Consider the following 55,490-nt stretch of genomic DNA (forward strand, 5'->3'; position numbering starts at 1 on the left):
ATTCGAGCGCGTCGATGAGGCAGCGTCCAGCCAGTGCGCGGGGCGAATCGTCGTCGAACCAGCTGGTGTTGCCAATTCCGTAACCATGCAGGTCGGACGTGAAGAAGACCGGCGGATGTCGAGAATTCACACTCGCCTCCTGGTCCGCTTATCGCGTCTCTCAACGAAAATTGTCTAACGTTTGTAGCTTGCATCTCGCAATCGAAAGTTGATTTTGCGTGACTGTCATTTGTGCCAGTGTCAGGGCACCGCCGATCCGGCACCGGCGTGGGTTGCTGTCGAGCGTGCTTAACGCTGAGCACGCCGCGTCAGGCGCGAATGGCGCCGAGGAGCCGGCTGAGACGCTGCGTCATGCTGCGGCTCCATGAGGGCTGTTCGCGGACCAGCCGGAAGCCGAGATTGGCAGGTGGCGTGCCGGAGGCGCAGCCGCCGGCGCGCGCGTCGCGGATGAAGTCGGTCACGTAGGCTCGATGCGCGCCTTCGGCCAGCCGCACGCCGCAATTGCTGACGGTCTTGGTGACGCGACCTGCACTATCCTGCATCTTGCGTGTGAAGCAGGTCGAGGTCCACTCCCAGACATTACCCGCGAGGTCGGCAATGCCGTGCTCGTTGATGCCGAAGCTGCCGAAGCCGCGCGTCTCGGAGTCCTCTTGCAGCGCGGCTTCCCGCTCGTAGCGGGCAATCCAGCGTCGGGAGGGATCGGCGTCGTCGATCGAGACGCCATCGTCCTTGAAGCGGCTGCCCGCTGCATAGGCCCACTCGGTATCGGTCGGCAGACGATAGCTGTGGCCGGTCCGGTGTGAGAGCCATTCGGCGTAGGCCACCGCGTCATGCCAACTCACCTGCACGGCCGGGCGATCGCTGGCGATGGGAACGTTGCGATCGAGCGCGCGGCACGCATGCGCTTCGACGCAGGCGTGGTAGTCCGCGGCACTGACCTGGTTCGTCATGATCGTCAGCGGATGATCAAAGCGGACCGTCGTGATGGGCGCTTCGGCCTGCCGCCCGCTGCGGAGATGGTCACCGGAGTCGCGGTAGCTGATCGTACCAGGTGCGATCTCGGTGAGGGCGGGGCCGTCGAAGTCCGCAACGCGGTTTGGCAGATCGGCAAGGATCGGTGCCATTGCGGTCGGGCCAGCCAATCCGACGACGCAGGCGATGGTGAGCTTGAGCTTGAAAGCGAGCAGCATGGCAGCACACTCAGGAGAGTGGGGGCCGGATACGCCGGCCCCCAGGGCCGATCAGTTCGTCGTGCCGGTCGGAATGTCCGCCGGGGCCTTGACCTGCGTCATCAGGTCGTCATTCCACTTGCCTTCGACCTTGAAATGGGCCGTCGCGCCGAGATTGGCCGCCTCGATCAGGTTGTGGGTGACGTAGGCGTAGATGCCGGGCTGCAGGAATTTGTAGAGCGCGGCGCCTGCCGAGCCGCCCCGGATGAACCAGGTCTCGAGCCCGGTCTCCGGCGCGTTGGAAAATTTGCCGGTCTCCCAGACATAGTCGCCGTGGCCGCCGATCAGATGCGGACGACTGTCGCGGTTCGCCTGCGAGTGCACGATCAGAACGTTCTCGCCGACATTGGCCGTGAGCGCATTCTTTCCGGTGAGCGCGCCGGCCTTGCCGTTGAACACCACATGGGTCGGCGTGAGCTTGCGCATGACCTCCTCGGTGTCGCTATAGGCTTCGCCGGGCGAGTCGTAGGACTTGAAGTTTCCCTTCTCGTCGCGCGGGACGTAGAGGTCCTGCTCGCCGATGTAGTAGACGCGATCGTAGCGCAGCGCGTGTCCGCGGCCGTCATTGAGACCGTCGCGCGGCAGCACCATCACGGCGCCGTTCATGCCGGAGACGACATGCCAGGGGATCATCGGTCCGCCGGGGGCGCAGTGATAGACGAACACGCCGGTCCGCGTCGCCTTCCAGCGTAGCACGACCTGTTCGCCCGGATTGACCAGGGTCAGCGCGCCGCCGCCCAGCGCTCCGGTCGCGGAGTGGAAGTCGATGTTATGCGGCATGCTGTTGGTCGCGGGATTGACCAGGGTCACCTCGACATAGTCGCCCTCATGGACCACCATCAGCGGGCCTGGCATCGAGCCGTTGAACGTCATGGCCTGGAAGGTGGTGCCCTTCTCGTCGATCACCATCTTCTTTTCCTGGACCACGAGCTTGAACTCCATGATCTTGGGCCCCTGCTTCGTCGCCTGCTCGTGCGCATGCACGAACGGCGGAGCCACCAGATCGACCTTCTGGCGCGGCAGCTTGAGGTCCTCGGCCATCGCGGGAGCCGCAAGCATCATCGCGGCGATGGCTGCACTGAACATGGCGGTGCGGCGGGTCAACATGGATCGCTCCTTCATTGGATCTGTTGTAGTGCCGCAATCACCATGCTCCCGTTGGAACTCGGCTTGTTTGTGCTGCAACAAGCAACTTCGCAATTGCGGAATCAGGCGGCGGATTTTGAGCGAATTTGGCGCGGCTGCGCCCGCGCAGCGCGCGAATGAGTTGCATCGGCGCGCAGTTTCTTGGGAGGCCGGACAGGGTGCGGAGCAAAGCGGGCCGGACTGTCCCGCGCGACGACGCGATAAGATGGGATCTGTCCGTTTGCCCATACGGCACGAGAATCGCGGGCGCTATGATGCGCGCTTCAGAGCACAGCTCTGGACCGATCGACGATGGGCTCCCGAACTCGTCAGCTCAGCCAGCGCACCGCCAGCAACACGATGAAGGCCACTGCCGCGGCGATGCAGAACACCGTGGTCATGAACATGGCGATGTTGCCGAGCAGGCCTGTGGGCCCCGACTCGTCGCGGAACGATTCGAAGCCGTCGGACTGGGGGATATGGCCGCGGATGCCGGCGAGGAGAGCAAATGAACGGATCAGCAGTTGCAGAGCTTCCATTGCGGTTTCCTCGAATCGTCGATAAATCAATGATGACGGGAAATGAGCCGGCCACTTTGAGGAAGCGCAAAGTCCGCGGTGATCACCGGCGTTCTACTGCTCCAACAGGGTATCTGCCGGCCGCGCCTTGAGAAAGCTCAAGGTCGTCCCTCTTGCCTTGTGTCAAGAACCTCCGAACCCCAGGTCGACACGCTCAGGTGACAGGCAGGACATGAGACCAGATCTTGCAGCATGCTACGGACAGGAGCGCCTCCCGCGCTACACCAGCTATCCCACGGCGCCTCATTTCTCCACCGCGGTCGGCCCGTCCACCTACGCAGAATGGCTGCGCGCGATACCAGCAAGCGCGACGGCATCGTTGTACCTGCACGTGCCCTTCTGTCGCTCGATGTGCTGGTATTGCGGCTGCAACACCATGGTCGCCAAACGCGACGAGCCGATTGCGGTCTACGAATCGGCACTACGTTGCGAGGTCGACATGGTGGCGCGCCAGATCGGCCGGCGGCTGCAGGTCGGGCACATTCATTTCGGCGGCGGCACGCCGACCATCATGGCGCCGGAATCCTTCGTCGATCTCGTCGGATCGCTGCGCCATTCCTTTTTCGTGTTGCCATCGGCGGAGATCGCCATCGAGATTGATCCGCGCACGCTGACGGCGGAGATGATCGCGGCGCTGGGGGTGAGCGGGGTCAATCGCGCCAGCCTGGGCGTGCAGAGTTTCGATCCGCGGGTGCAGCAGGCGATCAACCGGGTGCAGAGCTTCGAGCAGACTGCGGCGGCCACGAACGGGTTGCGTCAGGCCGGCGTTGCCGGCATCAACTTCGACCTGATCTACGGACTGCCGCATCAGAACGTCGAGTCGTGTCTCGACACCGTCCGGCGCGCCATCGACCTGCGCCCCGACCGGCTCTCCGTGTTCGGCTACGCTCATGTGCCATCGTTCAAGACGCACCAGCGCAAGATTCAGGACTCGGCGTTGCCGGACAGTCTGGAACGCTACGATCAGGCCTGCGCGATCGCTGACGCGCTGAAGGACGCAGGCTACGTCCAGATCGGGCTCGATCATTTCGCCTTGCCCACGGACCCGATGACCATCGCGTTCCGCGAAGGCCGGCTGCATCGTAATTTCCAGGGCTACACGACCGATGCCAATGATCTGCTGCTCGGCTTCGGCGCCTCGGCGATCGGACAGCTGCCGCAGGGCTATGTCCAGAATGCGCCGCAGGTCCGGGCCTATGAGCAGAAGATCGCGTCCGGCAGCCTCGCGACCGTGAAAGGCTATGGACTGACCGATGACGACCGCCTGCGGGCGGACATCATCGAGCGCATCATGTGCGACTACGGCGTGGATCTCGACGTCATCTGCACTCGCCATGGCACGGACACCGACGACATGCTGAGATCGGCGCCGCGGCTGCAATCGCTGATCTCCGACGGTGTGGTCGAGCTCAACGGCGGTGCGCTCGCGGTGACCGAGCATTCCCGGTTCCTGGTGCGCAGCGTCGCTGCGGCGTTCGATGCGCATCTCGACGCGTCGAAGCAGCTGCACAGCCGGGCGGTCTGACTGTCGAGGTGCCGCGGTGCTTGTGCCGCGACAAAGACCGCAAAGGGCATGCCCGCTACCGTTCGCGCTGGAATGGAGGCGCGCATGCCAATCTCCTTCGATGAACTGGTCGACGATGTCATGCGGCGAAGGCCGGAGACGATCGGCGTCTTTCTTGCTTTCCAGATGCGTTGCGTCGGTTGCCCGATCGCCTGTTTTCACAACGTCGCGGATGCCTGCCGCGAGCATGGCGTCGATCCCGACGCCTTCCTCGCGGCCCTGTGTGCCTGCACGTGATCAGGTGCGGGATGCGGCCGCGTCGCCGGCGCCCTGCTGCGCCAGCAGCACGATCTTGTGCGGCTCGCGCAGGACGATCTTCTGACGGCCGCTTTCGACCAGGCCGAGCTGCTCCCAGCCGGAGAGGATGCGGCTCACCGTGTGCAGCGTCGTCCCGGTCATCTGCGCAATGTCCTGCCGGCTGATCGGGAAATCGATCTGCACGCCATGATCGAGCTTGCGGCCGGCCTGGTTGGCGAGCCGAAGCAGCGCATGCGCGATGCGCTGCTCCACCTGCTGCGTCGACATTTCGATCACGCGCGCGTGGGTTTCCTGCAGCCGCTGGCCGACCGTCTGCAGCGTGTTCGCCGCCAGCGATGGGAACTTCGCGACCAGCCGCGGCCATGAGGCGGACGGCCAGGCCAGCACGATGCTGTCATCGACGGCGGTCGCTGTCGCCGGATAATGTTGGAGTCCGATGGCGGGGGCGACGCCGAACGTGTCCCCTGGCACGACATAGCGCACCACGATCTGGTCGCCGGTCGGTGTCGTCTTGCTGGCGCGGACATGACCGTGGAGCAGCAGGAAGAACGAGGTCGCATCGGCGCCCTGCTCGAACACCGCGCCGTTGCGGGGCACGCGAAGGGAGCGGGCTTCCCGCAGCACGTCCGTGAGATCCTCAGCGGACAGCCCTGCAAACAGCGGCAGATGCGCGACCAGCGAACGGTCGATGGAAGCCATGGTGTTCTCCGGGGCCGGATTCGGCTCAATTTTGCGGCGCTCAATAGCACGTTTTTGCGATCCGTCGGAAGTTTGTGCTGGCGCAAGCCATAGTGGGCGACGCGCAACTACATGTTAAGCACAGCGCCGCGATCGGTGCGGTTCCCGTCCTTCATCGAGCGAGCTTGCACATGGCCATTCCACGCAACTATCAGGGCTGGACCGTCCTCGCCAACGGGTTCAGGCCGTTCTTCCTGCTCGGCGCGCTCCAGGCTGCGCTGGCGATCCTGATCTGGCTCCCGGCCTTTTACGGTGAGCTGAAGCTGAGCTCGGGCTTTGCCCCCCGAGACTGGCACGTGCACGAGATGCTCTACGGCTACCTGCCGGCCATCGTCACCGGCTTCCTGTTCACGGCGATCCCGAACTGGACCGGACGGCTGCCGATCCGGGGCCTGCCGCTGCTCACCCTGGTGCTCGTATGGACAGCCGGACGACTGGCCGTCACGGTGTCTGCGCTGGGTCCCTGGTGGGCCGCGCTGCTGATCGATGCGAGCTTCCTCGTGCTCGTCGTCCTGGCCGCGGCGCGCGAGATCGTCGCCGGGCGCAATTGGCGCAATCTGCCGGTGGTCGCGATCGTCACGGTGCTGTGCGTCGGCAACATCGCCTTCCACGTCGAGGCCCATCTGCGTGGCTCGGCCGATTACGCGATCCGCGTCGGCGTTGCCGTGATCGTGCTGCTGCTCGCGCTCATCGGCGGCCGCATCACGCCGAGCTTCACGCGCAACTGGCTGGTCAAGCACAATCCCGGCCGGCTGCCGGCGCCGTTTGGCCGCTTCGACATCGCGGTCGTGCTGTTCAGCGCGCTGAGCCTGCTCGGCTGGATCCTGGTTCCTGAGAGCGCGCCGACCGCGCTCGCGCTGGCTGCGGCCGGCATGTTGCATGTGGTGAGGCTCGCGCGCTGGGCCGGCGATCGCACCTTGCGCGAACGGCTGCTGGTCATCCTGCATGTCGGTTACATGTTCGTCCCGCTCGGCTTCCTGCTCACGGCGGCCGCCAGCCTCGGATGGATTCTGCCAAGCGCCGGGCTGCATGCCTGGATGGTCGGAGCCGCCGGCATCACGACGCTTGCCGTGATGACGCGGGCCACGCTCGGCCACACCGGCCAGGCGCTGACGGCCGCGCCCGCGACCCAGGCGATCTATCTGGCGATCATCGTCGCAGCGGTGACGCGGGTCTGCGCCGCAGTGGCGCCGGCGCACGGCGAGGTGCTGCTGCACGTCGCGGCGTTGGCCTGGATCGTCGCATTCGCCGGCTTCGTCCTGGCGTTCGGTCCGCTTCTGCTCGGTCTCAAGCGTCGGTCACTGGCCGTGCGGCGGGCGGGATCGGCTCAGCCGGTGCTCTGATTGCGCGCCACGGCGCGGGGAAACACCACCTCGATCAACGTGCCGGATTTCGGCGCCGCCTTGATATGAAACTGCGCCCGGTTGGCTTCGACCAGCGCCTTGGTGAGCGACAGGCTGAGACCGGCGCCATCGGGGCCTTGCTCGGAAGCCGAGGGCGCACGGAACGGTTCGAGCGCGGCGGCCACCTCCTGATCGTTCAGGCCATGACCGGTGTCGCGCACGCGCAGCGCGACCTCGCCGAAATCGGTCAGCGCGGTCGAGACGATGACCTGGCCGCCGGGATTTGCCAGCGAGATCGAGGCCGAGATCAGGTTCATCGCGATCTGGCGCAGCGCCCTTGTGTCGGCGATGACCGGCGGCAGCAGTTGCGACAGCGAGGTGCGGATGATGATGCGGGCGCGGTTAGCCTGCGGCTGCATCACTGCGACACAGCTCTCCACCAGCTCGTTGAGGTTCTGGCTGGTGAAGGTGAGCTCGAGCTTGCCGGTCTCGATGCGCGACAGCTCCAAGAGATCGTCGATCAGGGAGACGACGCGCTCGCCCGAGGCGCGGATGTCCTTCATGTATTCGGCGTAGCGCGTGTTGCCGATCGTGCCGAAACGTTCGCCGATCATGACCTCGGCAAAGCCGATGATCGCGTTCAGCGGCGCGCGCACCTCGTGGCTGATCCGGGCCAGCATGTCGGCCTTGGCGTTGGCGGCCCGATCGGCCACGCGACGAGCCTGCAGCAACTCGCTATCGCCGCGATGGAGTTGCGACAGGTCGCGGAACACGGCAAAGAAATTCGGACCGTTGGGCCGGGTCCGGCCAATTGCCATCGACAACGGAATGACGCCGCCCTGAGCGACCTTCCCGAGCACCTCGCGGCCCTGATCGAGCCCGCTCGACGCGCCGGCCTGCTGCACGCTGTCGAGGTCATCGAGCACGAGGCGGGCGCTTTCCGGCGCGAACAGCTCGATCAGGTTACGGCGCACCAGCGCCGCGCCATCGTAGCCGAACAGCGCCTCGGCGCTGCGGTTGCAGGCGTGGATGTTGCCGCCGGCGTCGAACATCAGGATGCCCTCGGCTGTGACGTCGAGGATCGCCGCAAGATCTTCGGCTTCGGCGTGGCCGGCGGCCGGAGGCGGGGCCACGACCAGGGGGGCCGGTGCAGCCGAGGCCGGCGCCGACATCGGTGCGGCGTCGGCCGCCGTCGGAACCGCGGCTGCGGTTCCGGGCACCGGAGCGAAGATCAGGGCATGGGCGGTATCGCCGTCCCAGGTGATCGTGAACAGGCGAGCTTCCGCCTTCACCTCCTCGCTGGAGGAGCCGTCGGCGGCCGAGATCGTGACGGGGGTGCCGGCCTCCGACTTGTTCGACGCGGACGACACGCCTGGCTCGACATAGAGCGCATCGAGCCCGCCTGCCTGCTCCAGGGCCGCAAGATCGGCGTAGCCCATCTGCCTGAAGAAGGCCGGATTGCCATAGAGCAGACGATCGAGCCGGTAGATCAGCATGCCCGTCGGCAGCAGGTCGAGCAGGATGCGGTCGCGCTGACTGTCGCCCTGGGCCGGCGGCTCCTCGGGGCTGAGCCATTCGGTCTGCAGCTCCGCGCCATGATCGGTCGCCGTTTCCGTCGCCGACGGAGCCTGCTGCTGCGGCGGGACCGACGGATCGCTCACGCGCGATCCCGGCTCGAGCGCCGCACTCGCGACGCCCGCGGCTGAGTTGCGGATCTCGCCTTCGAGCCGAGCCGACAGCTGACGCGCGAGTTCATGGAACGCACTGTTCTCCACCGGCGTGAGCACCGGATGCTTGGACTCGCCCGGAGCGCGGAACGGGACCACGTTCCCGGTCGTTTCGAGCCCGATGCCGTCGATGTGGTGTACGTCCGGCGCAATGGAAGCCTCACGCGATGACGCAGTGACGTTGTCCTGCTGCGGCGGCACATCTGCGGCCTGCACATGGTCGGATTGGGCAGGTTCGGTTTCGTCGGCGTCCGGAGCATCAGTCGCGGCTGCATCGGTCGATGCGGGGCGACGCAGTGCGGCCAGCCGGTCCAGGGCGTCGAGGTCGCGACAGACGCCGAAGCCGCGATAGCCGGCATGGGTTCTGTCCTCCGTCAGGACAGGCAGTCCCGACAATTCGACCGCAAGCCGCTCGCCCTCCGCGGGCCAGCTGACGACGATCCCGCTCCAGGTCTCTTTCGTTTCGATCGCGGCACTGATTCGCCCTTCGGGATCGAGGCCTAGCGATGCAGCGAGCTCATGCCAGGGATGGCCGAGCTTGGCGGCGCTGTGCCGCCCGATCAGGCGGGTGAATTCATCGGAGCCGATCGAGAACCGTCCCTCGGCATCCGTCTGCCAGGAAAATCGGAGCGGATGGCGGCGGCCGACTGAAGGGTCCGCCGCGCCGGAATCGGCAGGATGCGCGTGATCTTCCGTTTGCGGCGCCGACGCCTTGAACAGGTCGGCCTCGGCCGGATCGTCGATCAGCAGGAACTCGGCCGACGCTTCGTTCGACAGCGCGCGGGATTCGTCTTCGGTTTGGCGTTCAGTCATTGCGTCCATCGGAAGAGGAGGCGAAGTCACGACCGCGGGCCCAGCGGGAACATCCACGGGGGCTGGTGATGCCGGGGCGGCATCCGCGGTTGGCTCAGGTATTGGCGCCGTGCCCGGCGCCTCGATCTCCTCGGCAGGGGCCGGCATCGGGACGGCCACCAGCCCGACCTGGTTGCCGCTGCCGATGCGGTAGAGCGCTGCGCGCTCCGTGCCGAACGTCACCTCGGCCATGCCATCGGCCAGCGCCGCCCTGCGTATCCCGACGAAATCCGGCTCGCTCAGGTCGCGCATGCCAAACAGGCGCCGTCCGGCTGAACTGATGCCGGCGAACTGACCGTCCTGGGTGAATGCGATCAGCGCATGCTCACTCGTCTCCACGAGCCGCTTCAGGCGATCCGCCAGGGGGAAGCTACGTCCACCCCCGTCGGTGCCGGTGATCAGCACCGCGCGCGTGCCATCCGGCAGATCGATCCGGGCGCAGCCGCAGGTCGCGAGCGTGCCGAGCGGCGCGCCGAAGCCACGGAGGCGTTCGAGCCGCAAGGCGCCGGTCTCGGGCAGCCGCCGTCCCAATTGAGCGACCTGGCGACGATGCGCGTCGGCAGGGCCGAGCGTCTTAGCAATCAGCGCCGCTGCGCTCGCCGCGCCGAGGGCGCGCGCCCCGGCCGCATTGGCCCACAGCACACGGCTGCCATCCGCCGACCATAGCCAGGCCGGCAGACTGCCGGCGGCGTGGACGGCCAGCCGGGGGTCGCTGAGGGCCTGCAATTCGAGATCGGCGTAGGTCATGGGCGACGACGGCAAACGGCTCTTGTGATGTTGATCGGCCGACGTTGATCGGCGGTCGGAACTGGTCGCGTTAAGAATTCGTTACTATCGCGCGTTTTGAGGGCCGAGGTCCACGGCGGGGCCGCGCTCCTGTCCTGCTAAAGCTTGGATAACCTTAATGTGTTCCTCGTGAGCCGCAGCGCGCGGAATCGCGGCGAACCCCCTGTTGGGGACCACGATGATACCTGGGCAGGTCGAGAGCTGCGCGGGCAACGGGACGGTCACCGCGAGGACGGGGCGCTAAGGGCGCCAGCCGATCGTGACGTCAGAAGGAGGGAACCATGACCGACGACGGGCGACGATTCGAGATTCCGAAAGACATGCGGGCGATGGCGGAGGCAGGCTTCAACCAGGCACGTCAGACGTTCGAGAAGTTCCTGGCTGGAGCGGAGGCGACGGCCGGCTCGCTCGAACACCGCAGCACGACGGTGCGGGCCGGGGCCAAGGACATCGGCGCCAAGGTCTTGTCCTACGCTGAAAAGAACGTCCAGTCGTCGCTCGACTACGCCCAATCGCTGGTGCACGCCAAGGACCTGCCCGAGGTGCTGCGGCTGCACGGCGAATTTGTTCAGGGCCAGATGCGGTCGCTCGCCGAGCAGGCAAGCGAAATGGGGCAGGCCATCGGCAAGGTTGCGATCGACGCCACAAAGCCTAAGGCCTGACGGAACGTTCTCCGCTCCCGAAAAATCTGGAAGCGGGTGCGGCAAACAGTTCCTGATAGTGGAATTTCCGTTGCGTTGCACAAAAGCGCCACGATATAGCTCTACGCGAGGTTGTTACCTCCCAGGGGCGGTTCCTCTGCGTGATCCGAAGTGACGTCCCGATTGCCGGGACGGTCCAGTCTCAATGTTTCGAAGGATGCATGCCATGACCAATGCCACCGATCCTTTCTCCGCGTCCATCATCCCGTTCGAGGTTCCCGAACAGGTGCGCGCGTTCGCCGAAAAAGGCGTGTCCCAGGCCCGCGAGAACTACGCCAAGTTCAAGGACGCAGCGGAAACCCACAATTCGGCCATCGAGGCCTTCTTCGCCAACGCCAGCAAGGGCGCCGGCGCCTACTCGTCCAAGGTCATGGAATTCACGAAGGCCAATACCACGGCTTCGCTCGACTTCGCCCAGGAGCTGTTCGGCGTGAAGTCGCCGTCGGAGGCGATGGAGCTGTGGACGGGCTTCGCGCGCAAGCAGTTCGAGACCTTGACGGCCCAGGCCAAGGAGCTCGGCGAGCTCGGCCAGAAGGTTGCGGCCGAGACGGTTGAGCCGATCAAGGAAAGCGCCACCAAGCTGTTCAAGACGGCGGCCTGAGGGCCAGCCTCAAGTCTCGCCGGGTGCGCGGTACGGGCCGTGTGCCGGCATGGACGGCGGGAGACCATGACCCGGGCGCGTTCGCGGCCGGGTTTGCTTTCTGGGGCTCGCCGTTTGCACGGGGGCTCGTTCGGGCCGAAGCGGCGTCAAAAAACGCCGTCACGGCAGGGGACTTTATCCGTTCTCGGCCTTGCCAAATTCGCCCGTTGCACCTAGTTTCCGGCCCGTTCGGACGCCCCCTCGTGGGCCGTCCCATGCGGATGCAGTTGTAGCTCAGTTGGTTAGAGCGCCTGTCTGTGGAACAGGAGGTCGGTGGTTCGAGCCCACCCAACTGTACCATGGCCACGCCCATCGCTGTGCCGTTCGCAAGCTCACCTCCATCCGTGCTCCGCGCCCCATTGATACTGCGCCGTGATTTGTAGCCCCGTCGCGACCTCTCGCGCAGGGCCGGGGCGTGGGCGCAGAGCTTTGGTCGCGGAAGCCCGAGCCCGGTCTCCGTATTTCGACGGATATATCGCCGGGTCGTGCGCTCGCTTGCGGTTTTGCTGCGCCGGATCGGTAGCACGGCGTGGCGCCGTTGCTTGCGAATCCGGTCTCCTTCAATCACAGTTGGCGGCAACGAGGGGGAGGGGGCGATGAGAGGGATTGATCTCGATCCATGCATCTCTGCCGTACTGATCGCTATAGCCGCGCTGTTAGTCCCCGTAACCGCACGGGCCTATACCGCCGAGCAGGAGCAGGCGTGCACAGGCGATGCGTTCCGGCTTTGTAGTTCCGACATTCCCGATGTCGATCGTGTCACCGCCTGCATGGTCCGCCGCAAGGCCGAGCTGTCGCCGCCATGCCGCGCCCAATTCGGGCCGCCAGAGCGCCAGACAGCGTCATCGGGCCGCGCGGAGCGGCCGATGAGCATTCGTTCTGTCACCAGGAAGCCGGTCACTGCGCGCGCCGGCAAATCGAAGAAGTCGACGCGACCGGACGCGACCTGAGCGATGCCGATGGCCGCATTTGGCGGCACCGGGAATGATGGCGGTCCTCGACGCGCAGCCTCAACATGTAAATGCGATGGGGCATGACCGGATGTTGTCGAACATCGCGGCCTGATCTGCTGTTTTGCCTGCTTTGGTGTAACTCAAAAACCAATGCGTTTCGGCAATCAGGAGTTACGTCTTATCGATCGCTAAATTTATCTTCCGCGAATCAGTCCGCTGATTCATTTTCGCTGCCGGGGTCAATCTGGAGGCCAAGGTATGAACGTTATTGTTTTCGCATCGCGTAAGGGCGGTTCAGGCAAGAGCACCCTGGCCGCCCATCTCGCTGCGCAGATCAAGTCGAGCAAGTCTTGTCTGCTCATCGATGCCGACCCGCAGGGGTCGCTGACGCTTTGGCACAAGCTGCGCGGCACCAACGAGCCGCCGATCAAGACGGCCGTGAACTCGGTGAGCGCGATCGTGTCCGCCGCCCGCCGCGACGGCGTCGAATGGGTGCTGATCGATACGCCGCCGACCATCTCGGCCGTCGTCGAGGATGCGATCAAGAACGCCACCATGGTGATCATCCCGGCCCGCCCCGGCGTGTTCGACGTCAACGCGGTACAGGAGACGATCCAGACCTGCCGCGCCGCGCGCAAGCCCTACGCGGTCGTTCTCAATGGCGCGCCGGCGCGCCGCGACGATGCTGAGAGCCCGATCGTCACCATCGCCCGCGAGGCGCTGGCGAAGTTCAAGGCCCCGGTGTGGGGCGGCCAGATCACCAACCGCGCCGATCTGCTGATGGCGCTGGGCCAGGGTGAAGGCGTGCGGGAATATTATGCGGAGGGCCGGGCTGCGGCCGAGATCGCACGCCTCTGGGCTGCGATCGAGCGTTCGGTGCGGGCGATTCGCGGGACTGTGTCGGCCAACGGCGCCATGCACAAGCAGGCGGCCTGATCGCGGCATCAGATGAGGCATCGACGCGCGGTCTTCCGCGCGTTTTTTGCGTCGGGTCACACGATCTGGCGTGAGTGCCGACCTCGCGCCGCGCGCGAGGGCGCGGCGAGGTCAGGCAACCATCAGGAAATAGAAGGCGATTGCCGGCGTCAGGGTCAGGATGACGGACCAGATCCCGACCGCCCAGAGAATGTCTTCGACGCTGAACCCCTGGTGCTCAGGGTATGGATGATCCTGCAAAGCCACGACGCCCTCGCGCTCTTTGATGTTTTCAACATCCATAGCGGAACATCTTTAAACACGAGGTTGCGGACTGCGCCGCTTTTGATCGCGTTTGTTAGCTCGGATTAACCACGGAGATTCTGCTCCGGCTCCGCAGCGGCGGCGCGGCTCTGCCTGGCTGTTCCGATCGGGAAGGCAAGGCAGAGCCGGCGAATAGGTTGGGGCGTGCTCAGGCAACGCGGTTCTGCGTGGTCGTCGGCTGGCGCCGCTCGATCTGCTGATCCAGCCGTGCGGCGAGGTCGTCGCCAACCTCCACCATCGGCAGCCGCACTTCGGGGCTCGCAATGACGCCGGTGCGCGCCAGCCAGTACTTGGCCGGTGCGGGGCTCGGCTCGGTGAACAGCAGCCGCGTCAGATGCTCGACCTGCGCCCAGCACGCTGCTGCCGCGTCGTGACGGCCGGCCTTCACGTGCTGCAGGATTGCGACAAACGTCTCGGTCTCCAGATGTGCCGAGAGCAGGATGGCGCCGTCGGCACCGGCCTGCAGCGCATCGAAGCTCTGGGCGTCTTCGCCCGTCAGGATATGAAAGCCAGCGCGCCGGCGCGTGATCAGGTCGCGCGTCTGCGTGCGGTTGGCGCAGCAATCCTTGAGCCCAGCGATGGCGGGATGCTCGGCGAGCTGCAGCAACGTCTCGTTGTCGAGGCCGACCGCCGACCGATAGGGAATGTTGTAGAGCACGATCGGATGGGCGGTGCGGTCAGCCAACGCGGTGAAATGCGCCAGCAGGCCGCGCTGCGACGGACGCACGTAAGGCGGACTCGAGATCAGATAGAAGTCGATCGGCCATGACGCGGTTCGGTCGAGCGCTTCGATCACCTCGGCCGTCGCCACGCCGCCGACACCAAGACAGATCGGCAGCGACCGGCCGGTGGTGTCGAGCTCGTCCCGGACCACGCTGATCAGACGGGCGCGCTCGTCCCATGACAGCGCCAGTCCTTCTCCTGACGTGGCACCGAGCACCAGTCCATCGATCCGCTTGGCAGCGTAGTGCCGAACCAGACTGCGTAAGGATGGTTCGTCGAGCGCGCCATCGCGGAACGGCGTGATCAGGGGCAGCCAGAGGCCCTGCAGTCGGGTCGTAACGTCGGTCATGGTCCATCTCCTTGGGTTGGCAGGAGCCGGAGACGGGACACGCAAAAAAGCCCCGTCCTCGCGGCGGGGCTGGTGATGCGGCGGTGAATTCGAGAGATTCTAGCGCGCGCGTCCACATGTCCCCGGGAGGGGAGCTTTTTTCGACGACAACTTGGCGTACGAAGACGTGGACATGCGATCTAGATGCGCGGTGCGGGCGATGCTGTCAACGCCGCATCGGGCACGACACGGAAACATTCGGCAAAAAAATAGCCGGGCCCAAATGAGCCCGGCTGGAGGTATTGGCCAAAGCGGCCGACACAATCACCTTCCAAGAGGGATTTCTGAACGCTCGCGCCACTGGAGGAGGGGGACAATGCGCAACGCCAACGCTCAGCACATCCTCAGTATGGGCTCTCGCATGGCGTCGCAGCAACCATGCAAGCCGCATGTCAGACATGCACAATCTTACGCCGGCCAGCGCTGCGCTTTGCTCACGACGAAGTCACGGAACACTTGAACGCGAGCGACCGTTTTCAATTCCTCGGGATAGACGAAGTAGGTGTCGAGCTGGATCGAATCCGACTCTCCGAACAATTGCACGAGACGGCTGTTTTCCTCGACGAGGTAGTCCGGCAGCGCGGCGATGCCGAGTCCTTGCTGGCAGGCGCGGACCAGGCCGAGAATGTTGTTGACCCTGAAATAGGCCTCGCGCGGACCGGAGCCGTTGCGGCCGGCATCGACCAGCCAGCTGCGGTTCTGGAGATGCGGCGCGACTTGGCCGTCGGCCAGCATGATGATGCGATGATCATCGAGCTCGTCGAGCGTGCGCGGCGTGCCGAAGCGCTTGACATATTCCGGTGAACAATAGGCGTGGAAGCTGATCGCGAACAGCTTGCGCTGGATCAGATCGGGCTGGGTCGGCTTGCGGGTGCGGATCGCCACGTCCGCCTCGCGCATCGACAGATCAAGCTCCTCGTCGGTGACGATCAGCGAGATCCGGATCTCCGGATAGAGCGCGGTGAATTCTCCGAGTCGCGGGATCAACCAGTTGATGCCGACGCCCGGCGTGGTCGTGATCTTCAGGTCGCCGCTCGGGCGCTCGCGGCTATCGGTCAGCTTGGCGCGCGCCGCCTGCAGCTGCATGAAGACGTCATGCGCGGTTCGGAACAGGAGGTCGCCTTGCTCCGTCAGGATCAGCCCGCGGGCGTGGCGGTGGAACAGCGAGACTGCGAGCTCCTGCTCGAGCGCGCTGACCTGGCGCGACACCGCCGATTGTGACAGCCCGAGCTGCTCCCCGGCATGCGTGAAGCTGCCTGCTTCCGCCGCTGCGTGAAACACCTTCAGCTTGTCCCAATCCATATCCGTAAATCCATCCCGTGATCGTGGCATCGTCAGTTCATTCCGCCGCGGCGCGTTCGCTCGCGGCGTGGGCGAGGAAGCGTTCGGCCTCGAGGGCGGCCATGCAGCCCATGCCGGCTGCGGTGATCGCCTGCCGATAGGTTTCATCGGCGACGTCGCCGGCTGCAAACACGCCGGGAACGGAGGTCGCGGTCGAGCCCGGCACCACCTCGACGTAACCGGAAGGCTTCAGTTTCAGCTGCCCCGCGACCAGCTCGGTTGCCGGCGCGTGGCCGATTGCAACGAACACGCCATCGGCGGGCAGCTCGGTGAGCGCGCCGGTCTTGACGTTCTTGAGCCGGACATGCGTGACCTTGGATGGCGAGCCGGCGCCGCAGATCTCATCGAGGGCGCTGTCCCAGACGACCTTGATCTTGGGATGCTTGAACAGCCGCTCCTGCAGGATGCGCTCGGCGCGGAAATGGTCGCGCCGGTGTACGACGGTGACGGTCGATGCGAAATTGGTCAGGAACAACGCTTCCTCGACCGCGGTGTTGCCGCCGCCGACGACGACGACCTCCTTTCCGCGATAGAAGAAGCCGTCACAGGTCGCACAGGCCGAGACCCCGAAGCCCTTGAACGTCTCCTCCGACGGCAGCCCGAGCCAGCGCGCCTGGGCGCCGGTCGCCAGAATGACGGTCTCGGCGAGGTAGACGTCACCGGAGTCGCAGGTCAGGCGGAACGGACGCTGTCCCAGCTCCAGCTTGGTCACGAGGTCCGTCTTGATCTGGGCGCCGACATGCGTCGCCTGCTTTTCCATCTGCTCCATCAGCCAGGGACCCTGGATGACGTCGGCAAATCCCGGATAGTTCTCCACGTCGGTGGTGATGGTGAGCTGGCCGCCTGGCTGGATGCCCTGAATCAGCACCGGCTCCAGCATAGCTCGTGCCGCGTAGATCGCCGCCGTATAGCCAGCAGGGCCGGAACCGATGATGACGACTTTGGCATGGATCGGAGCTTGCATGTGGCCGAAGACTCGCTGGAAAAGGGAGGATTACCGACGCAGCGAGCGGAATGCGCTGAAGAAACGCTCCGAAGCCCCATCGAAAATGTCAAATCCAAGTCTAAGCCATCTGGCAAGCTATGCAAGAATTGCAACGCATCTCGGCGAATTTTCCCTTCACGAGCCGGTCAACAGGGGAAATCTAAAGCAATAAAATTGCGTGGATTGACCGGCTTGCGCTAAGAGAGTTGCCCATCGTCGCCCGGCGCCCCCTGCGCCTCCTCCTGTTCCGCCAGAGCCCACAATCCCCGTGTCCAAGAATCTTGATGAGATCGATCTCAAAATCCTGAGCGAAATTCAGGCCGACGGCAGGATCACCAATGTCGAGCTCGCCAAGCGGGTCGGCATCTCGCCGCCGCCTTGCTTGCGCCGCGTGCGGACCCTGGAGGAGGAAGGCTACATCACCGGCTACCGGGGCCTGCTCGACCCGCGCAAGCTCGGCTTCGACGTGACCGTGTTCGCCTCGGTCCACCTGTCGAGCCAGGCGGACGCCGATCTGAAGGCGTTCGAAGAGTTCGTGCGGTCCGAGCCGCTGGTGCGGGAATGCTGGATGCTGTCCGGCGAGGTGGACTTCATCCTGAAATGCGTGGCACCGGACATGGCGACGTTTCAGGAGTTCGTGACCCACCTGACGGCGGCACCTCACGTGCGCAACGTGCGAACGTCCCTGGTGCTGCACAACTCGAAATACGAGGCGGCGGTGCCGCTCGAGGTCAAGGGACGCAGCTAGGCCCACCGCCATTCCGGGTTCGCCTCGTTCGAGGCGCCCCGGAATGACTGTGAGTGAAAGCCTACGCCTTCTTACGCAGCATCGCGTCGAGGCTGATCGGACCCCCGCCGGCCGTCGCCAGATAAAGGCATGAGAAGCAGAATGCGATTGCCGCGGTGCCGTTGTTCAGGAGCGGCAGCCACACCGGCTCACCTGTCTTGAACATGTGACCGAGGAAATAGGCGAAGGCCATCTGACCCGACAGAATGAACGCGACGGGCCGCGTGAGCAGACCCACCATCAGCAATCCGCCCAGCACGAGCTCGATCAGGCCGGCCGTATAGATGAGCGGCGGAATGTTTGCGAAATACGGAAGCACTGGAAACTTGAAGATCTTCGCCACGCCGTATTGAAACAACAACAGACCCGTGACGAAGCGAAACAGGCTGAGTACAGCCGGTTGCCATTTCGAGAACATCTGCTCCATGTCGATCATCCCCCAATCAAAGCCATCATGATGCGACGGACCGGACCCATCCTCCCGGCACGGCTCGTCGGTTCTGCACTAGCTCATTCCCGAAAGCCCGTCACCGGCGTGTGGCCTGGAGCCCGATGAATTGACCGTGTGCTGCCGAACGCCATTGTGCCGCAGTGCGGCCGGCCAAACGACGAAGGGCCGCGCCTTCGCGCAGCCCTGGTTTCGTCCGAACGGTCACAGGCACCGCTCCGGTGCCTCGGGTCCTCAGCGCCACTCGACCTTGGCGATCTCGTAGGACTTGGCGCCGCCGGGCGCCATGACCTCGACGGTAGTGCCCATCTTCTTGCCGATCAGCGCGCGCGCCAGCGGCGAGGTGATCGAGATCTTGCCCTTCTTGGCGTCCGCCTCGACCTCGCCGACGATCTGCCAGACCGTCTTCTTCTCGGTGTCCTCGTCGATCAGGGTCACCGTCGCGCCGAACTTGATCGTGTCGCCGGAGAGCTTGGTCACATCAATGATGTCGGCGCGCGCGAGCTTGTCCTCGAGCTCGGCGATGCGGCCCTCGTTGTGAGACTGCTCTTCCTTGGCGGCGTGATATTCCGCGTTCTCGGACAGGTCGCCATGCGAACGCGCTTCCGCGATATGTTCGATGATGCGCGGACGGTCCACCGATTGGCGCTGCTTGAGCTCGTTCTCCAACGCGGCGTAGCCCATCGAAGTCATGGGAACCTTTTCCACCATCTCTTCTCGTCCTTCAGTCGTGCGGGCGGGGGCGCGCACGATCAGCATCTTCAGAATAGGCCTTTGCGGCTCAAAGCAAAGCCTCAAGGCCCGGCAAGACCGTCCCGTCAAAGGCCGGTACAACATCGAACGGGGCGGCGAGTTCCTGAAAGCTTCTATTGCCGATTGTTGCCAACCGCTTAGCGGGCGTTCGCCCGCACGCTGCGATTAGTTTTCGGAAAAGTAACTCTGCAGGGTGCGGACCTCAAGGTCTCCCCCGAGATAGGCACGGATGCCTTGCGCGGCCGCCACGGCACCCGAAAGAGTGGTGTAATACGGCACTTTATGCAAGAGGGCAGCGCGCCGCAGCGAGCGGCTGTCGGCCAGCGCCTGCGGGCCTTCGGTGGTGTTGAAGACCAGCTGGATGTCGCCGTTGGTGATGGCGTCCACGATGTGCGGCCGGCCTTCCAGCACCTTGTTGATCTTCTCGGTCGGCACGCCCTGGTCGGTCAGGAAGCGCTGGGTCCCGGAAGTCGCTACCACCTTGAAGCCGAGTTCGTGCAGCATCCGCACCACCTCGGTGATGCGCGCCTTGTCGCTTTCACGCACCGACACGAACACCGTTCCTTTGCGCGGCACGCGTGTGCCGCCCCCGAGCTGGCTCTTGGCGAACGCCACGGCGAACGAGCGGTCGATGCCCATCACCTCGCCGGTGGAGCGCATCTCCGGGCCGAGCACGGTGTCGACGCCGGGGAAGCGGGCGAACGGGAAGACTGATTCCTTCACCCCGACATGCTTGAGCGCGCGCTTGGTCAACCCGAAATCGGCGAGCTTCTCGCCCGCCATGATCCGGGCCGCAATCTTGGCGACCGGCGTGCCGACCACCTTGGCGACGAAGGGCACCGTGCGCGAGGCGCGCGGATTGACCTCGAGCACGTAGATCGTGCCGTCCTTGATCGCATATTGCACGTTCATCAGGCCGACGACGTCGAGCCCGAGCGCCAGCTCGCGGGTCTGCCGCTCCAGCTCGGCGATGGTCGCCTCGTCGAGCGAATGCGGCGGCAGCGAGCAGGCGGAATCGCCGGAATGGATGCCAGCCTCCTCGATGTGCTCCATGATGCCGACGATGAAGGTGTCCTTGCCGTCGGAAAGGCAGTCCACATCGATCTCGGTGGCGTCCGACAGGTAGCGGTCGAACAGCAGCGGGTTCTTGCCCAGCACCGTGTTGATCTGGCCGGTCTTGTCGTTGGGATAGCGCGCCTTGACGTCGGCCGGCACCAGCTCCGGCAGGGTGCCGAGCAGGTAGTCGCTGAGCTGGTTGTCCTCGCGGATGATCTGCATCGCGCGGCCGCCGAGCACATAGGATGGGCGCACCACCAGCGGCAGGCCGAGATCGGCCGCCACCAGGCGCGCCTGCTCGACCGAATAGGCGATGCCGTTCTTCGGCTGCTTCAGGTGCAGCTTGTCGAGGATGCGCTTGAAGCGGTCGCGGTCCTCGGCCAGGTCGATGGCTTCCGGCGAGGTGCCGAGGATCGGTACCTCGGCGGCTTCGAGCGCGCGCGCGAGTTTCAGCGGCGTCTGGCCGCCGAACTGCACGATGACGCCATGCACGGTGCCGTTCTTGCGCTCGGTGGCGATGATCTCGAGCACGTCCTCGGCCGTCAGCGGCTCGAAATACAGCCGGTCGGCGGTGTCGTAGTCGGTCGAGACCGTCTCCGGATTGCAGTTGACCATGATGGTCTCGTAGCCGGCATCGGCCAGCGCGAAACAGGCATGGCAGCAGCAATAGTCGAACTCGATGCCCTGGCCGATCCGGTTCGGACCGCCGCCGAGAATGATTACCTTCTTCTTGTCCGACGGCGCGCTCTCGTCGCCGAGAGCGCCGGCAAACGGCGTCTCATAGCTCGAATACATGTAGGCGGTCGGCGAAGCGAACTCCGCCGCGCAGGTGTCGATTCGCTTGAACGCCGGACGGACGCCGAGCGCCTGCCGCTTGGCGGCGACCTCGGCTTCGGTGGTGTTGGCGAGCACCGCGAGCCGCGCGTCGGAGAAGCCCATCGCCTTCAGCGTGCGCATGCCGCTGGCATTCGGCGGCAGGCCATGACGGCGAACCTTGTCCTCCATCTCGACGATGCCGCGCATCTGCGCCAGGAACCACGGATCGATCTTGCAGGAGTTGAAGATGTCCTCGTCCGACCAGCCGAGGCGCATCGCCTGCGCCACCTGGAGCAGGCGGTTCGGGGTCGGCGTGCCCAGGGCGGCGCGGATCGCATTCTTGTCATCGCCGCGGCCGAGCCCCTCGATGTCGATCTCGTCGAGGCCGGTGAGGCCCGTCTCCAGGCCGCGCAGCGCCTTTTGCAGGCTTTCCTGGAAGGTGCGGCCGATCGCCATGACTTCGCCGACCGACTTCATCGAGGTCGTCAAGGTGGTCGAGGCGCCCGGGAATTTCTCGAAGGCAAAGCGGGGGATCTTGGTGACGACGTAGTCGATCGTCGGCTCGAACGAGGCCGGGGTCGCGCCGCCGGTGATGTCGTTGGCGATCTCGTCCAGCGTGTAGCCGACCGCGAGCTTGGCCGCGACCTTGGCGATTGGGAAGCCGGTCGCCTTGGAGGCCAAGGCCGAGGAGCGCGACACGCGCGGATTCATCTCGATCACGACCATGCGGCCGTCGGCCGGGTTGACGCCGAACTGCACGTTGGAGCCGCCGGTCTCGACGCCGATCTCGCGCAGCACCGCCAGCGAGGCGTCGCGCATGATCTGATATTCCTTGTCGGTCAGCGTCAACGCCGGCGCCACCGTGATCGAGTCGCCGGTGTGCACGCCCATCGGATCGAGGTTCTCGATCGAGCAGACGATGATGCAGTTGTCGTGTTTGTCGCGGACGACCTCCATCTCGTACTCCTTCCATCCGAGCACCGATTCCTCGATCAGCACTTCGTTGGTGGGGGAGGCATCGAGACCGCGCTCGATGATGTCGAGATACTCTTCCTTGTTGTAGGCGATGCCGCCACCGGTGCCGCCCATGGTGAAGGAGGGACGGATGATCGCGGGCAGGCCGATCTCGGACAGCGCCATCAGCGCCTGTCCCAGCGCATGCTCCTGATAGCGCTTGCGGCGCTCGTTCTCGCCGAGCGTCCATTGCCGGTCGAGCTCGTCGCGCGCGGCGCCCGACAGCGTCTCGCGCTCGGCCAAGTATTTGTCTCGATACTGCTTCTTCAGCGCCGACGCATTGGCGAGCCGCGACTTCGGGGTCTGCAGCCCGATCTTCTCCATCGCATTGCGGAACAGCTGGCGGTCCTCGGCCTTGTCGATCGCGTCAGCCGTCGCGCCGATCATTTCGACGTCGAACTTCTCCAGTGTCCCCTGCCGGCGCAGCGACAGCGCGCAGTTCAGCGCGGTCTGCCCGCCCATGGTCGGCAGCAGTGCGAAGCCGCCGGGGATGACGTGGCGTTCCTTCTCGATGATCTTGGCGACGATCTCCGGCGTGATTGGCTCGATATAGGTCGCATCGGCCAATTCCGGATCGGTCATGATCGTGGCCGGATTGGAATTGACGAGGACGACGCGATAGCCCTCCTCCTTCAGCGCCTTCACCGCCTGCGTACCGGAATAGTCGAATTCGCAGGCCTGGCCGATCACGATCGGACCGGCGCCAATGATCAGGATGGTCGAGATGTCGGTTCGTTTCGGCATTCAAGCTCACGGGCAAGAAACGGGCAGGAATTGGGCACAAAAAAAGGGCGCGCGTGCCGCGCGTCCCCGAAGGCCAAGGCGCGACCATTGCTCGCGCGCGAGCGGTCTTTAGACCAGTTTCCTCTGAGCGAAAAGGGTTTTGGGCCGAAATCAACGGCCAATTTGGCCGAAGAGGGTCTGAGGGGCGCGGCGCCGTCGCTGGCTCGCCGAGCCGAAGCTGCGCGGCAGCGACGGCTGGAGGCCCGGCCTGGACTTGAACCAGGTTCAAGAGCGTTGCACCGCTCTTCGCGTCGTAGCTTCCGCCACCGGGCCGGGGGTGATCTTACCTCTCAGGGCCGCGTGAGCCAGCCCGTGTTTCAGTTAACCCTAATCCGGTTGCTCGATGTTGGGCCACGGCGTGGGCTGGTCGGCTCGGCCGGTCACACGGTTCCCATTGCCGGCTGCGCCACGAAGGTCATGCGCCAGGGATTGTGGCCGATATTCTTCGGCGCCCGGACGGCAGAGAGGCCGGCCTTCTTCAGCCGTGCCAGGATCTCGGCCTCGCTGTAGCGCTGCAGGCCGACCTTGGTCCGCAACTGCCGGTAATCGGACAGGGCAGTGGCGACCAGCCCGACCAGGGCATCCTTGAGGAAGCCGTCCCGCGCCGCGAACATCAGCAGCGCGAGCACGTCACGGCCCATGCCGACGTCCGGACGCAGGACGTCGCCGAGGACGAACTTTCCCGACGGCTTCAGCAGCCGCCTGATCACGGCCAGGGCTGCATCGAATTCCGCCTCGCTCATGTACTGGGCCACGGAGTTCATGACCACGAGGTCGATCGAGCCTTCCTGCATGTTGCGCAGCTCGTCCAGCGACCGCACGCGGATCTTGGTGTTGGGAGCGAAGCGCGCGATCAGCCGGCCGCGCACGCCCGGCGCCGGCTCGGCCAGGATGAGCGTCATGCAGGCGTCGGCGACCTTGGCGGCCGACAGGGCCTCTCCGCAGGAATAGTCGAGAACGACTGCGTCGGGCGAGGGAATATAGCCGACGATGTCGCGCGCGATCCCCTCGAAGTGCAGGTCGCGATGCAGCTTGCTCGCATAGATCGTGTGCGTGGAATCGTAATAATCGATCCAGTCGTCCATGGCGGGTTCCGGCAAACACAGTTCCTTGATCGGAACTGGAGGGGTCAGCGAGCGTTAACGGGTCCGATCATCCGTGTCCATCGCTGCTTCTAACAGGAAGGCCAAGCCGTGAGTAAAGCAAAGACCGACAAGACCGCCCCCGAGCTCGATACCCCGACCGATCTGTCCCCGGATGCCGTGAACAAGATCTCGACGGCATTGAACACGCTGCTTGCGGACGCCTTTGCGCTCTATCTGAAGACCAAGAACTTCCACTGGCACGTCAGCGGACGGCATTTCCATGACTACCACGAAATGCTCGACGAGCAGTCGGACGCGATCTTTGCCACCACGGACCAGCTCGCCGAGCGCGTGCGCAAGCTCGGTGGCACCACGCTGAAATCGATCAGCCAGATCAGCAAGCTGCAGACCATCAAGGACAACAACGAGGAGTATGTGCCGCCGCGCGAGATGTTGCGGGAGTTGATGGAGGACAACAAGCACGTCGCGGCTGCGATGCGGAAAGCGCACGGGCTGTGCGACGACAATGACGATCCCGCCACCGCGGGACTGCTGGAGACCTTCATCGACGAGACCGAGCGCCGCACTTGGTTCTTGTTCGAAGCCAGCCGCCAGGAAGGCAGCAACGCGGCGTAGGCGGGCCAGCGTCGAGTTGAGGTCCGGGCGCGCTGCGAGGACGTGGCGCGCCGGTCCGGCCTCGATGCCGGCCTCCGGCTCATACCATGCCAGGCTATGCGGAGTGGCCGAGTGCCGACCAGCTCCGATAGATCATGTAAGCCGCCACCACGAATACCACCGTGGCAAACACCTTGTTCAGGGTGCCGCGCGTACCGGACAGGCGAGCCGCCAGCTTCGCACCGACCAGGCCACCGGCGATGCCGGCGACGAGAAAGGTCGCCGCCAGCGCCCAGTCGACCAGTCCCGACAGCGCGTAGTTTGCTGCGGTCGTCAGTCCGAACGCCGTGACGGACACGAGCGAGGAGCCGATCGCGTAGAGGATCGGCATGCCCGTCGCAAACATCAGAGCCGGAACGATCAGGAAGCCGCCGCCGATGCCGAAGAAGCCGGACAGTGTTCCCGTGCCGAAACCGAATGCCAAGAGCGGCAACAGATTGTCGCGCGAAAGCTTGACGTCCAGCTGGCTGTTCGTGCCGCGCCTGCGCAGCATCAAGAGGCCGATCACGATCATGACCAGGGCGAACAGCAGCAGCAGCTTCTGACCGTCGACCATCTTGCCGAGCGTCGAGCCAGCGAAGGCGCCGACCACGCCCGTTGCAGCAAACACCAGCGCGCAAGGCCATTTGACGTTCCCGGAGCGGGCATGATTGGCGAGATTGGCCGCCGCGTTGATCGCTACGGCGACCGCGCTCGTGCCGATCGCGACGTGGGGATTGCCGACGCCGACCAGATACACCATGAGCGGCACGGCCAGCACCGATCCGCCCCCGCCGATCAGGCCGAGCGTGAATCCGACGAAAGAGCCGGACAGCGAGCCGAGCGCAAGCTGGGCAGCGGACAAGGTCATCCTGCGATGCTCCGGACTGGCGTGCCGCGCCGGTGCCCGGCCGTTGCCAAATGGGAAAGCCGAGCCGCGACGTCTGCCGCGTGCTCGGTGGGGCGAGGGGTGTCCTAGAGTGCGTTGAGCGGGACTTTCAGGAAGCGCCGGCCGTCCTGATCGGGCGTCGGCAGCCGTCCCGCCTTCATGTTCACCTGCAGGGAGGGGATGATCAGCTTGGGCATGTCCAAGGTGCGGTCGCGCGCCTCGCGGGCGGCGACGAACTGATCCTCGGTGATGCCGTCGCGGACGTGGATGTTGTGCGCGCGCTGCTCGGCCACCGTCGTTTCCCAGCGGATGTCGCGGCCGTTTGGACCGTAGTCGTGGCACATGAACAGCCGCGTCGCGTCAGGCAACTCCAGCACCCGGCGGATCGAGCGATACAGCGTGCGGGCATCGCCGCCAGGAAAGTCGGCGCGTGCCGAGCCGCCGTCCGGCATGAATAGCGTGTCGCCGACGAAGGCGGCGTCTCCGATCACATGAGTCATGCAGGCCGGCGTGTGCCCCGGCGTATGCATGGCGAAGGCGGTGATTGCGCCGATCCGGTAGGTGTCGCCATCATGGAACAGGCGGTCGAACTGGCTGCCGTCGCGCTGAAACTCGGTGCCTTCGTTGAAGATCTTGCCGAACGTCTCCTGCACCATCCTGATGTTGGCGCCGATGCCGATCCTGCCGCCCAGCCTTGACTGGATGTAGGGCGCCGCCGACAGATGGTCGGCATGGACATGGGTCTCGATCAGCCAGTCCAGTTGCCAGCCGCGATCCTCGATCAGGCGAATGATCTCGTCGGCCGAATGCGGTGCGATGCGCCCCGATGCATAGTCGATGTCCATGACCGAATCGATCACCGCGCAGGCCCGCGAGCCTGGGTCCTTGACCACATAGCTGACGGTGTTGGTGGCGCGATCGAAGAACGGTGTGACCTCGGGTTTCACTGACAGGTCGACCGGATGTGGAATGCCGGACATCCAAGCCTCCCTCATTCTGAAGCGACTGCGGCGAGCGAGGGCCGGCGGCTCGAGAGCATGCGGGCTGCGGCCATTCCGATCATCATGGCCGTGACGAACAGGACGATGGCAGGCGAGCCGTAGCCGAGCGCCACGAAGGCCGGGCCCGGGCAGATGCCGGCGAGGCCCCAGCCAATGCCGAAGATCGCAGGGCCGGTTGCGATCCGCCAATCCAGCGTCTGAAAGGATGGCAGGTGGAATTGGTCACCGAGGACGGGACGCCGGCGCCGGAAAACCAGTCGGAAGCCGGCGAAGGTGACCCCCACCGCTCCAGCCATCACGAGGATCAGGCTCGGATCCCAGCCGCCGAAGCGGATCGCCGCGAAATCGAGGAAGTTGAGCACCTTCTCTGGATTGGACATGCCCGAGAGCAGCAGCCCGAGTCCGAAGATGAGGCCGACGGTGAACTGGACGAAAATGATCATGGTGCCTCACAGCACGTGGCGAACGAGGAAGGTGGTCGCGACCGCGGTGGCCATGAACACCAGCGTGGCGACGATCGAGCGCGGCGAGAGGCTGGCGATGCCGCAGACGCCATGACCCGAGGTGCAGCCGTTGCCCCAGACCGCCCCGAAGCCGACCAGCAGCCCGGCTGCAACCATATCGATCGGACCGACCTCCAGCTTCAGCGGCGGCAGGCTCCCGCTGACGATGCGGACTGCAAGGGCGGCGGCGACCAGCCCTCCTATGAAGGCGAGCCGGCCAGCGAGCGCACCGTCCCAGGGCGGCAACAGCCGCGCGGCAATGCCGCTGACGCCGGCAATACGGCCGGTCAGGCCCATCAGCATGACGGCTGCAGCGCCGATGAGGGCGCCGCCTGCGAGCGCCGTGACCGCTGTATACTCCGTGATCATATCGTCCTTGATTCCCTCGTCGGGGGCATGTTGCAATCGGCTGTCATGTGCATTATTGCATATATACGAAAATGAAGAAGTAACAATCATGACAACACAGGCCAGGCGCAAAACCCGTGAGGCCATGGTGGCGGCGCTCGACGACAAGGCGGAGGAGGCGGCGGGCCTGCTCGCTGCCATGGCGAATTCGAAGCGCCTCATGGTGCTCTGCAACCTCATCGACGGCGAGCGCGCGGTCGGCGATCTCGCCGAACAGGTCGGGTTGCGACAGGCGGCGCTGTCTCAGCATCTCGCGAAGATGCGCGCGCTCGATCTCGTCGCCACCCGGCGCGATGGCCAGACCATCTACTATCGGCTGGCGAGCCGGGAGGTCCGCGAGATCCTGCAGACGCTGTATCGGCTGTATTGCGCCTGATCAGCGCGCCTGGTGCCACAGGCGCGTGAGCGGGCCGCCCGCGCCGAGCACAGGATCGGTCGCGGGCAGCGGCACCTCCGGAATGGTTTTCGATGCGCGGGCGTGGTTCTCCGGCGTCGGCCGCGTGATCTGCATCTTCGGTCCGGGCGGATAGGCGCCGACGATGCAGAAATCGCTGCTGGCAGCGATGCATTGATGTCCAGTGCCGGCCGGCAGGATGGCGACGTCGCCCGGCCTGAGCTCCAGCTCCCGGCCCTGATCGCCGCCGAAGCGGACCCGCGCCGTTCCGCCGGCGACACCCAGCGCCTCATGCACGGTCGCGTGATAGTGCAGATAGTCGTAGACGCCGTTGCGCCACATGTCGCCCCAGCCATTGGCGGCGAACACGCGCTCGATGTCGGCCGCCGGATCGGCGCCACCCAGATCGATGACGGCCTTGTAGACCAGGAACGGCATCGGATTATTGGGCACCAGGCCGTCATCCGCGAACACGATGCTGAGCGGTTCGATCGACTTGACGCGGGGCGAGGGGGCGGCAGGCATGGCGACCTCGGAACAAAGGATGGGGCCTCGCCCTATCAATCGGCCTGCGCGGCCGCCGTTCCAGGCTCACGCCTTGGGCAGCTCGAGCACCGGGCAAGTCGTGGTGGCGTGCGCCAGCAGGCGCCCTTGCGAATCGGCGATGCGTGCCTCGGCGGTCGCGGCGCGGCGTCCGAACGACAGCGTCCTGCCCTCCGTTCTCACGATGCCGGTGGTCTCGGTCATTGCCTTGATGAAGGAGACCTTGAATTCCCGCGTGGTGTAACCGCTGCCCTGCGGGCACATCGTGGGACGGCGAGCCCCATCGCGGAATCCAGCAGGATCGCGGTGTAGCCGCCATGCACCGAGCAGATCGGATTGTAGTGCCGCAAGGCCGGCACGCTGTGCATGACGACCCGGCCGGGCTCGGCGCTGCAGTCGAACGGCGCGACGGTCTGCATGATCGGCGGCTGCGGCAAGGTCCCGGCGAAGATGCCGCGCACGAAATCGAGCCCGGGCATCGAGGCCAGTACCGCCAGGGGCACCACGCCGAATTCAGCGCGCGAATCCGTCTCGCTCATATTGTCGATCTACAATATATGATGATCATCATATGAATGCGGTGCGAAAAGATCGAGGGCAAAACAGATGCCGGCGATCACAAGATTGCGGACAGAAAAATGCCCGGGACCAGCCCGGGCATGTCGAGTGTCGTCAAGCTGCCGACCTCAGGCTGCGCTGCGCTTCTTCTCGCGCATCAGCTCGGCGAAGCGCTGAAAGAGGTAATGCGAGTCGCGCGGGCCGGGCGAAGCTTCCGGGTGGTACTGCACCGAGAACACCGGTTTGCCCTCGAGCTGGATGCCGCAATTCGAGCCGTCGAACAGCGAGATGTGGGTCTGCGTCGCGCCCGATGGCAACGTGTCCTGGTCGACCGCGAAGCCATGGTTCATCGAGGTGATCTCGACCTTGCCAGTGGTCTCGTCCTTGACCGGATGGTTGGCGCCGTGATGGCCCTGGTGCATCTTCTTGGTCTTGGCGCCGACCGCAAGCCCGAGCATCTGATGGCCGAGGCAGATGCCGAAGGTCGGTGTGCCCGACGAAATCACCTGCTGAATGACCGGCACGGCATATTTACCGGTCGCCGCGGGATCGCCGGGTCCGTTCGACAGGAACACGCCGTCCGGCTTCATCGCCAGGATGTCCTCGGCCGGCGTCGTCGCCGGCACCACCGTCACCTTGCAGCCGACGCCGGCGAGCAGGCGCAGGATGTTGCGCTTGATGCCGTAGTCGATCGCGACGACGTTGAACTCCGGATTGACCTGTCGGCCGAAGCCCTCGTTCCACACCCAGGGGGTCTCGTCCCAGGTGAAGCGCTGGGCGGAGGTCACCATCGGCACGAGGTCCATGCCCTCCAGGCCGGGCCATTCCCGCGCTTCCTTCTTCAGGGCGTCGAGGTCGAAATTGCCGTCCTTGGCATGCGCGATCACGGCGTTCGGCATGCCCTTGGAGCGGATCAGCGCGGTCAGCGCCCGGGTGTCGATGCCGGACAGCCCGATGATTCCGCGCGCACGCAGCCACTGGTCGAGATGGCGGGTGGCGCGGTAGTTCGACGGATCGGTGATCGCGGTGCGCAGGATCACCCCGCGTGCGCCCGGCGTCGCCGCCATGTTCACCGTCTCGATATCCTCGTCGTTGGTGCCGACATTGCCGATATGCGGGAAGGTGAAGGTGATGAGCTGGCCGGCATAGGACGGATCCGTCAGGATCTCCTCATAGCCGGTCATGGCGGTGTTGAAGCAGACCTCGCCCACGGCGTGGCCTTCGGCGCCGAGGCCGTAGCCTTCCAGCACCGTGCCGTCGGCGAGCACGAGGAGCGCGGTCGGTTTATGGTCCGGCCAGGCGGCGTCAGTATCGATGTGTGTCATGAGGCCCCTACATAGTGCCCCAGGCGCGCGGCGTCAAAGCGGGAAGCGGCCGATTCACATGCGATTTCGGTCAATTCGGCCGGAGTTTCGAGGCATCCGACCGGAACGGATGCGGAACCGTGTTGTTTCGGGTGGGCGAACCGCCTAGACCAGCGCCAATGGATTTTGAGAGGGCGAGAGCATGCTGCGCGACGACATCAACAATGCGGTCAAGGAGGCGATGAAGGCCAAGGACGAGCGCAAGCTGTCCACCCTTCGCATGGTGAACTCGACCTTGAAGAACGCCGACATCGCCGCGCGCGGCGAAGGCAAGCCGCCCTTGACCGACGCCGACGTGCTCGCGGTGCTGCAGAAGATGATCAAGCAGCGTCAGGAGTCGGTCGAGCTGTATGAAAAGGGCGGCCGCGCTGAGCTCGCCGCCGGCGAGCGCGAGGAGATCGCGGTCATCTCGGCCTATCTGCCGAAGCAGATGAGCGACGACGAGGTGAAGACCGCCATCTCCGCTGCAGTCGCCGAGACCGGCGCCGCCGGCATGAAGGACATGGGCAAGGTGATCGCCGTGCTGAAGGCCAAGTACACCGGGCAGATGGATTTCGCCAAGGCGAGCGCGCTGGTGAAGGCGGCGCTGTCGGGCTAGGCCGCGCGACGCGAAGCGCCCATGCATCCCCACATCGTCATGCCCGGGCTTGTCCCGGGCATCCACGTCTTTAAGACTGTCATCAAGAAGAAAGACGTGGATGGCCGGGCCTTCGCCGCGCCGAAGGGGCTTCGGCCCCGCAGGCGGGTCTTCGCCTGGCCATGACGGAGAGAACAATGCTCAAGGAAACGTCCGACTACGACCAGCTCACTCGCGACTTCCGCTGGGACATCCCGGCGCAGTTCAACATCGCGGTCGCGACCTGCGATCGCCACGCCGACGGCTCGGGGCGCCTGGCGCTGATCGTCGTCGAAGAGGACGGCGCCGCACGGCGCGTCTCATTCGATGAGCTGCGCGATTACTCCTGCCGCTTCGCCAACGTATTGAAGGCCGATGGTCTCGCGCAGGGCGACCGCGTCGCGGTGTTCCTGTCGCAGTCGCTGGAGCTGCCGATCGTCCATCTGGCGGCGTTCCGCGCCGGTCTCGTCTCGGTGCCGCTGTTCACGCTGTTCGGCGAGGACGCGCTGCAATTCCGGCTGCAGAACTCCGGCGCCAAGGTCGTCGTCACCGACGCCACGGGCCTTGCGAAGCTCGCGCGCATTCGCGACCGCCTGCCGGAACTCAAGACGATCTATGTCACTGACGGCGACGGCCTCGGCGCCCAAGCCTTCTGGCCGACGCTGGAGCGCGCCTCCGATCAATTCCCGACCGTCGCCACGTCGAGCGACGACCCTGCCATCATCATCTATACCTCGGGTACGACCGGAAATCCCAAGGGCGCGCTGCACGCCCATCGCGTACTGCTCGGCCACCTGCCCAATGTCGAGATGGTGCACGGCTTCCTGCCGAAGCCCGGCGACGTCATGTGGACGCCGGCGGATTGGGCATGGATCGGCGGCCTGTTCGATGCGCTGTTTCCTGCATGGTATCACGCGATCCCGATGATCGGTTATCGCGCCAGGAAATTCGAGCCGCAGGCCGCAATGCAACTGATGGCGGACTACGCCGTCCGCAACGTGTTCCTGCCCCCGACCGCGCTGAAGTTGATGCGCCAGGCCAATGTCAAGCACGAGGGCGTCAAGCTGCGCAGCATCCTCACCGGCGGCGAGTCGCTCGGCGCCGAGCTGCTCGACTGGGTGCGCGCGACCTTCGGCATCGATGCGCACGAGATCTACGGCCAGACCGAATGCAATCTCGTCGTCGGCAACAATGCGAGGCTGTTTCCGATCCGGCCGGGCTCGATGGGCAAGGCGACGCCGGGCTTCGAGGTGCTGATCGTCAACGACAAGGGCGAGGAGCTGCCGCGCGGAGAGAGGGGCATCATCGGCGTGCGCCAGCCCAATCCCTGCACCATGATCGAATATTGGCGCAATCCGGAGGCGACGCAGAAGAAGTTCGCGGGCGACGTGCTGCTGACAGGCGATCTCGGCACCCAGGATGACGACGGCTATTTCTGGTATGCGAGCCGCGAGGACGATGTCATCACGTCGGCCGGCTATCGCATCGGCCCGGCGGAGATCGAGGACACGCTGCTCAAGCATCCGGCAGTCGCGCTGGCGGCCGTCGTCGGCATTCCCGACCCGGTGCGCACGGAGGCCATCAAGGCGTGGATCGTGCTGCGCCCTGGCTTCGTTGCAAATGACACGCTGTCGCGAGAGATCCAGGACTTCGTCAAAGTGAAGCTTGCCGCGCACGAATACCCGCGCCACGTTGAATTCACCGACACCCTGCCGATGACGGCGACCGGCAAGGTGCTGAGGCGGGAGTTGCGGGCGCGGGGGTAGGGGGCTCCCGTTCGTGGGTGCCCAATGGTGCGCCTGGCTCCCTCGCCTCGCTGGCAGTCCCGCGCGGCACGACGGATGGCGACAGACGAGTGCAAAACTGCATCGTCATATGTGATCGCTCCGCCCCTCTGCCCACAAGTTGAAATTGAAATCCCCGCCCTCCCGCTGTTAGCATCACGGCAACAACAACATTCAGGAGGGACCGCCGATGACCGCATCCGTCTCGGGACGATCCGATCCCGTGGTGCGCCGCATCACCACGGCCGATATTGCCGAAGCCTTGACGCAAGGCCTCCGCGATTTTCAGGCTCAGCCCATGTTCGGCCTTGCTTTCGGGCTGATCTATGTACTCGGCGGCATCAGCATCGTGCTGTGCGTCACCGCCTTCGGGATGGTCTACTTGGCCTATCCGCTGGCCGCAGGGTTTGCGCTGATCGGCCCGTTCGTCGCGATCGGTCTCTACGAGGTCAGCCGCCGCCGCGAACTCGGCCAGCCGATTTCCTATGGCGGGATCTGGCGCACGATCACTTCGCGCGGCGAGATCGGCTGGATGGCGTTCGTGACGCTATTTTTCTTCATCATCTGGATGTACCAGGTGCGCCTCCTGATCGCGCTGCTGCTCGGGCTCAATGCCTCGTTCTCCAGCATCAAGGAGTTCATGACCGTGGTGCTGACGACCAACGAGGGTCTGCTCTTCCTCGCGATCGGCAATCTCGACGGCGCCGCTCTATCGCTGGTGCTGTTCTCGCTCACGGTCGTGTCGTTTCCGCTGCTGCTGGAGCGCGACGTCGATTTCGTGACGGCGATGATCACCAGCGTGCGCGCGGTCGTGACGAGTCCCGGCCCGATGATCGGCTGGGCCGCCGTCATCACCGTGCTGCTGATCATTTCGGCATTGCCGTACTTCCTCGGGCTGCTGGTCACTGTGCCGGTGCTGGGCCATGCGACCTGGCATCTGTACCGCCGGATCGTGGCTCCGGCATAAGGCAAGGGCGAGCCGCGACGTAGGTTCGATGGCGCATGGACGCCGTCGAACGGGCTCGTTTCGAAACGCGGCTCGCCGGTGGTCCGGCCGGGACCAATGTCGGAGGAGGATGATGCCGGACAACATCGCGTTGTTTGCCACGATCGTCTTGTTGCTGCCGATGTTCTATCTGCTCCTGGCCGCGCCGGCCTTTCTGCTGGTGCGGCTCGACATCGTGCCGGTCACCCGGCTCCTGCGCGGCATGTTCGACTCCTACTTCGTGGCGCTTTCGATCGCTGGCGGCATCGGCGCGCTCGCCGTGCTGGCCGACGGCCGCCCCGTTCTGGGGCTGGGCATTGGGCTGATCGCGGCGTTCGCGCTGCTCTCGCGCCGCTGGTTTCTGCGGCAGATGGACGCGCGCATCCGCGACAGGGATTCCGGCGATGCGACGGCCCTGCGTCGGCTGCGCTGGTTACATTGGGGTGGCATGCTGAGCAATGCGGTCCAGGTCGGCGCCGTCCTCGCCAGCATCCCACAGATCGCCGCGGTGTCGTAGCAGGCCTTGTCGTTCAAGGCACTGCAATCCCCATCGCCTTCAGGGCCGCCAGCATGCGCGTCGGCGGCGTCATCTTCACCGCGAGCGGCTTGCCGGTCTCGAGCACGCTCTTGAGGTTCGACAGGATGGCCGGCCAGCCCTGGCGTCCGCCAGACAGGATGTCGTCGGAGAGCGGCCGCTCATGTGCTTCAGTCATCGTGAGACGGGCGGCGTCGCCGGCCGGTTCGATCTCATAGGTCACTAGCGTGCGGCCCAGTGCCTCGACGAGGCCGGGCCAGTTGACGTCCCACGTGACGGTCAGCCGGTGCGGCGGCTCGCAGACGATCACCTGGCCGCTGATGTGTTCGGAGCCGTCCGGCGCGCGCACGATGAAGGCGCCGCCCGCCCTCAGTTCGGCTTCCACGGCGAAGCCGAAGAAATATTGTCGGCTGAACTCGGCGGAGGTCAGCGCCTGCCATACCTTCTCAGGGCTGGCGGCGATGTAGATCGTGTAGACGGTGGCGGGCTTGAACTTTGCAAGATCCATCGCTCAGACTCCCTTGCCGAGCGCTGACATCGGGATCGCCAGCGCCGTTCCGGTCTCCAGCAGACTTTTTAGGCCGGACATGATCGCGGGCCAGCCGTTGGAAACCGCATCGAGCAATCTTGCCGCCCCTTCGAAGCCTTCATGCGTCAGGGTCAGCTTGACGGAGTTGCCGTGCTGTTCGATCGCGAACACGACCTTGGTCGGCTGCTCGTTGCGAAACTCGTCTTTCAGGACGTGCTGGAAGGTGTAGGAGAGCCGGCGTGGCGGATCGAACTCCAGAATCTGGCCGACATCCGTCGTCATCCCGTCGGTCACCAGCGTGAACGGCGAGCCGACGCGCCAATCGGAATGCAGTTCGGTGCCGAACCAGTAGCGCTTCGCGAATTCGTTTGATGTCAGCGCTTCCCACAATTTCTCGGGCGTCGTCGCGATATACGTGACGTAGACGAATTCGGGCTTACTCATCGCGCTCCTCCAATTGCCGCTTCAACTCGCTGAGCGCGGCGAGCTTGCCGCGCTCGAATTTCTTGATCCAGCGCTCCCCGATGTGATGGATCGGCACCGGATTGAGATAGTGCAGCTTCTCGCGGCCATGCCGGATCGTCGCGACCAGATTGGCCGCTTCCAGAATGGCAAGGTGCTTGGTCACGGCCTGTCGCGTCATCGCGAGGCCGTCGCAGAGTTCGGTCAGGGTTTGCCCGTTCCGCGCGTGGAGCCTGTCGAGCAGGGCGCGTCGTGAGCCGTCCGCAAGCGCCTTGAAGACATCATCCATGTGAGAAAGAATAGGCAACCAAATGGTTGCGTGTCAAGAGCGCTGCGTTGTGGATCGCGCGAGGACAAGCGGGCTTCCCTCTGCAGACATGTCGTGCATTAGTGAGCGCCTCATTCGCATCGAGGCGCCTCATGTCCCTGCAAGTCTATCTCGCCTTCGTCGCCGCCTGTATCGGGCTGGCGCTGCTGCCGGGTCCAGTCGTGACGCTGCTGATCGCCAACGGTCTGCGCCACGGGACCCGCGCCGCGCTCATCAATATCGCCGGCGTGCAGACCGGGCTGGCGATCGCGATCGGCATCGTCGCCGTCGGCCTGACGTCGCTGATGGCCACGATGGGCTATTGGTTCGAATGGGTGCGGCTGATCGGTGCGGCCTATCTGGTGTGGCTCGGAATTCAGCTCATCCGCTCGCCGATCGAGGGGATCTCTGCGGGCGAGGCGCCGCCACCGCCGCCGCGCGGCGGCTTTTTCCTGCAGGGGCTGCTGGTGCTGCTCTCAAACCCGAAGGTGATGGTGTTCTTCGGCGCGTTCCTGCCGCAGTTCATGGACATGAGCCGGGATCACGTGCCGCAGGTCGGTTTGCTCGGCGTCACCTTCATGGTGATCGCGGGTCTCACCGACGCGATCTATGCGCTGCTCGCGGGCCGTGCGCGAAAACTGTTCTCGGCCAGGCGGACGCGGCTGGTGTCGCGCATCTCCGGCGGCTTCATGATCGGCGGCGGCGTGTGGCTGGCGCTGACCCGGGCACGGTGAGCACGCGTTCGGCCCCGCGGCCGCATCGCCGTCTGCTGACGCGCGCTACAGGCTGATCGTCCCCTTCACCACCGGCGCGACGTCGCCGCCGATCCAGATCGTGTCGCCGTCCTGCGCGACATGGACGCGGCCGGCGCGGCCCAGCACGGTGCCCTGGGAGGCGACATATTGCTTCGGAGCAATTCCGGCTCCGATCAGCCATTGCGCCAGACTTGCATTGAGGCTGCCCGTCACCGGGTCCTCGCCGCCGCCCCACATGAAGCCGCGGACCTCGTAGTCGGCATCTGTGCCATCTTGCGCCCGATCCCATGGCGCAACAACGCCGATCGGCTGTTGCGGCAGCGCCGCCGGATTGTAGCGGATGTCGAGCAGCGCGCGGCGCGAGTCGATCAGTACGCCGATCCAGCCCGGGCCGTTGTCGATCCACTGCACGGCGCGCATCGTGCTCGTTGGGATGCCGAGCGCTGCTGCGATCCTGCTCGTCAGCTCGGCATCGACGGCGCCGGAGCGGCGGAGGGGCGGGGCGGCGAAGGCGAGGCGGTCTCCGTCACGCTTGATGCGCACGAGGCCCGCGCCGCATTCCTGCACCACATGCTCGCCCTTCGGTCGGCCGCCGAGCGCGAGCCATACGTGGCATGAGCCGAGCGTCGGATGGCCCGCAAAAGGCAGTTCGCGCTGCGGGGTGAAGATGCGCACGCGATAATCAGCGCCCGGATTCTGAGCGCGTGACAGGAAGGTCGTCTCGGACAGATTGGTCCAGTTGGCGATCGCCTGCATCGCGGCATCGTCGAGGCCGTCGGCCTCGGCGATCACGGCGAGCGGGTTGCCTTTGAAGGCGACCTTGGAGAACACGTCGACTTGATGGAACGGAAGCGCGAGCATTGCGGTGCCCTCCTCGATGTCGGCGTCAGTCGCGCCAGAACGGCTTGTTGGCCTCTTCCTGCACGACCACGGGATCAAGGCCGCAGTCGCGCATCTGCTCGCGATCGAGCATCGCCAGTTCGGACCGCCAGAACAGGCGCCGCAGCCAGAGGTGCGGGACCTGGAGCAAATTGCTCTTTCCGTGGGCAGCTTGCGGAGTTGCCCAACGCTGCGCCAGGGAATATGCCATGAGTCACCTATCGCTCTTCAATTGCGTTGTTCGAAGAGCAATCGCGCAGTACATATCTCGGTGCAATCGAAACATTGCTCTCGGTGCAATATAGCATGAATGCTTCGTATACGGCCCTGGTGGACGACATTGCCGAGGACATCGCCAACGGCAGGCTGAAGGCGGGCGACCGGCTGCCGCCGCAGCGTCAGTTCGCCTATGAACGGGGAATTGCCGCATCCACGGCAGCGCGCGTCTATGCCGAATTATTGCGCAGGGGTCTGGTCGTGGGCGAGGTCGGACGCGGCACCTTCGTCGCGGGAGAGGCGGTACCGGTACCACCCTCGCTGCGGCTGGAGCCGTTCGATGGCCGCATCGATCTCGAGTTCAATTTCCCGACCCTGCCGGATCAGGCGGCCCTGATCGCGAAGTCGCTTGCCGCATGGCAGCGGCCGGAGAAGCTGGCGCCGGTGCTGGCGCCGATCACGCAGCGGCGGCTGGCCGAGGCCGGGCGCACCGCCGCGGCCTTCTTCGCCGGCGAGCGCTGGCGCCCGCGCGCGGAGAACTTCGTCTTCGCCGGCAGTGGTCGACAGTCGCTGGCTGCGGCGATCTCGGCGCTGGTGCCGGTCGGTGGCCGGCTCGGCGTCGAGGCCGTCACCTATCCGATGATCAAGGGCATCGCGGCGCGGCTGGGCGTGACCCTGGTGCCGCTCGCGATGGACGGCGAGGGCATCCGCCCGGATGCCCTGACCAAGGCGCACCGCGCGAGCGCGCTCAACGCGATCTACATCCAGCCGGTGATGCAGAATCCGCTCGGCCTGACGATGAGCGAGGCGAGGCGCGAGGAGATCGTGCGTCTGGTGCGCAAGCACGAGCTGATGATCATCGAGGATCTGGTCTACGGCTTCCTCAGCGATCAGGTCTCGCTGGCGACGCAGGCCGAGGAGCGTGTCGTCGTGGTCGACAGCCTTGCCAAGCGGCTCGCGCCGGGGATTGCGGTCGGTTTTCTCTACGTGCCGGGAAGCATGCGCGAAAAATTCGCCGCCACGGTGCGCACCGGGGCCTGGTCGGTGACGTCGCTGGCGCTGGCCGCCGGCATGGGGCTGCTCGCCGACGGCACGGCGGCCGAGATCACCAGGCGCAAGCGCGCCGACGCGCTGGTGCGGCAGGCGATCGTCGCCGAGTGCCTCGCCGGCCATCACATCGAGGCCGATCCGCGCTCCTACCATGTCTGGCTGCATCTGCCGGAGGGCTGGCGCGCCGAAGCCTTGACCGCCGCGGCCGCGCGCGCCGGCATCGCGATCACGCCGGCGAGCGCGTTTGCGGTGGCGCATGGCCATTCACCGAATGCGGTGCGGCTTGCGCTCGGCCTGCCGAGCCATGACGATCTGCGCACGGCGCTGTGGCGGCTCGCGGGCCTGCTCGCCCATCACGACGCCTCCGACATGACGGAGTAGCGGGCTACGCGAGACCCTTGCTGCGCAGCTCGACCTCGATCTCGCCGAGAATGCGGATCAGCCGCTCGGCCCAGCGCTGCTGGCCCTCGGGCTCGGTGATTTCGTTCTGACGAATCTCGATGCCGGAATTGATCAGCCCGCGCGCCTCGCCATGCACGGGGATGGTGTAGTCGGTGCCGTCGCCGACCGCATAGGGCTGATTGTCGCCCACCACGAGATCGGGCTCGGCCCGCAGCGCCCTCAACAGCAGCGGCGGTAGCACACGGTCGTGCTGATACAGCGTGCCAATGTGCCAGGGCCGCGCCATGCCCGCATAGACCGGCGTGAAGCTGTGCAGCGAGACGAGGATGGTCGGCCGCCCCGCGGCCTTGCGCGCATCGAGCACTTCGGTGATGCGGTCGTGATAGGGATCGAAGATCGCGCGGCGCCGGAGCTCGGCGTCCTCGTGCGTCAGACCCTCATTGCCGGGGATCGTGGTGCGCTCGCTGATCATCGGAATCGCGTTCGGCGCCTTCGGCGAGCGGTTGCAGTCGATTACCAGCCGCGAATAGCGCTGCGCGATCAGATGCGCATCGAGCGCCCGCGATACGGCCTCCGCGACGCCGGCGATGCCGATGTCCCAGGCGATGTGCCGCTCCAGTTCGCTTTCGGGCAGGCCGAGATCGCCGAGTGCGCGCGGCAGCAGGCGGCCATAGTGATCGCACGTGAAGAACAAGGCCGACGCCCCATCGGCGTTGCGCTCGAGCACGGGTGGAACTTCGTCTGGCTGAAGGAGTCGATGAGTGTTGCTCGTGCCGGACACGGTCATGCTGCCTCTCGTTGCTTCATGAAGCGGCAGACCGATCTCGGATTGGGCAGACAGATGAGGATTGGGCCGGCGGACATCATGATGGTCGCCCAAACGATGCTGATTCTGGCGATCATTCACAAGACAGAAGTTCGCAATGGGCCTACGGTCCGGGCTGGATGAGGCTGGCGCATCGTGCCGCCCGAACGGGGCGAAGGAGCCTTCATGCTGATCAAGGTTGGATTTGAGATCGCCTATGCGGCTCCGGCGGCAACGCCGATGGTGATCATGCTGTCGATCCATCCGTCGCGCTTTCCCGACATCGTCGGCACCGAGACGATTACGACCGAGCCCAAGGTGCCGATCAAATTCTACAACGACAGCTTCGGCAATCTCTGTGGACGGCTGGTGGCGCCGGCCGGCGGGGTCACCTTCCACGGCAGCGCCATCGTCCGCGACAGTGGGCGGCCGGACGCGATCGATCCCGGCGCCCAGCAACTGTCGATCGAGCAGCTGCCCGATGAGCTTCTGCTGTATCTGATGCCGAGCCGCTATTGCGAGACCGACAAGCTGGCCGAGGTCGCCTGGTCGTTGTTCGGCAGCGCGCCGGCGGGATGGGCGCGCGTGCAGGCGATCTGCGACTTCGTGCACGGCCACGTCACGTTCGGCTATGAGCACGCCCACGCCATGAAGTCGGCGCACGACGTCTATCAGCAGCGCGCCGGCGTCTGCCGCGACTTCGCCCACCTCGCGCTGACCTTCTGCCGCTGCATGGGCATTCCGGCGCGCTATTGCACCGGTTATCTCGGCGACATCGGCGTGCCGCCGGACCCGGTCCCGATGGATTTCTCGGGCTGGTTCGAGGTCTATCTCTCGGGCCGGTGGTACACGTTCGATGCCCGCCACAACGTGCCCCGCATCGGCCGCATCCTGATGGCGACCGGACGGGACGCCGCCGACGTCGCGCTGTCGACCTCGTTCGGCCTGATGACCCTGACCAAATTCCACGTCGTCAGCGATGAGATCGCGGCCGCCTGAGCAGAGAAAGGCGCGGCCGGCCGCCGCTTCGCATCATCGGCGATCGCCGCTATAGACGGGCCATGACCACCGATCTCCTGTTCGTCTACGGCACGCTGATGCGCGGCTTCGACCATCCGATGGCGCGGCTGTTGTCGGCCAATGCCGATTTCGTCGCCGAGGCAAGCTGCCGCGGCCGGCTGTACCGCATCCAGCATTATCCCGGCCTGGTGCCGTCCGATGACGCGGCCGATCTCGTCCATGGCGAACTGTTCCGGCTGCACCAGCCCGAGCCGATGCTGCGCGAGTTCGACATGTACGAGGCCTGCGGCGAAGGCTTCGCCGCGCCGACCGAATATCTGCGCCGGTGCCTCGCCGTGACGCTGGCCGACGGCGCGGCCCGCGAGGCCTGGACCTACGTGTACAACTGGCCCGTGGACGAGGTCGCCCGCATCGCCTCGGGACGGTTTTTGGCGCCCTAAGTCTCTCCGCGCCGTCATTCCGGGACATCGCGCAGCGATGGGCCCGGAATCCATAACCACAAGCGGTGCGAGGACACGCAGTGGCGCGGCCGTCCCGCCTCACGACTGGTCGTGGTTATGGATTCCGGGCTCGCCCTGCGGGCGCCCCGGAATGACGAGAGGAGAGGGCCGTGCCTGTGAATAGCCCGGACAAGCCGGAGGAAGTTCACATTTCGTACACGGGGGCCTATATGCCTAGGCCACCACCACAGGACCACCAGCCCGCTCATGGCCCGCTTCACGCCGGAATTTCTCGATGAGCTGCGCGCCCGGCTTCCGGTCTCGGACGTCGTCGGCAAGCGCGTGAAGCTCAAGAAGGCCGGGCGCGAGTGGAAGGGGCTGTCGCCGTTCCAGCAGGAGAAGACGCCGTCCTTCTACGTCAACGACCAGAAGGGTTTTTATCACGACTTCTCGTCCGGCAAGCACGGCAACATCTTCGACTTCGTGATGGAGACCGAGGGCTGCAGCTTCCCCGAAGCTGTGGAGCGGCTGGCGGGAATCGCCGGCCTGGCGCTGCCCGCGGTCACGCCCGATGCGGCGCGCCAGGAGCGGCAGCGCAAGACGCTGTACGACGTGATGGAGCTGGCGGCCAAGTTCTTTTCTGACACGCTGGCCTCCCGTCATGGCGCGCGCGCCCGCGGCTATCTTGCCGATCGCGCGATCCTGCCGCAGACGCAGCTCCAGTTTCGCCTCGGCTATGCTTCGCAGGAGCGGTTTGCGCTGAAGGAATATCTCGGCGCCCAGGGCGTCCCGGTGGCCGACATGGTCGAGGCGGGATTGCTGGTCGGCGGCGACGACATTCCCGTGCCCTACGACCGCTTCCGCGACCGCGTGATGTTCCCGATCACCGATCTCCGCGGACGCGTCATCGCCTTCGGCGGCCGCGCGCTGCAGAAGGACGTGCCGGCGAAATACCTGAACTCGCCGGAGACGCCGCTCTTCCACAAGGGCGACAACCTCTACAATCTCGCCAGCGCCCGTCAGGCCGCCCATAGCGGCGCGCCGATGATCGTGGTCGAGGGCTATGTCGACGTCATTGCGCTGGTCGCGGCCGGCTTTGCCGGCGCCGTGGCGCCGCTCGGCACCGCGCTGACCGAGAGCCAACTTTCGCTGATCTGGAAGATGGTCGACGAGCCGATCCTGTGTTTCGATGGCGACCGCGCCGGCCAAAAGGCGGCCTATCGGGCCGCAGACATTGCTTTGCCGCATCTCAAGCCTGGCAAGAGCCTGCGCTTCGCGCTCTTGCCCGAGGGACAGGATCCCGACGACCTCGTCCGCTCCGGCGGTCGCGGCGCGGTCGAGGAGGTGCTCAAAATCGCAAAACCCCTCGCCGAGGTGATCTGGTCGCGCGAGATCGAGGGCGGCAGCTTCAACACCCCGGAGCGCCGTGCCGCGCTGGAGGCGCGGATCGGCCAGCTCACCGGCGGCATCGCCGACGAGGTGGTACGGCGCTACTACAAGCAGGATCTCGGCGACCGGCTGTACCGGGCGTTCGCCCCGGACGGCGGCCGGGGGTTTGGCCGCGGCTTCGGTGCCGAATCAGGACGGCGTTTTGCTCCCCGCAGTCCCGGTTCCGGACAGCCTGGGCGGTTATCCACAGGAGGCGGTCGCCGCGGCGGACCGCCATCCACAGGCCAGGCCATGGCCCGCGGCCCCTACCAGGCGGCCAGCCCGCAGCTCGCCATGAGCCCGATCATGCGCGGCCAGCGCTCGGCGATCTCGCGCCGGGAGGCCCTGATCCTGCAGTGCCTGATCAACCACCCCTGGCTGCTGCACGACCACCTGGAGGAGGTCGCCGCGCTGGAACTGGCCCATCCCGAGGCGCACAAGCTCCGCGCCGCCATCATCGCCGCCTTCGCCCACGACCATCACCATTCGCCGGATCCGGACGAGCAGGCCGAGAAGATGCGGGCCGATCTGGAGAAGGCAGGCTTTTCCGAGCTTCTTCAACGGGTTGAGCGCGCGATCACGACGGCGGCGGTGTGGGCGACCAAGTCGGGCGCGGCGCGCGATGACGTTCTTGCGACCTGGCATCAGCTCGTTGCCTTGCATCGGCAATGGCACTCCTTACTTAGGGAATTGAAGGATGCCGAGCTGGCGCTGGGCGAGGAGCCGAGCGAGCCGAACATGGGCTGGTTGAGGGACGTGAAGGCCAGGATGGCCGAGATGGACGGCACCGAAGCGCTGATCGAAGGCTTCGGGGAACTGTCCGGACGCACCAACCGCAACGTGTAGACGGGACGCCCGGCGCCCTGTCGCCAGTTGAGCACATTTCGGCCCGGTCCGCCCGCGCGGTATCAGGTCCGCGCGAAAAGACTCGCCAAATCCATGGTTTGGCTGCAAAAACAGGGTTAATCGAAGTTTAAGAGGTCCGGGGCATTTTCTGCGGCAGATGGGTTGGTTTCGCTGTCGGACACCGCGCCTGCATGTCGGGCGCCGGATTCGATTGCAAAACCGGTATCGCTTTTGCAAGAAACGCGCGCCGGTCCGAAAACGGGACGACACCAGCGTAGGACGAAACGAGCGACGGGCTTCAGGGGGTGGCGACGTTAAAAGTGCGCCGCCCTTTCCGCGTCGAGAACAGTTTGAGTAGAGCAGGCGGGCGCCGCGATGCCAAGGGCTACGATGCCACGGGCGGAGCGGGCGCGTTTCGGGAGCAATGAATGGCCACGAAGGCAAAGACGCTGCAGGTGAAGGACAAGGAAAAGGACGACAAGGCCGCGGACGCTCCCGAGAAGGACGCCGCCGATGCGCCGTCGCCGTTGCTCGACCTGTCGGACGCCGCCGTCAAGAAGATGATCAAGCAGGCCAAGAAGCGCGGCTTCGTGACCTTTGATCAGCTCAACGAGGTCCTGCCTTCCGACACTACCTCGCCGGAACAGATCGAAGACATCATGTCGATGCTCTCCGACATGGGCATCAACGTGACCGAGGCCGAGGAGGCCGACGAGTCCGACGAGAAGGACGACGGCGAGGACGAGACCGACAACGAGCTCGTCGAGATCACCCAGAAGGCCGTCACCGAGGTCAAGAAGTCGGAGCCCGGCGAGCGCACCGACGATCCCGTGCGCATGTATCTGCGCGAGATGGGCACCGTCGAGCTGCTGTCGCGCGAGGGTGAAATCGCCATCGCCAAGCGCATCGAGGCCGGCCGCGAGGCGATGATCGCGGGCCTCTGCGAAAGCCCGCTGACGTTCCAGGCCATCATCATCTGGCGCGACGAGCTCAACGAAGGCAAGATCTTCCTTCGCGACATCATCGATCTCGAAGCCACCTATGCCGGCCCTGAGGCCAAGGGCGGCATGAATCCGCAGATCGCCGCGCCGGTGAATGGCGAGGGCGCTGCGGCCGAGGGCGGCGAGGTCCAGGCCGCGGTCGCGCCGCCGGCCGCCCCGCAGCAGCCGACGCCGTTCCGCGCCGCGCCGAACGGCGCGCCCGCCGAGGAGAAGGATCCCGGCGAGGCGGCGGCCGAAGCCGACATGGACGACGACGAGTTCGAGAACCAGATGTCGCTCGCCGCCATCGAAGCCGAGCTGAAGCCGAAGGTGGTCGAGACGTTCGACAAGATCGCGTCCGAGTACAAGAAGCTGCGCCGCCTGCAGGAGCAGGACATCGCCAACCAGCTGCAGAGCGAGTCGCTGTCGCCCTCGCAGGAGCGCAAGTACAAGAAGCTCAAGGACGAGATCATCGTCGAGGTGAAGTCGCTGCGCCTCAACCAGGCCCGCATCGACAGCCTCGTCGAGCAGCTCTACGACATCAACAAGAAGCTGGTCTCGTTCGAGAGCCGGCTGATGCGGCTTGCCGACTCCCACGGCGTCGCGCGCGAGGACTTCCTGCGCAACTACCAGGGCTCGGAGCTCGATCCGCGCTGGCTCAACCGCGTGTCCAAGCTCTCCGCCAAAGGCTGGAAGAACTTCGTCCATTACGAGAAGGACCGCATCAAGGACCTGCGCCAGGAGGTGCAGGCCATGGCCGCGCTCACCGGTCTGGAGATCGGCGAGTTCCGCAAGATCGTGCACTCGGTGCAGAAGGGCGAGCGCGAGGCCCGTCAGGCCAAGAAGGAGATGGTGGAAGCCAACCTCCGTCTCGTGATCTCGATCGCCAAGAAGTACACCAACCGCGGCCTGCAGTTCCTCGACTTGATCCAGGAAGGCAACATCGGCCTGATGAAGGCGGTCGACAAGTTCGAGTACCGCCGCGGCTACAAGTTCTCGACCTACGCCACCTGGTGGATCCGGCAGGCGATCACCCGCTCGATCGCCGACCAGGCCCGCACCATCCGCATCCCCGTGCACATGATCGAGACGATCAACAAGATCGTCCGCACCTCGCGCCAGATGCTGAACGAGATCGGCCGCGAGCCGACCCCCGAGGAGCTCGCCGAGAAGCTCGGCATGCCCTTGGAGAAGGTGCGCAAGGTCCTCAAGATCGCGAAGGAGCCGCTCTCGCTCGAAACCCCCGTGGGTGACGAGGAGGACTCTCATCTCGGCGATTTCATCGAGGACAAGAACGCGATCCTGCCGATCGACGCCGCCATCCAGTCCAACCTGCGCGAGACGACGACCCGCGTGCTCGCCTCGCTCACCCCGCGCGAAGAGCGTGTGCTGCGCATGCGCTTCGGCATCGGCATGAACACCGACCACACGCTGGAAGAAGTCGGCCAGCAGTTCTCGGTGACCAGAGAGCGTATTCGTCAGATCGAGGCGAAGGCCCTGCGGAAGTTGAAGCATCCGTCGAGGTCGCGGAAGCTGCGGAGCTTCTTGGATAACTAATTCGGCCACCAAATGGTCGTCATTGCCGGGCTTGACCCGGCAATCCATCGAGACATCAACGGCGGGCCGATCGGTCCGCTGTTTTCGTTTGCGCCCGGACGAGCGAAAGCAGGCGGGGTTGTGTAATGCGCGGCCATGTTTGGAGTTACCTGCGCGAATGCCGTGCATTCCAACGACGCTCGAAAGCCTCCTGCGAAATCTTTTCGGGTACAAACTCGGGATCTCTCGCGATTTCGTCCAGCGGAGGAACGGGGATCGAGCCGAGTCGCGTGCCGTCGGTTGCTTCGGTGGCGCTTGCGAATCCCACCGTGCCATCGCGAAATATTTCGAGCTTGCGCGTTTCAAAGCGCTCCCGATCGAGCTCGCTCCACAAGTCAACCGGCTCATCCTGAAAGTCGTGAAGCCAGCGCACTCGTATATAGATGTTCTCGCCCATCGTTGGGATCATGCACCGCGAACAACCTCTGCGAACCATATCATGTGTAGCAATAGTAGGGTGGGCAAAGGCGAGGCTTGCTGTGTCGACTTGCGCCGTCGCTGCGTGCGCCGTGGCGACCGATCACGGGCGCCGCACTTGATGGTGGGCACGCGCCGTCTATCGGCGTCGCTTTGCCCACCCTACGGCACCGGGGCTGAGCCACTTTCATCGTCGCCGCGGAGCCGTGCGTTGGATTGTCGCTGCAGAAAAGTCAGCCTTCGCACGTCCGCACGTGTCCGCGCTGCGGCGGGAAGAGACGGAACTTTACGCTGACGCGGCATGACACGCGGCTGCTAGTCATCGGTGTCCTCACCGATCCGGCCTTCCATGCAGCACGACGAAGTCTCATCATCTGCTTTCCACGCGCCCGCCAGCTCTGCCGCGATCTGGGCGCCACTGCGTCCCTTCATTGCCGCCGAGGCGCGACTTGCCGCGCGGGCGGCTGCGACGCCCTGGACTGGAGGCCTCTACGAATTCCTCCGCTTCGGCGTGAAGCAGGCTTGGGCCTGCCTGTTCGGCGGCATCGCGGTGGCGCTGATGCTGCTGACGTGGCGGTTCTATCCGGCGAACGCGCCGCTCGCGCGCTACGATTTTCTCTTCCTCTGCATGCTCGGCGTCCAAGCCGCATTGCTCGCTGCGCGTCTGGAGACATTCGAGGAGGCGAAGATCATCCTGATCTATCACCTCGTCGGCACCGCGATGGAGCTGTTCAAGACCGCGACCGGCTCGTGGATCTATCCCGAGCCAAGCCTCATCAAGCTCGGCGGCGTACCGCTGTTCTCCGGCTTCATGTATTCCTGCATCGGCAGCTATCTCTGCCGCGTCTGGCGGCTGTTCGACTTCCGCTTCACCGGCCACCCCTCACGGCGCTGGCTGATCGGCTTGAGCGCGGCCATCTACCTCAACTTCTTCACCGACCATTACGGGATCGATCTGCGGGTCGTGCTGTTCGGCTGGGCGGCGCTGCTGTTCGCACCGGCGACCGTTCACTTCAAGGTCTGGCGCGTGCACCGGTCGATGCCGCTGCTGCTCGGGCTGGTCCTGGTGTCGCTGTTCATCTGGCTGTCGGAGAACATCGGCACCTTCACGCGGGTCTGGCTCTATCCGCAGCAGGCCCATGGCTGGGCCATGGTGTCGCCGGCCAAGCTCGGCTCGTGGTTTCTGCTGCTGATCATCAGCTACACGCTGGTCAGCCTGATCAACCGACCGAGGGCGATGGAGCAGGGCAGGGCGGTGAGGCCGGCCGCCGTCGAGCCGGAGCGAGAGGCGGCGTGACGGTCGGATGTGGGTCGAGATATCTCCGCGTCGTGCGCGGGCTTGTCCCGCCTGCGCGGCCGAAGCCGCTTCGTCGCGGCGAAGGCCCGCCCATCCACGTCATTGCGACGTCAACGACGCGGATGGCCGGGACAAGCCCGGCCATGACGCGTAACCCATGATGAGGTCGTTCGTGGTACGCAGTTGATCGTGGGCACGCGGCCGCCTGGCGGCGGTCGCTTTGCCCACCCTACGGCAGCTCGGCCGGCCTACTTCTTCTTCGCCCCAACGCGCTCGAGCGACTTGATCTGAAGTGGCGGGCGGCCGGATTTTTCGGCGATCTCGCGGTCCTGCTCCATGATGAAGCCGCGCGCGGGCTCGTCGCCGTCGAGGCCGCCGAGCAGCTCGGCCGGGACGCGCCGGTTGGAGCGCTGCGAGCCGTCCTCGTAGGTCACGTTGAAGAAGGCGAATTCGCCTTTGGGATTGGAGCCGGGTTTTTTCGCCATGGATGGCGCTTTACGGCGGCGGGACCGGTCCGGTCAATGCCAGAAAATGCTTATCCGCTGCCCGAATTTGACTTTTTCGTCATATGGTTTTCGCCGAATCGGCAGGGCGGCCGGAGCGATCACGGACCGGCCGGCGGGGTCCCGAAACACCTCGATTTTGCCGGATGAAAGTGCGTTCATCGTGGACGTCTCACCCCGCCGCGAATGCAGCCCATGTCGATGCCCCAACTCACCATCTGGTACAACACGCGCTGCCCGGTCTGTGACGCCGGCATCGACTGGCAGCGCAACAAGCTGCTGGCGCTGGTCAAGTCGGGGCGGGTCGCGTTCAAGGACATCAACGAGCAGCCCGACGCGCTGGCCGCATTCGGCGCCGATGTCGACGCCGTCCGCCGCCGCCTGCACGCGACCGACGAGGACGGTCAGCTGATCACCGGCGCCGACGTGGCGCTGCTGCTGTGGGCGCTGACGCCGGGCGAGGGCTGGCTGGCGACCCTGTTCGGCAACCGCCTGGTGCGGCCGCTGACGCGGTTCGGCTATGACCGGTTTGCCGATGTGCTGTTCGCCTGGAACAAACGGAGGGGGCATTGGTGAGCGAGAGCTGCCGCTTGAGCCAAGGCTTCGGCCGCTGGCGCGGTCGACTCTCCTCCCCCTTGCGGGGAGGGGAGCGCACCGAGCGCGTGGTAACAGCTCGCCTCTACCGCCTCCGCACCTTCACCCGCGCATGCACCCGCGTGCCGCCGTGCGGGCCGTCGTCATCATCACTGCGGCCGAGCGCCATGATCGCGGTGCCCATCGCGGTCGAGCCGAAGGTGACGAAGAACGAGCCGAGCAAGAGACCGATGGCGACGACGGGCGAGTGGTCGGCGAAGATCAGGTGACGCAGGCCCCAGGGATCGAGCAGCAGCAATCCGCCGACCAGCACCACGGCCATGCCGAGGCCGAGCGCGAGATTGATCGCGAGCAGGCGGAACAGAGGGATCTGGAGCAATCGGCGCTGGCGTTGATTGTGCTGCATCGGCGATCTCCCGAGGGATCGTGAACGACAACGATATCGTAGCACCGTCCGCGACCGGCTCAAGGCCGGAGCCGCTCGGGGCGGGCATGGCTGCGCCGCGTGCGGCGCGCCGATTTGGGACAGGAGGCGGGAGTGTCCCGGCGGCCCTCTCTTGTCCGCGGACCTCGCGCGCACAAGGCGCCCGCGGCACGTCTCGCTCCGTCATTCCGGGCCCCCGCGCGCTCCGGATGACGCCTCATTGAAACCGGAGCTGCGGCCTCACGCCGCCTCGCCCTCGGCCACCCCGTGCTGCCTGGCGATCACGCTCTGCCAGACGCTGGCGATCGCGCGTTGCGTCTCCGGTGCGATCAGGCAGTGGCCTTCATTGTCGAAGCCGCAGAAGCGCACCGAGGGATCGTGCCTCACCTCGACCAGCGCCTTGTTGATCATCTCCAGCGAGGCCATCACCTGGCCGATGTTCTGCAGCCGCGTGTGATGCAGGATGTCGATCAGGCGGAACATCATGATCGGCGGCTGGCCCATTGCGATGCCCGGCCGGCCGAACTCGAAGAATACGTTCACCGCGGGCAGCGCGCTCTGGATCTGCGCTAGGACCTTGGCCGCATCCTCGACGCTGCAGGCGACGAGATGCGCGCTCTGGGCGGGGAGGGTAGGCGTCAGCGGCGCCTCCGGGCCGAGCCCGAGACCCGACAGCACCTGATGCTCGATCCAACGCCGCACCTCCGGCGGCGCCGAGCGGATCTGGTCGGTCGACAGCGTAATCCCGATCATGGCGATCTCCATTTCGGCCGCGGAGCTTAGGGCGTCATGATGGCACGGTGTTGACGAGGATCAAGCGGCCGCGCCGGCGCAGCGCCTCAGGGCGCCACCAGTTCGACGCGGCGGTTCAGCGCGCGGCCCGCATCGGTGGCATTGCTGCCGACCGGCGCGAGCAGGCCGACGCCCGCGGTGCGCAGCCGCGCTGGCGCGATGCGATAGCTGCGCGAAAGCTCGGCGGCGACCGCCTCGGCGCGCCGCCGTGACAGATCGAGATTGTAGTCGTAGCTGCCTTGGTTGTCGGTATGGCCGACGATGAAGACGCTGAGCTGCGGCTGGCCGGCGAGCAACTGCGCGATCTGCTCCAGTGTCGGCCGGCTCTCCGGCTTCATCGTCGCCTTGTCGGTGTCGAAATAGATGCCGTAGAGCGCGATGTGGCCCTTGTCGCCGAGGCCCTTCGCCATCTCGGCTGCGCTCACCATCTTGTTCTCCATCGCGCCGAGCTCGGCAACGGTGAGCTGGGCATAGATCTGCTCGTTGTTCTGGCTGACCAGCACGCTGGCAAAGGTCTCGCGGCCGCCGGCCTCCTTGCGGCCGGCAAAATAGCGGTAGTCGAAGCCATCGGCCCACATCTGCGGAACCGGCAGCAGGTCGATCGCCTCGGTGAAGGGAATGCCGCCGCAGGCATCGGTGTCGCAGGCGAGGAGCTTCTCGAAGCCGGCCTTGGCGAGCTGGTTTTCGAAATTGCGCGACACTTCGAGGATCGAGGGACCCGGCGCGGTGCGATAGGCGATTCTGACGACACGACCCTCCAGGCGTCGCTCGTCGGTCGCCCTGTCCGCCTTGAACGGCGCCGCCTGCAGCCGCACGGCATCGAAATCCTTGGCGACATAGCCGGTGATCACGCTGCCGGCGAAGCGGCCGATCCCGGGGTAATCCTTTGCGCCCGCCACATCGCCCGGCTGAGCGGCCGCGGGCGCCAGGCCGTGACACATCAGGGCCGCGACCAAGGTGAGCTGCGCCAGTGTGCCGAGCCGGAACATCATCGTCATGGGGACCTCTCCCGAAAAGTGGTGCCAACGCTCGTGGTTTTCAGAACGCGCGCTTGGATCGGCGCGCGAAAACGGCGCGACGTCGGACGAGGCACGCCCTGCATGAGTGGCGACGAGCGCGCCGACCGTTCAAAAAAAGATGACGATGGGGTGCGGTTCGGTGGCTATCGCCCGCCGGCTGGCCTGGTACCGCCAAATCAGGCATTGTGACGGCGTCCGCCGCCGGACTGCCGTCATCATGCTCTCATGCAGGGACCTTTCTCCTCATGTCCGTTGTCCGCTTCCTTGTTGCCGTCGCGATCCTCTCCTTTGCCTCTCCCGCTTTGGCCGCGCGCTGCGGCGGCGACTTCAATACCTTCATCGCGGGCGTCTCGGCGGAGGCGCAGAGCGCCGGCGTCTCGGGCGGCACGATCAGCCAGGCGCTGTCGGGCGTGACGCTCGATCCGGCCGTGCTCGCCTTCGACCGCCGCCAGCGCTACACCTTCAACAAGAGCTTCGAGCAGTACGTCTCGACCCGCGTCGGGGCGGGCCGGATCAATGGCGGCCGCGCGATGCTGCAGCGGCACGCCGCGCTGCTGTCGCGCATCGAGCAGCAATATGGCGTGCCGCGCCAGATCCTGGTCGCGATCTGGGGACTCGAGACCGATTTCGGCAAGGGCGACATGGGCAAGCTGCCGGTGATCCGCACGCTTGCGACCTTGGCGCATGACTGCCGGCGCACCGAGCTGTTCCAGGGCGAATTGCTGGCGGCGCTGAAGATCGTCCAGCGCGGCGATCTCACTCTGCGCGACCTCGTCGGCGCCTTCGCCGGCGAGATCGGCCAGACCCAGTTCCTGCCGTCGTCCTACATCAAATACGGCGTCGACTTCGACGGCGACGGCCGCGTCGATTTGCGCCACTCCACGGCCGACGTGCTGGCCTCGACCGCCAACCTGCTGCACAGCAACGGCTTCAAGATGGGCGCGCCCTATGACGAGGGCTCGGCCAATTTCGAGGCGATGCGCGAGTGGAACAGGGCGGTGATCTACCGCAAGACCATCGGCTACTACGCCGATCAGTTGATCGGGCGGTAGCGCCATCCGTCGCTCGCGACGTGCGCCAACGCCGCGCAGGCATGGCGAGTGACGGGGATCGCTTCAGAGGAGACGGGTCATGTCGCAGTCGTCGCCACGACCGTTCGCCGCGTTCGATGCCCAGGTTCAGCGCCAGATCGGGCTGCGTGCCGCAATCACCTCGGCCTATCGTCGCGCCGAGCCGGACTGCATCGCGCCGCTGCTCGATCTCGCCGCGCTTCCGGAGGAATCGTCGGCGCGGGCCGCCGATCTCGCGCGCGATCTCGTCCTGCGCCTGCGCGGCAAGGCGCAATCCGGCGGCGTCGAGGGACTGATCCACGAATATTCGCTGTCGAGCCAGGAGGGCGTGGCCCTGATGTGCCTGGCCGAGGCGCTGCTGCGGATTCCGGACACCGCGACGCGCGATGCGCTGATCCGCGACAAGATCGCGACCGGCGATTGGCGCGCCCATATCGGGCACAGCCCGTCGCTGCTGGTGAACGCCGCGACCTGGGGCCTCATCGTCACCGGCACGCTGACGGCCGCGGCCAGCGAGGACAGCCTGGCGTCGGCGCTGACGCGCCTCATCGCCCGCGGCGGCGAGCCGATCATCCGCAGGGGCGTCACGCTCGCCATGCGCCTGATGGGCGAGCAGTTCGTGGCCGGTCAGACCATCGACGCGGCGCTGTCGAACGGCCGTCCATGGGAAGCGCAGGGCTTCCGCTACTCCTATGACATGCTCGGGGAGGCGGCGACGACGGCGGAAGACGCCGCGCGCTACTTCGCCGCCTACGAGGCGGCGATCCATGCGATCGGGCGGCACGCGGCCGGTGCCGGCATCTACGAAGGGCCGGGCATCTCGATCAAGCTCTCGGCGCTGCATCCGCGTTACGTGAGCATCAAGCGCGACCGCGTCATGAACGAACTGCTGCCGCGGCTGAAGCAGCTGGTGCTGCTCGCGCGGGGATACGACATCGGCCTCAACATCGACGCCGAGGAAGCCGATCGTCTCGACCTCTCGCTCGATCTGCTCGAGGCGCTCTGTATCGATCCGGACCTCGCCGGCTGGAACGGCATCGGCTTCGTCATCCAGGCCTATCAGAGGCGCTGCGCCTTCGTGGTCGATTGGCTCGTCGACCTCGCGCGGCGCACGCGGCGCCGGCTGATGGTGCGCCTCGTCAAGGGCGCCTATTGGGACAGCGAGATCAAGCGCGCCCAGGTCGATGGCCTGGAGGATTTCCCGGTCTTCACCCGCAAGAGCCACACCGATGTGTCGTACCTCGCCTGCGCCCGTAAGCTCCTTGGCGCGCCCGACGCCGTGTTCCCCCAGTTCGCGACGCATAATGCGCGCACCCTGGCGTCGGTCGTCGAGATGGCAGGCCCCGGTTTCGAGCGCGGTCAGTACGAATTCCAGTGCCTGCACGGCATGGGCGAGCCGCTCTATGAGGAGGTCGTCGGGCCGGCACGGCTCGGCCGCCCGTGCCGCATCTACGCACCCGTCGGCTCGCATGAGACGCTGCTGGCCTATCTGGTGCGCCGGCTGCTGGAGAACGGCGCCAACACCTCCTTCGTCAACCGCATCGCCGATCCCGCCGTCTCCGTCGACGATCTGATTGCGGATCCCGTCGCCATCGTTCGCGCGTCGGAACGCCCCGGTGCCCCCCACGACAAGATCAGGCGCCCGCCGGACCTGTTCGGCCCGAGCCGCCTGAACTCGGCCGGCTTCGATCTCTCCGATCAGCGCGCGCTGGCGCGTCTCGACGAAGGCCTGGTCACGAGCGCGAGCCTCGATTGGACGGCTGCGGCGCCCGGAGCGACGACCAGCGAAGGCGCGCGCCGCATTCGCAATCCCGCCGACCGCCGTGACGTCGTCGGCGCGGTCAGGGATGCCGCGCCTGCCGAGATCGAGGCGGCCCTGTCGCGTGCGGCGAACGCCGCGCCGGCCTGGGCCGCGACCAGCCCCCACGCGCGCGCCGCATGCCTGCGTGCTGCGGCAGAGACGATGGAGGCGCGTCGTCTCGTCCTCATCGGCTTGATTGTCCGCGAGGCCGGCAAGACCTTTGCAAACGCCGTCGGCGAGGTGCGCGAAGCCGTCGATTTCCTGCGCTATTATGCAAGCGAGATCGAACGTCTCTCCGAGGGCGATAGTCCCGACCCGCTCGGCCCCGTGGTGTGCATCAGCCCGTGGAATTTTCCGCTCGCGATCTTCACCGGCCAGATCGCGGCGGCGCTCGCGGCCGGCAATCCGGTGCTGGCGAAACCTGCCGAGGAGACGCCGCTGATCGCCGCCCAAGCGGTTCGCATCATCCATGAGGCCGGCGTTCCAGCGGATGTCCTGCAATTGTTGCCGGGCGACGGCCGCGTCGGCGCCGCGCTGGTCGGCGATCACAGCGTGCAGGGCGTGATGTTCACGGGATCGACCGACGTCGCGCGGCTGATCCAGAAACAGCTTGCCGAGCGCCTCACCGTCCATGGACAGCCCGTGCCGCTGATCGCCGAGACCGGCGGCCAAAACGCGCTGATCGTGGATTCCTCGGCGCTCGCCGAGCAGGTTGTCGGCGATGTCATCGCTTCCGCCTTCGACTCCGCTGGCCAGCGCTGTTCGGCGCTGCGCATCCTCTGCCTGCAGGCGGACGTCGCCGACCGCATCCTGTCGATGCTGCGCGGCGCGCTGCGCGAGCTTGAACTCGGCAATCCCGCGTCGTTGTCGGTCGATGTCGGCCCGGTGATCAGCGGCGAGGCCCGCGACACGCTCGATGCGCATGTCGCCACGATGCAGGCGCGCGGCCATGCCGTGGAGCGGCTGCCGCTGCCGCCGCAGGCGGCGCATGGCACGTTCGTCGCGCCGACCATCATCGAAATCGGCAACATATTCGATGTCGAGCGCGAGGTGTTCGGCCCCGTGCTCCACGTGCTGCGCAACCGTCGCGAGCAGCTCGCTGACCTCATCGACGCGATCAACCTCACCGGCTATGGCCTGACCTTTGGCATCCATTCGCGCATCACGGAGACGATTGCCCGTGCCTCGAGCCACAGCGCGGCGGGCAACATCTACGTCAACCGCAACGTGATCGGTGCGGTGGTCGGCGTGCAGCCATTCGGCGGCTCCGGCCTGTCGGGGACCGGGCCGAAGGCCGGCGGTCCGCTGTATCTGCGCCGGCTGTTCGCGATGCCGCCGCGCCAGCGGCTCATGGCGTCGCAGTCTGACGCGGTCTTGCGCTCTTATCTCGACGGGTTGCGCGCCAGCGGACATGCCGAGGCCGCGTTGGCGTGCGAGGCGCATGGGCCCCAGGTGCTGGCCGGCTTCGAGATCGAGCTGCCAGGCCCCGTCGGCGAGCAGAACGTCTATCGCATCACCTCGCGCGGCGCCGTCGCTGCACTGGCGAGAAGCGAGCAGGCGTTGCTGGTCCAGATCGGCGTCATCCTGATGACCGGCAATGACGCGTTCGTCGAACGCGCCAGCCCTGCTTGTGCCGTGTTGGGACCGCTCACCAGCCGGCTGCGCGGCCGCCTGCGGATCGTCGACAGCTGGCGGGCTCTCGGCGATCTGCA

At 65.7% G+C, this 55,490-nt stretch carries 55 protein-coding genes, 2 tRNA genes and 1 pseudogene (2 of these 58 running past the window's edge); 25 read left to right on the top strand and 33 right to left on the bottom strand.

From position 1 onward, the window contains the following. The 4 genes from QX048_RS22205 to QX048_RS22220 form a co-directional block, all read right to left on the bottom strand. Window positions 1–130 carry the beginning of a hypothetical protein gene (locus QX048_RS22205; RefSeq protein WP_315826713.1) on the bottom strand. Its footprint begins 1,592 nt before the window's first position, so 130 of the gene's 1,722 nt are visible here — the first part of the coding sequence; it begins with the start codon at window positions 128–130; its stop codon lies beyond the left edge, outside the window. Window positions 131–308: 178 nt separating this feature from the next. Continuing rightward, entirely contained in the window at window positions 309–1,190 is an 882-nt protein-coding gene (locus tag QX048_RS22210; protein WP_315754989.1) for a formylglycine-generating enzyme family protein, read from the bottom strand. Window positions 1,191–1,241: 51 nt separating this feature from the next. Beyond that, window positions 1,242–2,336 (bottom strand): copper-containing nitrite reductase, encoded by a 1,095-nt coding sequence (gene nirK, locus QX048_RS22215; protein WP_315754991.1) that lies wholly within the window; start codon window positions 2,334–2,336, stop codon window positions 1,242–1,244. Between the two features lie 347 nt (window positions 2,337–2,683). After that, a complete protein-coding gene (locus tag QX048_RS22220) occupies window positions 2,684–2,893 on the bottom strand; it encodes a hypothetical protein (RefSeq protein WP_315826714.1) in 210 nt (69 codons plus the stop codon). Between the two features lie 211 nt (window positions 2,894–3,104). Here QX048_RS22220 and hemN point away from each other — a divergent pair, with 211 nt between their 5' ends. Beyond that, window positions 3,105–4,457 carry an oxygen-independent coproporphyrinogen III oxidase gene (gene hemN / locus QX048_RS22225; protein WP_315826715.1) on the top strand — a complete coding sequence of 451 codons (1,353 nt, stop codon included), beginning with the start codon at window positions 3,105–3,107 and terminating at the stop codon, window positions 4,455–4,457. Between the two features lie 84 nt (window positions 4,458–4,541). After that, window positions 4,542–4,733, top strand: coding sequence for a DUF1858 domain-containing protein (locus QX048_RS22230; RefSeq protein WP_316200683.1), 192 nt, complete (start codon window positions 4,542–4,544; stop codon window positions 4,731–4,733). Here the strand turns inward: QX048_RS22230 and QX048_RS22235 are convergent, their stop codons facing one another. Next, window positions 4,734–5,453, bottom strand: coding sequence for a Crp/Fnr family transcriptional regulator (locus tag QX048_RS22235; RefSeq protein WP_315754997.1), 720 nt, complete (start codon window positions 5,451–5,453; stop codon window positions 4,734–4,736). It lies immediately after the preceding gene. Window positions 5,454–5,623: 170 nt separating this feature from the next. On the opposite strand from QX048_RS22235, the gene QX048_RS22240 reads away from it, so the two are divergent. Then, window positions 5,624–6,835, top strand: a complete 1,212-nt coding sequence (locus QX048_RS22240) for an NnrS family protein (protein ID WP_315826716.1) — start codon at window positions 5,624–5,626, stop codon at window positions 6,833–6,835. On the opposite strand, the gene QX048_RS22245 is transcribed toward QX048_RS22240, so the two are convergent. Then, window positions 6,820–10,161 (bottom strand): PAS domain S-box protein, encoded by a 3,342-nt coding sequence (locus tag QX048_RS22245; RefSeq protein ID WP_315826717.1) that lies wholly within the window; start codon window positions 10,159–10,161, stop codon window positions 6,820–6,822. The two genes, QX048_RS22240 and QX048_RS22245, sit on opposite strands and share 16 nt — an antisense overlap. Window positions 10,162–10,481: 320 nt before the next feature. On the opposite strand from QX048_RS22245, the gene QX048_RS22250 reads away from it, so the two are divergent. The 5 genes from QX048_RS22250 (at window position 10,482) to QX048_RS22270 (ending at window position 13,430) form a co-directional block, all read left to right on the top strand. After that, window positions 10,482–10,862 carry a phasin family protein gene (locus QX048_RS22250; protein WP_315755002.1) on the top strand — a complete coding sequence of 127 codons (381 nt, stop codon included), beginning with the start codon at window positions 10,482–10,484 and terminating at the stop codon, window positions 10,860–10,862. A gap of 205 nt (window positions 10,863–11,067) precedes the next feature. Further along, window positions 11,068–11,502: a phasin gene (locus QX048_RS22255; protein WP_315717527.1), complete on the top strand. Its 435-nt coding sequence runs from the start codon at window positions 11,068–11,070 to the stop codon at window positions 11,500–11,502. Window positions 11,503–11,764: 262 nt separating this feature from the next. Beyond that, window positions 11,765–11,841, top strand: a tRNA-His gene (locus QX048_RS22260). Between the two features lie 296 nt (window positions 11,842–12,137). Next, complete coding sequence (locus QX048_RS22265; protein ID WP_315826718.1) at window positions 12,138–12,491, top strand: hypothetical protein; 354 nt, start codon at window positions 12,138–12,140, stop codon at window positions 12,489–12,491. Between the two features lie 261 nt (window positions 12,492–12,752). Beyond that, window positions 12,753–13,430, top strand: coding sequence for a ParA family protein (locus tag QX048_RS22270; RefSeq protein WP_231327589.1), 678 nt, complete (start codon window positions 12,753–12,755; stop codon window positions 13,428–13,430). 111 nt (window positions 13,431–13,541) lie between these two features. On the opposite strand, the gene QX048_RS22275 is transcribed toward QX048_RS22270, so the two are convergent. The 4 genes from QX048_RS22275 to trxB all read right to left on the bottom strand — a co-directional run bounded on the left by QX048_RS22275 (window position 13,542) and on the right by trxB (window position 17,149). Beyond that, complete coding sequence (locus QX048_RS22275; RefSeq protein ID WP_315717524.1) at window positions 13,542–13,712, bottom strand: hypothetical protein; 171 nt, start codon at window positions 13,710–13,712, stop codon at window positions 13,542–13,544. A 169-nt stretch (window positions 13,713–13,881) separates the two neighbouring features. Beyond that, window positions 13,882–14,805, bottom strand: a complete 924-nt coding sequence (gene dapA / locus QX048_RS22280; protein WP_315826719.1) for a 4-hydroxy-tetrahydrodipicolinate synthase — start codon at window positions 14,803–14,805, stop codon at window positions 13,882–13,884. Window positions 14,806–15,252: 447 nt separating this feature from the next. Then, a complete protein-coding gene (locus QX048_RS22285; protein ID WP_315717522.1) occupies window positions 15,253–16,176 on the bottom strand; it encodes a LysR family transcriptional regulator in 924 nt (307 codons plus the stop codon). A gap of 7 nt (window positions 16,177–16,183) precedes the next feature. Further along, window positions 16,184–17,149 (bottom strand): thioredoxin-disulfide reductase, encoded by a 966-nt coding sequence (gene trxB / locus QX048_RS22290; protein WP_315826720.1) that lies wholly within the window; start codon window positions 17,147–17,149, stop codon window positions 16,184–16,186. A 289-nt stretch (window positions 17,150–17,438) separates the two neighbouring features. Here trxB and QX048_RS22295 point away from each other — a divergent pair, with 289 nt between their 5' ends. Continuing rightward, window positions 17,439–17,918 carry an Lrp/AsnC family transcriptional regulator gene (locus tag QX048_RS22295; protein WP_015664493.1) on the top strand — a complete coding sequence of 160 codons (480 nt, stop codon included), beginning with the start codon at window positions 17,439–17,441 and terminating at the stop codon, window positions 17,916–17,918. 61 nt (window positions 17,919–17,979) lie between these two features. Here QX048_RS22295 and QX048_RS22300 read toward each other — a convergent pair whose 3' ends face one another. The 5 genes from QX048_RS22300 to QX048_RS22320 form a co-directional block, all read right to left on the bottom strand. Further along, the gene (locus QX048_RS22300; RefSeq protein WP_315717520.1) at window positions 17,980–18,384 is read right to left on the bottom strand and encodes a DoxX family protein; all 405 of its coding nucleotides are present in this window, start codon (window positions 18,382–18,384) and stop codon (window positions 17,980–17,982) included. Between the two features lie 255 nt (window positions 18,385–18,639). Then, window positions 18,640–19,116 (bottom strand): transcription elongation factor GreA, encoded by a 477-nt coding sequence (greA, locus tag QX048_RS22305; RefSeq protein ID WP_315717519.1) that lies wholly within the window; start codon window positions 19,114–19,116, stop codon window positions 18,640–18,642. Between the two features lie 207 nt (window positions 19,117–19,323). Then, window positions 19,324–22,788: a carbamoyl-phosphate synthase large subunit gene (gene carB, locus QX048_RS22310; RefSeq protein ID WP_315717518.1), complete on the bottom strand. Its 3,465-nt coding sequence runs from the start codon at window positions 22,786–22,788 to the stop codon at window positions 19,324–19,326. A 235-nt stretch (window positions 22,789–23,023) separates the two neighbouring features. Then, window positions 23,024–23,100 (bottom strand) — tRNA-OTHER (locus tag QX048_RS22315). A gap of 107 nt (window positions 23,101–23,207) precedes the next feature. Next, a complete protein-coding gene (locus QX048_RS22320) occupies window positions 23,208–23,912 on the bottom strand; it encodes a class I SAM-dependent methyltransferase (protein WP_315717517.1) in 705 nt (234 codons plus the stop codon). A gap of 108 nt (window positions 23,913–24,020) precedes the next feature. Between QX048_RS22320 and QX048_RS22325 the strand changes: the two genes are divergently transcribed. Then, window positions 24,021–24,548, top strand: coding sequence for a DNA starvation/stationary phase protection protein (locus QX048_RS22325; RefSeq protein WP_315717516.1), 528 nt, complete (start codon window positions 24,021–24,023; stop codon window positions 24,546–24,548). 94 nt (window positions 24,549–24,642) lie between these two features. Here the strand turns inward: QX048_RS22325 and QX048_RS22330 are convergent, their stop codons facing one another. From QX048_RS22330 to QX048_RS22345, 4 genes are all read right to left on the bottom strand, one after another. After that, entirely contained in the window at window positions 24,643–25,437 is a 795-nt protein-coding gene (locus QX048_RS22330) for a sulfite exporter TauE/SafE family protein (RefSeq protein WP_315717515.1), read from the bottom strand. 104 nt (window positions 25,438–25,541) lie between these two features. Continuing rightward, window positions 25,542–26,435: an MBL fold metallo-hydrolase gene (locus QX048_RS22335; RefSeq protein WP_315717514.1), complete on the bottom strand. Its 894-nt coding sequence runs from the start codon at window positions 26,433–26,435 to the stop codon at window positions 25,542–25,544. Window positions 26,436–26,446: 11 nt separating this feature from the next. Beyond that, on the bottom strand, window positions 26,447–26,899 hold the full coding sequence (locus tag QX048_RS22340) for a DUF6691 family protein (protein ID WP_315826721.1): 453 nt from the start codon (window positions 26,897–26,899) through the stop codon (window positions 26,447–26,449). A gap of 6 nt (window positions 26,900–26,905) precedes the next feature. Beyond that, window positions 26,906–27,529 (bottom strand): YeeE/YedE family protein, encoded by a 624-nt coding sequence (locus QX048_RS22345; protein WP_315826722.1) that lies wholly within the window; start codon window positions 27,527–27,529, stop codon window positions 26,906–26,908. Between QX048_RS22345 and QX048_RS22350 the strand changes: the two genes are divergently transcribed. After that, entirely contained in the window at window positions 27,417–27,743 is a 327-nt protein-coding gene (locus tag QX048_RS22350) for a metalloregulator ArsR/SmtB family transcription factor (RefSeq protein ID WP_315717511.1), read from the top strand. The genes QX048_RS22345 and QX048_RS22350 overlap by 113 nt on opposite strands. On the opposite strand, the gene QX048_RS22355 is transcribed toward QX048_RS22350, so the two are convergent. From QX048_RS22355 to carA, 3 genes and pseudogenes are all read right to left on the bottom strand, one after another. Then, window positions 27,744–28,286 carry a cupin domain-containing protein gene (locus tag QX048_RS22355; protein WP_315826723.1) on the bottom strand — a complete coding sequence of 181 codons (543 nt, stop codon included), beginning with the start codon at window positions 28,284–28,286 and terminating at the stop codon, window positions 27,744–27,746. Window positions 28,287–28,352: 66 nt separating this feature from the next. Next, window positions 28,353–28,843 (bottom strand): annotated as a pseudogene (locus QX048_RS22360) (PaaI family thioesterase). A 147-nt stretch (window positions 28,844–28,990) separates the two neighbouring features. Then, window positions 28,991–30,187 (bottom strand): glutamine-hydrolyzing carbamoyl-phosphate synthase small subunit, encoded by a 1,197-nt coding sequence (gene carA / locus QX048_RS22365; protein ID WP_315754612.1) that lies wholly within the window; start codon window positions 30,185–30,187, stop codon window positions 28,991–28,993. A gap of 181 nt (window positions 30,188–30,368) precedes the next feature. Between carA and QX048_RS22370 the strand changes: the two genes are divergently transcribed. The 4 genes from QX048_RS22370 (at window position 30,369) to QX048_RS22385 (ending at window position 34,128) form a co-directional block, all read left to right on the top strand. Next, the gene (locus tag QX048_RS22370) at window positions 30,369–30,824 is read left to right on the top strand and encodes a GatB/YqeY domain-containing protein (RefSeq protein WP_315717508.1); all 456 of its coding nucleotides are present in this window, start codon (window positions 30,369–30,371) and stop codon (window positions 30,822–30,824) included. A 176-nt stretch (window positions 30,825–31,000) separates the two neighbouring features. Continuing rightward, entirely contained in the window at window positions 31,001–32,608 is a 1,608-nt protein-coding gene (locus QX048_RS22375; protein WP_315717507.1) for an acyl-CoA synthetase, read from the top strand. 208 nt (window positions 32,609–32,816) lie between these two features. Beyond that, entirely contained in the window at window positions 32,817–33,593 is a 777-nt protein-coding gene (locus QX048_RS22380) for a DUF2189 domain-containing protein (protein ID WP_315717506.1), read from the top strand. A 112-nt stretch (window positions 33,594–33,705) separates the two neighbouring features. Further along, window positions 33,706–34,128, top strand: a complete 423-nt coding sequence (locus tag QX048_RS22385; protein WP_315826724.1) for a hypothetical protein — start codon at window positions 33,706–33,708, stop codon at window positions 34,126–34,128. A gap of 13 nt (window positions 34,129–34,141) precedes the next feature. On the opposite strand, the gene QX048_RS22390 is transcribed toward QX048_RS22385, so the two are convergent. Genes QX048_RS22390 through QX048_RS22400 form a run of 3 tightly spaced genes read right to left on the bottom strand, consistent with a single transcriptional unit; the run spans window position 34,142 to window position 35,426 of the window. Further along, window positions 34,142–34,654, bottom strand: a complete 513-nt coding sequence (locus tag QX048_RS22390) for an SRPBCC family protein (RefSeq protein ID WP_315826725.1) — start codon at window positions 34,652–34,654, stop codon at window positions 34,142–34,144. A gap of 3 nt (window positions 34,655–34,657) precedes the next feature. After that, a complete protein-coding gene (locus QX048_RS22395; protein WP_315826726.1) occupies window positions 34,658–35,119 on the bottom strand; it encodes an SRPBCC family protein in 462 nt (153 codons plus the stop codon). After that, complete coding sequence (locus QX048_RS22400; protein WP_315717502.1) at window positions 35,112–35,426, bottom strand: helix-turn-helix domain-containing protein; 315 nt, start codon at window positions 35,424–35,426, stop codon at window positions 35,112–35,114. The genes QX048_RS22395 and QX048_RS22400 overlap by 8 nt, the downstream gene beginning before the upstream one ends. A gap of 131 nt (window positions 35,427–35,557) precedes the next feature. On the opposite strand from QX048_RS22400, the gene QX048_RS22405 reads away from it, so the two are divergent. Then, window positions 35,558–36,178: a LysE family translocator gene (locus QX048_RS22405; protein ID WP_315754596.1), complete on the top strand. Its 621-nt coding sequence runs from the start codon at window positions 35,558–35,560 to the stop codon at window positions 36,176–36,178. 45 nt (window positions 36,179–36,223) lie between these two features. Here the strand turns inward: QX048_RS22405 and QX048_RS22410 are convergent, their stop codons facing one another. Further along, on the bottom strand, window positions 36,224–37,060 hold the full coding sequence (locus tag QX048_RS22410; protein ID WP_315717500.1) for a PhzF family phenazine biosynthesis protein: 837 nt from the start codon (window positions 37,058–37,060) through the stop codon (window positions 36,224–36,226). Window positions 37,061–37,085: 25 nt separating this feature from the next. Continuing rightward, window positions 37,086–37,229: a hypothetical protein gene (locus QX048_RS22415; protein ID WP_315826727.1), complete on the bottom strand. Its 144-nt coding sequence runs from the start codon at window positions 37,227–37,229 to the stop codon at window positions 37,086–37,088. 86 nt (window positions 37,230–37,315) lie between these two features. Here QX048_RS22415 and QX048_RS22420 point away from each other — a divergent pair, with 86 nt between their 5' ends. Then, complete coding sequence (locus QX048_RS22420; protein WP_315826728.1) at window positions 37,316–38,725, top strand: PLP-dependent aminotransferase family protein; 1,410 nt, start codon at window positions 37,316–37,318, stop codon at window positions 38,723–38,725. 4 nt (window positions 38,726–38,729) lie between these two features. Here the strand turns inward: QX048_RS22420 and QX048_RS22425 are convergent, their stop codons facing one another. Continuing rightward, window positions 38,730–39,533: an N-formylglutamate amidohydrolase gene (locus QX048_RS22425; RefSeq protein WP_315826729.1), complete on the bottom strand. Its 804-nt coding sequence runs from the start codon at window positions 39,531–39,533 to the stop codon at window positions 38,730–38,732. 204 nt (window positions 39,534–39,737) lie between these two features. On the opposite strand from QX048_RS22425, the gene QX048_RS22430 reads away from it, so the two are divergent. The 4 genes from QX048_RS22430 to rpoD all read left to right on the top strand — a co-directional run bounded on the left by QX048_RS22430 (window position 39,738) and on the right by rpoD (window position 45,822). Beyond that, window positions 39,738–40,550, top strand: coding sequence for a transglutaminase family protein (locus QX048_RS22430; protein WP_315810604.1), 813 nt, complete (start codon window positions 39,738–39,740; stop codon window positions 40,548–40,550). 62 nt (window positions 40,551–40,612) lie between these two features. Further along, complete coding sequence (locus tag QX048_RS22435; RefSeq protein WP_315717494.1) at window positions 40,613–41,011, top strand: gamma-glutamylcyclotransferase family protein; 399 nt, start codon at window positions 40,613–40,615, stop codon at window positions 41,009–41,011. A gap of 267 nt (window positions 41,012–41,278) precedes the next feature. Then, entirely contained in the window at window positions 41,279–43,285 is a 2,007-nt protein-coding gene (gene dnaG, locus QX048_RS22440) for a DNA primase (protein WP_315826730.1), read from the top strand. A 428-nt stretch (window positions 43,286–43,713) separates the two neighbouring features. After that, a complete protein-coding gene (gene rpoD / locus QX048_RS22445) occupies window positions 43,714–45,822 on the top strand; it encodes an RNA polymerase sigma factor RpoD (protein WP_315717492.1) in 2,109 nt (702 codons plus the stop codon). 145 nt (window positions 45,823–45,967) lie between these two features. On the opposite strand, the gene QX048_RS22450 is transcribed toward rpoD, so the two are convergent. Further along, complete coding sequence (locus tag QX048_RS22450; protein WP_315826731.1) at window positions 45,968–46,258, bottom strand: DUF6881 domain-containing protein; 291 nt, start codon at window positions 46,256–46,258, stop codon at window positions 45,968–45,970. A 369-nt stretch (window positions 46,259–46,627) separates the two neighbouring features. Here QX048_RS22450 and QX048_RS22455 point away from each other — a divergent pair, with 369 nt between their 5' ends. Then, entirely contained in the window at window positions 46,628–47,575 is a 948-nt protein-coding gene (locus tag QX048_RS22455; RefSeq protein ID WP_315826732.1) for a DUF817 domain-containing protein, read from the top strand. Between the two features lie 248 nt (window positions 47,576–47,823). Here the strand turns inward: QX048_RS22455 and QX048_RS22460 are convergent, their stop codons facing one another. Then, window positions 47,824–48,060: a hypothetical protein gene (locus QX048_RS22460; protein ID WP_315716474.1), complete on the bottom strand. Its 237-nt coding sequence runs from the start codon at window positions 48,058–48,060 to the stop codon at window positions 47,824–47,826. A gap of 219 nt (window positions 48,061–48,279) precedes the next feature. Between QX048_RS22460 and QX048_RS22465 the strand changes: the two genes are divergently transcribed. Further along, window positions 48,280–48,654 carry a thiol-disulfide oxidoreductase DCC family protein gene (locus QX048_RS22465; protein WP_315826752.1) on the top strand — a complete coding sequence of 125 codons (375 nt, stop codon included), beginning with the start codon at window positions 48,280–48,282 and terminating at the stop codon, window positions 48,652–48,654. 103 nt (window positions 48,655–48,757) lie between these two features. Here the strand turns inward: QX048_RS22465 and QX048_RS22470 are convergent, their stop codons facing one another. From QX048_RS22470 to QX048_RS22480, 3 genes are all read right to left on the bottom strand, one after another. Continuing rightward, window positions 48,758–49,078, bottom strand: a complete 321-nt coding sequence (locus QX048_RS22470) for a hypothetical protein (RefSeq protein WP_315826733.1) — start codon at window positions 49,076–49,078, stop codon at window positions 48,758–48,760. 258 nt (window positions 49,079–49,336) lie between these two features. Then, complete coding sequence (locus QX048_RS22475; protein ID WP_315716476.1) at window positions 49,337–49,849, bottom strand: hypothetical protein; 513 nt, start codon at window positions 49,847–49,849, stop codon at window positions 49,337–49,339. An 86-nt stretch (window positions 49,850–49,935) separates the two neighbouring features. Then, window positions 49,936–50,880: an OmpA family protein gene (locus tag QX048_RS22480; protein ID WP_315826753.1), complete on the bottom strand. Its 945-nt coding sequence runs from the start codon at window positions 50,878–50,880 to the stop codon at window positions 49,936–49,938. Between the two features lie 272 nt (window positions 50,881–51,152). Here QX048_RS22480 and QX048_RS22485 point away from each other — a divergent pair, with 272 nt between their 5' ends. Both QX048_RS22485 and putA read left to right on the top strand, forming a co-directional pair. Further along, a complete protein-coding gene (locus QX048_RS22485; RefSeq protein ID WP_315716478.1) occupies window positions 51,153–51,959 on the top strand; it encodes a lytic murein transglycosylase in 807 nt (268 codons plus the stop codon). Window positions 51,960–52,038: 79 nt separating this feature from the next. Continuing rightward, on the top strand, window positions 52,039–55,490 hold the 5' portion of the coding sequence (putA, locus tag QX048_RS22490; protein WP_315826734.1) for a trifunctional transcriptional regulator/proline dehydrogenase/L-glutamate gamma-semialdehyde dehydrogenase. Its footprint extends 202 nt past the window's final position; only the first 3,452 of its 3,654 coding nucleotides appear in the window; its start codon is at window positions 52,039–52,041; the stop codon falls past the right edge of the window.

The sequence above is a fragment of the Bradyrhizobium sp. SZCCHNS30572 genome, from assembly GCF_032484415.1.
GTDB lineage: Bacteria > Pseudomonadota > Alphaproteobacteria > Rhizobiales > Xanthobacteraceae > Bradyrhizobium.

Coding starts and splice junctions, on each gene's coding strand:
- QX048_RS22210 (WP_315754989.1), bottom strand. CDS start 1,190: ATGCTGCTCGCTTTCAAGCTCAAGCTCACCATCGCCTGCGTCGTCGGA.
- nirK (WP_315754991.1), bottom strand. CDS start 2,336: ATGTTGACCCGCCGCACCGCCATGTTCAGTGCAGCCATCGCCGCGATG.
- QX048_RS22220 (WP_315826714.1), bottom strand. CDS start 2,893: ATGGAAGCTCTGCAACTGCTGATCCGTTCATTTGCTCTCCTCGCCGGC.
- hemN (WP_315826715.1), top strand. CDS start 3,105: ATGAGACCAGATCTTGCAGCATGCTACGGACAGGAGCGCCTCCCGCGC.
- QX048_RS22230 (WP_316200683.1), top strand. CDS start 4,542: ATGCCAATCTCCTTCGATGAACTGGTCGACGATGTCATGCGGCGAAGG.
- QX048_RS22235 (WP_315754997.1), bottom strand. CDS start 5,453: ATGGCTTCCATCGACCGTTCGCTGGTCGCGCATCTGCCGCTGTTTGCA.
- QX048_RS22240 (WP_315826716.1), top strand. CDS start 5,624: ATGGCCATTCCACGCAACTATCAGGGCTGGACCGTCCTCGCCAACGGG.
- QX048_RS22245 (WP_315826717.1), bottom strand. CDS start 10,161: ATGACCTACGCCGATCTCGAATTGCAGGCCCTCAGCGACCCCCGGCTG.
- QX048_RS22250 (WP_315755002.1), top strand. CDS start 10,482: ATGACCGACGACGGGCGACGATTCGAGATTCCGAAAGACATGCGGGCG.
- QX048_RS22255 (WP_315717527.1), top strand. CDS start 11,068: ATGACCAATGCCACCGATCCTTTCTCCGCGTCCATCATCCCGTTCGAG.
- QX048_RS22265 (WP_315826718.1), top strand. CDS start 12,138: ATGAGAGGGATTGATCTCGATCCATGCATCTCTGCCGTACTGATCGCT.
- QX048_RS22270 (WP_231327589.1), top strand. CDS start 12,753: ATGAACGTTATTGTTTTCGCATCGCGTAAGGGCGGTTCAGGCAAGAGC.
- QX048_RS22275 (WP_315717524.1), bottom strand. CDS start 13,712: ATGGATGTTGAAAACATCAAAGAGCGCGAGGGCGTCGTGGCTTTGCAG.
- dapA (WP_315826719.1), bottom strand. CDS start 14,805: ATGACCGACGTTACGACCCGACTGCAGGGCCTCTGGCTGCCCCTGATC.
- QX048_RS22285 (WP_315717522.1), bottom strand. CDS start 16,176: ATGCCACGATCACGGGATGGATTTACGGATATGGATTGGGACAAGCTG.
- trxB (WP_315826720.1), bottom strand. CDS start 17,149: ATGCAAGCTCCGATCCATGCCAAAGTCGTCATCATCGGTTCCGGCCCT.
- QX048_RS22300 (WP_315717520.1), bottom strand. CDS start 18,384: ATGGAGCAGATGTTCTCGAAATGGCAACCGGCTGTACTCAGCCTGTTT.
- greA (WP_315717519.1), bottom strand. CDS start 19,116: ATGGTGGAAAAGGTTCCCATGACTTCGATGGGCTACGCCGCGTTGGAG.
- carB (WP_315717518.1), bottom strand. CDS start 22,788: ATGCCGAAACGAACCGACATCTCGACCATCCTGATCATTGGCGCCGGT.
- QX048_RS22320 (WP_315717517.1), bottom strand. CDS start 23,912: ATGGACGACTGGATCGATTATTACGATTCCACGCACACGATCTATGCG.
- QX048_RS22330 (WP_315717515.1), bottom strand. CDS start 25,437: ATGACCTTGTCCGCTGCCCAGCTTGCGCTCGGCTCGCTGTCCGGCTCT.
- QX048_RS22335 (WP_315717514.1), bottom strand. CDS start 26,435: ATGTCCGGCATTCCACATCCGGTCGACCTGTCAGTGAAACCCGAGGTC.
- QX048_RS22340 (WP_315826721.1), bottom strand. CDS start 26,899: ATGATCATTTTCGTCCAGTTCACCGTCGGCCTCATCTTCGGACTCGGG.
- QX048_RS22350 (WP_315717511.1), top strand. CDS start 27,417: ATGACAACACAGGCCAGGCGCAAAACCCGTGAGGCCATGGTGGCGGCG.
- QX048_RS22345 (WP_315826722.1), bottom strand. CDS start 27,529: ATGAGGCGCTTCGAATTCGCCATGGCAGCGAGCAGGCCCGCCGCCTCC.
- QX048_RS22355 (WP_315826723.1), bottom strand. CDS start 28,286: ATGCCTGCCGCCCCCTCGCCCCGCGTCAAGTCGATCGAACCGCTCAGC.
- carA (WP_315754612.1), bottom strand. CDS start 30,187: ATGACACACATCGATACTGACGCCGCCTGGCCGGACCATAAACCGACC.
- QX048_RS22370 (WP_315717508.1), top strand. CDS start 30,369: ATGCTGCGCGACGACATCAACAATGCGGTCAAGGAGGCGATGAAGGCC.
- QX048_RS22375 (WP_315717507.1), top strand. CDS start 31,001: ATGCTCAAGGAAACGTCCGACTACGACCAGCTCACTCGCGACTTCCGC.
- QX048_RS22380 (WP_315717506.1), top strand. CDS start 32,817: ATGACCGCATCCGTCTCGGGACGATCCGATCCCGTGGTGCGCCGCATC.
- QX048_RS22385 (WP_315826724.1), top strand. CDS start 33,706: ATGCCGGACAACATCGCGTTGTTTGCCACGATCGTCTTGTTGCTGCCG.
- QX048_RS22390 (WP_315826725.1), bottom strand. CDS start 34,654: ATGGATCTTGCAAAGTTCAAGCCCGCCACCGTCTACACGATCTACATC.
- QX048_RS22395 (WP_315826726.1), bottom strand. CDS start 35,119: ATGAGTAAGCCCGAATTCGTCTACGTCACGTATATCGCGACGACGCCC.
- QX048_RS22400 (WP_315717502.1), bottom strand. CDS start 35,426: ATGGATGATGTCTTCAAGGCGCTTGCGGACGGCTCACGACGCGCCCTG.
- QX048_RS22405 (WP_315754596.1), top strand. CDS start 35,558: ATGTCCCTGCAAGTCTATCTCGCCTTCGTCGCCGCCTGTATCGGGCTG.
- QX048_RS22410 (WP_315717500.1), bottom strand. CDS start 37,060: ATGCTCGCGCTTCCGTTCCATCAAGTCGACGTGTTCTCCAAGGTCGCC.
- QX048_RS22425 (WP_315826729.1), bottom strand. CDS start 39,533: ATGACCGTGTCCGGCACGAGCAACACTCATCGACTCCTTCAGCCAGAC.
- QX048_RS22430 (WP_315810604.1), top strand. CDS start 39,738: ATGCTGATCAAGGTTGGATTTGAGATCGCCTATGCGGCTCCGGCGGCA.
- QX048_RS22435 (WP_315717494.1), top strand. CDS start 40,613: ATGACCACCGATCTCCTGTTCGTCTACGGCACGCTGATGCGCGGCTTC.
- dnaG (WP_315826730.1), top strand. CDS start 41,279: ATGGCCCGCTTCACGCCGGAATTTCTCGATGAGCTGCGCGCCCGGCTT.
- rpoD (WP_315717492.1), top strand. CDS start 43,714: ATGGCCACGAAGGCAAAGACGCTGCAGGTGAAGGACAAGGAAAAGGAC.
- QX048_RS22450 (WP_315826731.1), bottom strand. CDS start 46,258: ATGGGCGAGAACATCTATATACGAGTGCGCTGGCTTCACGACTTTCAG.
- QX048_RS22455 (WP_315826732.1), top strand. CDS start 46,628: ATGCAGCACGACGAAGTCTCATCATCTGCTTTCCACGCGCCCGCCAGC.
- QX048_RS22460 (WP_315716474.1), bottom strand. CDS start 48,060: ATGGCGAAAAAACCCGGCTCCAATCCCAAAGGCGAATTCGCCTTCTTC.
- QX048_RS22465 (WP_315826752.1), top strand. CDS start 48,280: ATGCCCCAACTCACCATCTGGTACAACACGCGCTGCCCGGTCTGTGAC.
- QX048_RS22470 (WP_315826733.1), bottom strand. CDS start 49,078: ATGCAGCACAATCAACGCCAGCGCCGATTGCTCCAGATCCCTCTGTTC.
- QX048_RS22475 (WP_315716476.1), bottom strand. CDS start 49,849: ATGATCGGGATTACGCTGTCGACCGACCAGATCCGCTCGGCGCCGCCG.
- QX048_RS22480 (WP_315826753.1), bottom strand. CDS start 50,880: ATGATGTTCCGGCTCGGCACACTGGCGCAGCTCACCTTGGTCGCGGCC.
- QX048_RS22485 (WP_315716478.1), top strand. CDS start 51,153: ATGTCCGTTGTCCGCTTCCTTGTTGCCGTCGCGATCCTCTCCTTTGCC.